General features: G+C 71.7%; 52 protein-coding genes and 1 riboswitch (2 of these 53 cut by a window edge). Of the genes, 18 read left to right on the forward strand and 34 right to left on the reverse strand.

Translation table 11 applies throughout. The features are described from left to right. Both ASE27_RS15760 and ASE27_RS15765 read left to right on the forward strand, forming a co-directional pair. Positions 1-218, forward strand: partial view of a glycoside hydrolase family 6 protein gene (locus ASE27_RS15760; protein WP_304438313.1) — the end only. 2,071 nt of this gene lie to the left of the window's left edge; 218 of the gene's 2,289 nt are visible here — the last part of the coding sequence; its start codon lies off the left edge, out of view; the stop codon is at positions 216-218. A gap of 83 nt (positions 219-301) precedes the next feature. After that, positions 302-2,368, forward strand: a complete 2,067-nt coding sequence (locus ASE27_RS15765; protein WP_082609006.1) for a cellulase family glycosylhydrolase — start codon at positions 302-304, stop codon at positions 2,366-2,368. A 117-nt stretch (positions 2,369-2,485) separates the two neighbouring features. On the opposite strand, the gene purD is transcribed toward ASE27_RS15765, so the two are convergent. The 7 genes from purD to ASE27_RS15800 form a co-directional block, all read right to left on the reverse strand. Beyond that, positions 2,486-3,784, reverse strand: a complete 1,299-nt coding sequence (purD, locus tag ASE27_RS15770) for a phosphoribosylamine--glycine ligase (RefSeq protein WP_056652566.1) — start codon at positions 3,782-3,784, stop codon at positions 2,486-2,488. Between the two features lie 11 nt (positions 3,785-3,795). Beyond that, entirely contained in the window at positions 3,796-4,377 is a 582-nt protein-coding gene (locus ASE27_RS15775; protein WP_162259235.1) for a signal peptidase I, read from the reverse strand. Then, the gene (locus ASE27_RS15780) at positions 4,374-5,729 is read right to left on the reverse strand and encodes a hypothetical protein (RefSeq protein WP_056652572.1); all 1,356 of its coding nucleotides are present in this window, start codon (positions 5,727-5,729) and stop codon (positions 4,374-4,376) included. Before ASE27_RS15780 ends, ASE27_RS15775 begins: the two co-directional genes overlap by 4 nt. 121 nt (positions 5,730-5,850) lie before the next feature. Further along, positions 5,851-6,558, reverse strand: a complete 708-nt coding sequence (locus ASE27_RS20480; protein ID WP_056652575.1) for a hypothetical protein — start codon at positions 6,556-6,558, stop codon at positions 5,851-5,853. 1 nt (position 6,559) lies between these two features. Then, a complete protein-coding gene (locus ASE27_RS15790) occupies positions 6,560-7,099 on the reverse strand; it encodes a SipW-dependent-type signal peptide-containing protein (protein ID WP_056652578.1) in 540 nt (179 codons plus the stop codon). Between the two features lie 349 nt (positions 7,100-7,448). After that, entirely contained in the window at positions 7,449-8,735 is a 1,287-nt protein-coding gene (locus ASE27_RS15795; protein ID WP_056652581.1) for an adenylosuccinate synthase, read from the reverse strand. Positions 8,736-9,118: 383 nt separating this feature from the next. Next, the gene (locus ASE27_RS15800) at positions 9,119-9,559 is read right to left on the reverse strand and encodes a DUF3151 domain-containing protein (RefSeq protein ID WP_056652584.1); all 441 of its coding nucleotides are present in this window, start codon (positions 9,557-9,559) and stop codon (positions 9,119-9,121) included. 69 nt (positions 9,560-9,628) lie between these two features. On the opposite strand from ASE27_RS15800, the gene ASE27_RS15805 reads away from it, so the two are divergent. Continuing rightward, entirely contained in the window at positions 9,629-9,970 is a 342-nt protein-coding gene (locus ASE27_RS15805) for an STAS domain-containing protein (protein ID WP_056652588.1), read from the forward strand. A 71-nt stretch (positions 9,971-10,041) separates the two neighbouring features. Here ASE27_RS15805 and ASE27_RS15810 read toward each other — a convergent pair whose 3' ends face one another. Further along, entirely contained in the window at positions 10,042-12,414 is a 2,373-nt protein-coding gene (locus ASE27_RS15810; protein ID WP_082609008.1) for a SpoIIE family protein phosphatase, read from the reverse strand. A 114-nt stretch (positions 12,415-12,528) separates the two neighbouring features. Here ASE27_RS15810 and ASE27_RS15815 point away from each other — a divergent pair, with 114 nt between their 5' ends. Continuing rightward, positions 12,529-12,984, forward strand: a complete 456-nt coding sequence (locus ASE27_RS15815; protein ID WP_082609009.1) for an STAS domain-containing protein — start codon at positions 12,529-12,531, stop codon at positions 12,982-12,984. A gap of 157 nt (positions 12,985-13,141) precedes the next feature. Here ASE27_RS15815 and fbaA read toward each other — a convergent pair whose 3' ends face one another. Next, positions 13,142-14,164 (reverse strand): class II fructose-bisphosphate aldolase, encoded by a 1,023-nt coding sequence (gene fbaA, locus ASE27_RS15820; protein ID WP_056652591.1) that lies wholly within the window; start codon positions 14,162-14,164, stop codon positions 13,142-13,144. 161 nt (positions 14,165-14,325) lie between these two features. Beyond that, on the reverse strand, positions 14,326-15,045 hold the full coding sequence (locus tag ASE27_RS15825) for a TrmH family RNA methyltransferase (RefSeq protein ID WP_056653471.1): 720 nt from the start codon (positions 15,043-15,045) through the stop codon (positions 14,326-14,328). Positions 15,046-15,199: 154 nt separating this feature from the next. Here ASE27_RS15825 and ASE27_RS15830 point away from each other — a divergent pair, with 154 nt between their 5' ends. From ASE27_RS15830 to ASE27_RS20320, 3 genes are all read left to right on the forward strand, one after another. After that, positions 15,200-16,150, forward strand: coding sequence for a DedA family protein (locus ASE27_RS15830; RefSeq protein WP_200955965.1), 951 nt, complete (start codon positions 15,200-15,202; stop codon positions 16,148-16,150). Next, complete coding sequence (locus ASE27_RS15835) at positions 16,150-16,923, forward strand: HAD-IIA family hydrolase (protein ID WP_056652593.1); 774 nt, start codon at positions 16,150-16,152, stop codon at positions 16,921-16,923. The genes ASE27_RS15830 and ASE27_RS15835 overlap by 1 nt, the downstream gene beginning before the upstream one ends. Before the next feature lie 156 nt (positions 16,924-17,079). After that, the gene (locus tag ASE27_RS20320; protein WP_157257664.1) at positions 17,080-17,343 is read left to right on the forward strand and encodes a hypothetical protein; all 264 of its coding nucleotides are present in this window, start codon (positions 17,080-17,082) and stop codon (positions 17,341-17,343) included. Positions 17,344-17,854: 511 nt separating this feature from the next. On the opposite strand, the gene ASE27_RS15845 is transcribed toward ASE27_RS20320, so the two are convergent. From ASE27_RS15845 to ASE27_RS15870, 6 genes are all read right to left on the reverse strand, one after another. After that, positions 17,855-19,969 carry an HtaA domain-containing protein gene (locus tag ASE27_RS15845; protein ID WP_056652598.1) on the reverse strand — a complete coding sequence of 705 codons (2,115 nt, stop codon included), beginning with the start codon at positions 19,967-19,969 and terminating at the stop codon, positions 17,855-17,857. Between the two features lie 100 nt (positions 19,970-20,069). Next, positions 20,070-21,338, reverse strand: a complete 1,269-nt coding sequence (locus ASE27_RS15850; RefSeq protein WP_056652601.1) for an HtaA domain-containing protein — start codon at positions 21,336-21,338, stop codon at positions 20,070-20,072. 245 nt (positions 21,339-21,583) lie between these two features. Beyond that, the gene (locus ASE27_RS15855; protein WP_056652604.1) at positions 21,584-22,180 is read right to left on the reverse strand and encodes a LemA family protein; all 597 of its coding nucleotides are present in this window, start codon (positions 22,178-22,180) and stop codon (positions 21,584-21,586) included. Positions 22,181-22,324: 144 nt separating this feature from the next. Continuing rightward, on the reverse strand, positions 22,325-23,059 hold the full coding sequence (locus tag ASE27_RS15860) for a hypothetical protein (RefSeq protein WP_157257665.1): 735 nt from the start codon (positions 23,057-23,059) through the stop codon (positions 22,325-22,327). Between the two features lie 60 nt (positions 23,060-23,119). Then, on the reverse strand, positions 23,120-23,704 hold the full coding sequence (gene pyrE / locus ASE27_RS15865; protein WP_056652610.1) for an orotate phosphoribosyltransferase: 585 nt from the start codon (positions 23,702-23,704) through the stop codon (positions 23,120-23,122). 61 nt (positions 23,705-23,765) lie between these two features. Next, complete coding sequence (locus ASE27_RS15870; RefSeq protein WP_056652614.1) at positions 23,766-24,533, reverse strand: SDR family oxidoreductase; 768 nt, start codon at positions 24,531-24,533, stop codon at positions 23,766-23,768. Between the two features lie 125 nt (positions 24,534-24,658). Between ASE27_RS15870 and ASE27_RS15875 the strand changes: the two genes are divergently transcribed. Next, the gene (locus ASE27_RS15875) at positions 24,659-25,450 is read left to right on the forward strand and encodes an exodeoxyribonuclease III (RefSeq protein WP_056652617.1); all 792 of its coding nucleotides are present in this window, start codon (positions 24,659-24,661) and stop codon (positions 25,448-25,450) included. 88 nt (positions 25,451-25,538) lie between these two features. On the opposite strand, the gene ASE27_RS15880 is transcribed toward ASE27_RS15875, so the two are convergent. Further along, positions 25,539-27,995: a GH36-type glycosyl hydrolase domain-containing protein gene (locus tag ASE27_RS15880; protein ID WP_056652620.1), complete on the reverse strand. Its 2,457-nt coding sequence runs from the start codon at positions 27,993-27,995 to the stop codon at positions 25,539-25,541. Between the two features lie 132 nt (positions 27,996-28,127). Beyond that, positions 28,128-30,350 carry an NTP transferase domain-containing protein gene (locus ASE27_RS15885; RefSeq protein ID WP_056652623.1) on the reverse strand — a complete coding sequence of 741 codons (2,223 nt, stop codon included), beginning with the start codon at positions 30,348-30,350 and terminating at the stop codon, positions 28,128-28,130. A gap of 303 nt (positions 30,351-30,653) precedes the next feature. Between ASE27_RS15885 and ASE27_RS15890 the strand changes: the two genes are divergently transcribed. The 3 genes from ASE27_RS15890 (at position 30,654) to ASE27_RS15900 (ending at position 34,394) form a co-directional block, all read left to right on the forward strand. Continuing rightward, positions 30,654-31,316 (forward strand): DUF4190 domain-containing protein, encoded by a 663-nt coding sequence (locus ASE27_RS15890; RefSeq protein ID WP_056652626.1) that lies wholly within the window; start codon positions 30,654-30,656, stop codon positions 31,314-31,316. Further along, complete coding sequence (locus tag ASE27_RS15895; protein WP_082609013.1) at positions 31,313-31,972, forward strand: DUF4190 domain-containing protein; 660 nt, start codon at positions 31,313-31,315, stop codon at positions 31,970-31,972. The genes ASE27_RS15890 and ASE27_RS15895 overlap by 4 nt, the downstream gene beginning before the upstream one ends. A 97-nt stretch (positions 31,973-32,069) precedes the next feature. Next, entirely contained in the window at positions 32,070-34,394 is a 2,325-nt protein-coding gene (locus ASE27_RS15900) for a glycoside hydrolase family 3 C-terminal domain-containing protein (RefSeq protein ID WP_056652629.1), read from the forward strand. 187 nt (positions 34,395-34,581) lie between these two features. Here ASE27_RS15900 and ASE27_RS15905 read toward each other — a convergent pair whose 3' ends face one another. Continuing rightward, on the reverse strand, positions 34,582-35,319 hold the full coding sequence (locus ASE27_RS15905; RefSeq protein ID WP_082609014.1) for a TetR/AcrR family transcriptional regulator: 738 nt from the start codon (positions 35,317-35,319) through the stop codon (positions 34,582-34,584). Between the two features lie 363 nt (positions 35,320-35,682). Here ASE27_RS15905 and ASE27_RS15910 point away from each other — a divergent pair, with 363 nt between their 5' ends. The 4 genes from ASE27_RS15910 (at position 35,683) to ASE27_RS15925 (ending at position 39,622) form a co-directional block, all read left to right on the forward strand. Further along, entirely contained in the window at positions 35,683-36,396 is a 714-nt protein-coding gene (locus tag ASE27_RS15910; protein ID WP_056652635.1) for an ABC transporter ATP-binding protein, read from the forward strand. Beyond that, positions 36,396-37,289 (forward strand): ABC transporter permease, encoded by an 894-nt coding sequence (locus ASE27_RS15915; protein ID WP_056652637.1) that lies wholly within the window; start codon positions 36,396-36,398, stop codon positions 37,287-37,289. The genes ASE27_RS15910 and ASE27_RS15915 overlap by 1 nt, the downstream gene beginning before the upstream one ends. Positions 37,290-37,472: 183 nt before the next feature. After that, complete coding sequence (locus tag ASE27_RS15920; protein ID WP_056652639.1) at positions 37,473-38,963, forward strand: sensor histidine kinase; 1,491 nt, start codon at positions 37,473-37,475, stop codon at positions 38,961-38,963. Further along, complete coding sequence (locus ASE27_RS15925; protein ID WP_056652641.1) at positions 38,960-39,622, forward strand: response regulator transcription factor; 663 nt, start codon at positions 38,960-38,962, stop codon at positions 39,620-39,622. Before ASE27_RS15920 ends, ASE27_RS15925 begins: the two co-directional genes overlap by 4 nt. Before the next feature lie 102 nt (positions 39,623-39,724). Here the strand turns inward: ASE27_RS15925 and thiC are convergent, their stop codons facing one another. The 11 genes from thiC to clpB all read right to left on the reverse strand — a co-directional run bounded on the left by thiC (position 39,725) and on the right by clpB (position 53,055). After that, on the reverse strand, positions 39,725-41,470 hold the full coding sequence (gene thiC / locus ASE27_RS15930; RefSeq protein WP_082609015.1) for a phosphomethylpyrimidine synthase ThiC: 1,746 nt from the start codon (positions 41,468-41,470) through the stop codon (positions 39,725-39,727). Then, positions 41,461-41,570: riboswitch (TPP riboswitch) on the reverse strand. It overlaps the preceding gene by 10 nt. Positions 41,571-42,163: 593 nt before the next feature. Further along, positions 42,164-43,525 (reverse strand): hypothetical protein, encoded by a 1,362-nt coding sequence (locus tag ASE27_RS15940; protein WP_056652649.1) that lies wholly within the window; start codon positions 43,523-43,525, stop codon positions 42,164-42,166. After that, a complete protein-coding gene (locus ASE27_RS15945) occupies positions 43,522-44,157 on the reverse strand; it encodes an ABC transporter ATP-binding protein (RefSeq protein WP_056652652.1) in 636 nt (211 codons plus the stop codon). Before ASE27_RS15945 ends, ASE27_RS15940 begins: the two co-directional genes overlap by 4 nt. Further along, a complete protein-coding gene (locus ASE27_RS15950) occupies positions 44,148-45,227 on the reverse strand; it encodes a peptidoglycan-binding protein (protein WP_157257666.1) in 1,080 nt (359 codons plus the stop codon). The genes ASE27_RS15945 and ASE27_RS15950 overlap by 10 nt, the downstream gene beginning before the upstream one ends. Positions 45,228-45,317: 90 nt before the next feature. Further along, positions 45,318-45,848 (reverse strand): hypothetical protein, encoded by a 531-nt coding sequence (locus tag ASE27_RS15955; RefSeq protein ID WP_056764595.1) that lies wholly within the window; start codon positions 45,846-45,848, stop codon positions 45,318-45,320. Between the two features lie 526 nt (positions 45,849-46,374). Then, positions 46,375-46,839, reverse strand: coding sequence for a hypothetical protein (locus ASE27_RS15960; RefSeq protein WP_157257667.1), 465 nt, complete (start codon positions 46,837-46,839; stop codon positions 46,375-46,377). 112 nt (positions 46,840-46,951) lie between these two features. Then, positions 46,952-47,536 carry a hypothetical protein gene (locus tag ASE27_RS15970; protein WP_157257668.1) on the reverse strand — a complete coding sequence of 195 codons (585 nt, stop codon included), beginning with the start codon at positions 47,534-47,536 and terminating at the stop codon, positions 46,952-46,954. Further along, on the reverse strand, positions 47,518-47,853 hold the full coding sequence (locus tag ASE27_RS15975) for a hypothetical protein (RefSeq protein WP_056764583.1): 336 nt from the start codon (positions 47,851-47,853) through the stop codon (positions 47,518-47,520). Before ASE27_RS15975 ends, ASE27_RS15970 begins: the two co-directional genes overlap by 19 nt. 241 nt (positions 47,854-48,094) lie before the next feature. After that, a complete protein-coding gene (locus ASE27_RS15980; RefSeq protein ID WP_056652677.1) occupies positions 48,095-49,078 on the reverse strand; it encodes a diacylglycerol kinase family protein in 984 nt (327 codons plus the stop codon). A gap of 67 nt (positions 49,079-49,145) precedes the next feature. Beyond that, complete coding sequence (locus tag ASE27_RS15985; protein ID WP_157257669.1) at positions 49,146-50,234, reverse strand: CAP domain-containing protein; 1,089 nt, start codon at positions 50,232-50,234, stop codon at positions 49,146-49,148. Positions 50,235-50,436: 202 nt separating this feature from the next. Continuing rightward, positions 50,437-53,055 (reverse strand): ATP-dependent chaperone ClpB, encoded by a 2,619-nt coding sequence (clpB, locus tag ASE27_RS15990; protein ID WP_056652684.1) that lies wholly within the window; start codon positions 53,053-53,055, stop codon positions 50,437-50,439. A 285-nt stretch (positions 53,056-53,340) separates the two neighbouring features. Here clpB and ASE27_RS20325 point away from each other — a divergent pair, with 285 nt between their 5' ends. The 3 genes from ASE27_RS20325 to ASE27_RS16005 all read left to right on the forward strand — a co-directional run bounded on the left by ASE27_RS20325 (position 53,341) and on the right by ASE27_RS16005 (position 55,555). Then, positions 53,341-53,946, forward strand: a complete 606-nt coding sequence (locus ASE27_RS20325; RefSeq protein ID WP_056652687.1) for a hypothetical protein — start codon at positions 53,341-53,343, stop codon at positions 53,944-53,946. 216 nt (positions 53,947-54,162) lie between these two features. Then, positions 54,163-55,122, forward strand: a complete 960-nt coding sequence (locus ASE27_RS16000; protein ID WP_056652690.1) for an alpha/beta hydrolase — start codon at positions 54,163-54,165, stop codon at positions 55,120-55,122. A gap of 100 nt (positions 55,123-55,222) precedes the next feature. Further along, positions 55,223-55,555, forward strand: a complete 333-nt coding sequence (locus ASE27_RS16005; protein ID WP_157257670.1) for a hypothetical protein — start codon at positions 55,223-55,225, stop codon at positions 55,553-55,555. A 7-nt stretch (positions 55,556-55,562) separates the two neighbouring features. On the opposite strand, the gene ASE27_RS16010 is transcribed toward ASE27_RS16005, so the two are convergent. The 4 genes in view from ASE27_RS16010 to ASE27_RS16025 are tightly spaced (at most 44 nt apart) and all read right to left on the reverse strand, a layout consistent with a single transcriptional unit that may run on beyond the window. Then, the gene (locus tag ASE27_RS16010) at positions 55,563-56,588 is read right to left on the reverse strand and encodes a cation diffusion facilitator family transporter (protein ID WP_082609018.1); all 1,026 of its coding nucleotides are present in this window, start codon (positions 56,586-56,588) and stop codon (positions 55,563-55,565) included. A 44-nt stretch (positions 56,589-56,632) separates the two neighbouring features. Then, a complete protein-coding gene (gene mnhG, locus ASE27_RS16015) occupies positions 56,633-57,082 on the reverse strand; it encodes a monovalent cation/H(+) antiporter subunit G (RefSeq protein WP_082609019.1) in 450 nt (149 codons plus the stop codon). Beyond that, entirely contained in the window at positions 57,079-57,534 is a 456-nt protein-coding gene (locus ASE27_RS19935) for a monovalent cation/H+ antiporter complex subunit F (RefSeq protein WP_082609020.1), read from the reverse strand. The genes mnhG and ASE27_RS19935 overlap by 4 nt, the downstream gene beginning before the upstream one ends. Next, positions 57,531-57,671, reverse strand: the end of a protein-coding gene (locus ASE27_RS16025; RefSeq protein WP_082609021.1) for a Na+/H+ antiporter subunit E. It continues 552 nt past the right edge of the window; only the last 141 of its 693 coding nucleotides appear in the window; the start codon falls outside the window, past its right edge; it ends in the stop codon at positions 57,531-57,533. Before ASE27_RS16025 ends, ASE27_RS19935 begins: the two co-directional genes overlap by 4 nt.

The following is a 57,671-nucleotide window of genomic DNA, read 5'->3' on the forward strand; positions in this document are numbered from 1 at the left end:
GCCTGGCCTTCACGTTCCCGTCGGGCCAGACGATCACCAACTCGTGGTCGGGCCAGTTCACGCAGACCGGCGCGAACGTCACGGTGACCGGGCTCTCGTGGAACGCGAACCTCGCCCCGGGCGGGTCCGCCGAGGTCGGCTTCAACGCGAGCCACAGCGGCACGAACGGCGTGCCGGCCGTCTTCACCCTCAACGGCCAGGCCTGCACCGTCGCCTGACCTGACCGACAGCACCCGACCGGGCTGTCCGGGCCCGCACCTCGCGGCCCCGGGCAGCCCGGTCCTTCTTCCAGGAGCTTTCCATGAGTCCTCTGCAGGATCCGATCTCCCGGCCCCGACCCCGGCGCCGGGCCGCGTACGCCGCGATCGCGGCGGGCGCGGTCCTGGTCGCGGGCGCGCTGCCGTCCGCGGCAGCCCTCGCCGGCCCGACGGCGCCGCTCACCTCGTCCTCGACGCCCACCTCGGCGTCCCTCACCCCGTCCGCGGCCGCGGACGTGCCCCTCGCCGCCGTCCCGGCCGACGACTGGCTGCACACCGACGGCTCGACCATCGTCGACGCCGCGGGCGACGAGGTGTGGCTGACCGGCGCGAACTGGTTCGGCTTCAACGCGAGCGAGCGTGTGTTCCATGGTCTGTGGTCCGGCAACCTCGAGGCGATCACGCGCTCGATGGCCGAGCGTGGCATCAACATCGTGCGCGTCCCGGTCTCGACCGAGCTGCTGCTCGAGTGGAGGGACGGGGAGACCGTCGCGTCGCCCAACGTCAACACGTTCGTGAACCCCGAGCTCGTGGGCATGGACAACAAGGAGATCTTCGACCACTGGCTCTCGCTGTGCGAGAAGTACGGGCTCAAGGTCATGATCGACCTCCACAGCGCCACGGCCGACAACTCGGGCCACGTCTACCCCCTGTGGACCCACGGCGGGTTCACGGTCGAGGACTTCTACGCGGGCTGGGAGTGGTTCGCCCAGGAGTACGCCGACGACGACACGATCGTCGCGGCCGACCTCAAGAACGAGCCGCACGGCTCGCAGTCCGAGGCCCTGCGCGCCAAGTGGGACGGGTCCGGCGACGCCGACAACTGGCGCCACGTCGCCGAGCAGGCCGCCGCACGGATCCTCGCGATCAACCCGCACCTGCTGATCCTCGTCGAGGGGGTCCAGGTCTATCCGAAGGCCGGCAAGACCTGGGCCGACCGCGGCCTCGACGACTTCCACAACACGTGGTGGGGCGGCAACCTGCGCGGCGCGGCCGACCACCCGGTCGACCTGGGTGCGCACCAGGACCAGCTCGTCTACTCGCCGCACGACTACGGGCCGCTCGTCTCGCCGCAGCCGTGGTTCGAGGGCGACGACTGGGACCGGGCCTCGCTCGAGGCCGAGGTGTGGGACCCGAGCTGGCTGTACCTGTGGAAGGAGGGCACGGCTCCGCTGCTCGTGGGCGAGTGGGGCGGGCTGCTCGACGGCGGCAAGAACGAGAAGTGGATGCGCGCGCTGCGCGACATGATGGTCGACTACCGGATCAGCCACACGTTCTGGTGCATCAACCCGAACTCGGGCGACACGGGCGGTCTGCTGAACCACGACTGGACCACGTGGGACGAGGCCAAGTACGACCTGCTCGAGCCCTCGCTGTGGAAGGAGGGCGGGAAGTTCGTCTCGCTCGACCATCAGGTGCCCCTCGGCGGGGCCGGTTCGACGACCGGGCAGTCGCTCGGCGACCTGTACGGCGACGGCGGCACCACGCCCGTCCCGGACACCCAGGCACCGACCGCGCCGGGGACCCCGAGCGCGACGGACGTGACGTCGTCGGGCGTGACGCTCACCTGGGGCGCCTCGACCGACGACCGGGCCGTGACCGCCTACGACGTCTACCGGAACGACGCCTCGGGGGCCACCAAGGTCGCCACGACGAGCACGCCGAGCGCCACCCTGACGGGGCTCTCGCCCGCGACCACCTACTCGTTCACGGTGCGGGCGCGCGACGCGGCGGGCAACGTCTCGCCCGCGTCGGGCGCACGGACCGTGACCACGTCGGCCGGGCCCGTGACCCCCACGGGCCAGTGCGCCGTGACGTCCTCCACGAACGGCTGGAGCACGGGATACACCGGGACCGTGAAGGTCACCAGCACGAGGTCCACGCCCCGCAACGGGTGGACGCTGACCTTCTCGCTCCCCGCGGGGCAGCAGGTCACGAACGGCTGGTCGGGAACGTTCAGCCAGTCGGGCACGACCGTCACGGTCGTCAACGCGCCGTGGAACGGGACCCTGGCCCCTGGCGCGAGCGTCGAGGTCGGCTTCACCGCGAACGGCACGGGGGCGGGCCCGTCGGGCTTCGCACTCGACGGCCAGGCCTGCACGACCTCCTGACCGGGTGCGCCCGCGGCCGTCGGCCGAGGCGCACCCCCGTGGACCTGGCCTCGTCGGACGGGCCGGGACGGCGAGGGCCCGCGAGCATCAGCTCGCGGGCCCTCGTCGAGCACGTGCTCAGCGCTGCTCGCGCGCGGCCTTCTCGGCGATGTCGGTGCGGTGGTGCGAACCGGGCAGGACGATCTTGTCGACGCCTGCGTAGACACGGCGGCGGGCCTCCAGGAGATCCTGGCCCCGCGCGACGACCGACAGCACGCGCCCACCGGCGCTGCGCAGCACGTCCTCGTCGTCGAGCGCGGTGCCCGCGTGCAGGACGTGCACGCCCTCGAGGGCCTCGGCCTCGGAGACCCCCGTGATGGCGTCCCCGCTGCGGACCGCTGCCGGGTAGCCGTTCGCGGCGACGACCACGGTCACGGCCGCGTCGTCCGACCAGCGCAGCCGCGGGAAGTCCGCGAGCTCGCCGCGGGCCGCTGCGCGCAGCACCGCGGACAGCGGCGTGACGAGCCGCGAGAGGACGACCTGGGTCTCCGGGTCACCGAAGCGGGCGTTGAACTCGACCACGCGCGTGCCGCGGCTCGTGAGCGCGAGGCCCACGTAGAGGACTCCGGCGAACGGCGTGCCGCGGCGGGCCATCTCGTCGATCGTGGGCTGCGCGACCCGGGTCACGACCTCCTCGGTCAGGCCAGCGGGCGCCCAGGGCAGCGGGCTGTAGGCACCCATGCCGCCCGTGTTGGGGCCCGCGTCGCCGTCGAACGCGCGCTTGAAGTCCTGCGCGGGGGCGAGGGGGACGACGCTCGTGCCGTCCGACAGGCAGAAGAGCGAGACCTCGGGCCCGTCGAGGTACTCCTCGATCACGACCACGGGGTCGCCCGCGCCGGGGCGTGGCGTCGCGAAGCACGCCTGCGCGTGCTCGAGCGCCTCCTGGCGGTCGTCGGTCACGACGACGCCCTTGCCCGCGGCGAGCCCGTCGTCCTTGACCACGTAGGGCGCACCGAACGCGTCGAGCGCGTCGGCGACCTGGTCGATGTCGGTGCACACGTGCGCGAGCGCGGTGGGGACCGACGCTGCGGCCATGACGTCCTTGGCGAACGCCTTGGACCCCTCGAGCGCGGCGGCCTCGGCGCTGGGGCCGAAGCAGTCGATGCCGGCCGCCCGCACGGCGTCCGCGACACCGGCGACGAGCGGCGCCTCCGGGCCGATCACGACCAGGTCTGCTCCCAGCTCGACCGCGAGCGCCGCGACGGCCTCGCCGTCGACCGCGCTGACCGCGTGGAGCGTCGCGAGCTCTCCGATCCCCGGGTTCCCCGGGGCGGCGTGCAGCTCGTGCGCCTCCGCGCCCGTGGCGACGGACTCCTGGGCGAAGGAGTGGACGATGGCGTGCTCGCGGGCACCCGAACCGATGACGAGGATCTTCACGGGAACGCAGTCTACCGATCGGTGCGCGGTGGGCCCGGGGCGTCCACGTCGTCGGGCACCGGTCCCGCTGCGGGACCGTCCGGCATCGGCTCGTCGTCGGGTTCCTGACGCTTCTTCGAGGAGGGCATGAGCGCGAACCCGACGAGCGCGCACGCCGCGACGACGACGGGGATGCCGACCGCGGGCCGACGCAGGGTCTCGATGGCGTCGCGGGCCCCCGGTATCCGGACGAGCGGCACCAGGGCGTCGTCGACGACGTACTGCTCGGGGTCGTCGACGGGGTTGTTGTCCCCACGGAGCGTGAGGGCCCGCTCGTCGCCAGGTCCGCCCTCGATCGCGACGACACGGTGCGTCACCAGGACGCCGTCACGGGTGAAGACGCTCACGACGTCACCGACCTCGAGGCTCGACGCCGGGACGCGGCGCGCGACGATCGCGTCACCCACCTCGTAGGTCGGCACCATCGATCCGGAGATGACGACCATGGTCTGCAGCCGTCCCGTCTGGATGCCGAGGAACAGCAGCAGACCGAGCACCCCGGCGACGGCGGCGACCGTCAGGAACGCGTCGCCGATCCGCTTGAGCCACCTCACGAGGCCCATCCCGACCAGGTCGGGCTCATCATGACCGGGCGGTACGACTGGACCGTGCTGCCCGTCCCGAGCTGCCCCGAGGAGTTGAGGCCCCAGCAGTAGAGCATGCCGTCCGTCGCGGCCCCGCAGCCGTGCGTCGCGTCGACGTCGACCGTCCGGAACCGCGCGCCGTCGGTGACGGTGTTCATGTTGCCGCGGTCGACCTCGGTCGGCCGGTTGACGATGGCGTTCCAGGTGACGTTCGTCCCGGTCTGGCCCTCGGAGTTGTTCCCCCAGCAGTACGCGATGCCGGACGCCGTCAGCGCGCACGTCGTCCCGTCCCCCAGGTCGAGCGAGACGACGGGCGTCCCGGCGAGCTCTCCGCCTTGGGCGATCGCCACGGGGACGGGCGAGCTGCCGCCCGTCGAACCGATGCCGAGCTGCCCCCAGGAGTTGTCCCCCCAGCAGTACGGCGACTGGCTCTCCGGGCCCGTCGTCTTCCGGCCGATCACGCAAGCGCTCTTCCCGCCGACCGAGATGTCGAGGATCTCCGCTCCCTGGAGCACGCCGTTCGTCACGACCGCCACGGGGGTCGGGCTGGGGGTGGTCGTGCCGTCGCCCAGCTGCCCGACGTCGTTCGAGCCCCAGCAGTACGGCGCACCGTCGGCCAGGAGGCACCCGAGGCCGGCACCGATCGCGATGTCGGTCACGGTCGCCCCGGCCGGCATGGCCCCACCGGAGATCTCGACCGGGGTCGAGGAGGTCCCTGCAGGCCCCAGCGTGTCGCCCCAGCAGTACCCCTTGCCGCCCGCGACCGCGCACGAGCCGGTTGCTCCGAGCTCGAGCTCGGTCACCGGACCGACGGCGTTCCCGGGCGGGATCGCCACCGGCTCGGTGTAGAAGGCCGCACCGCCGACGCCGATCTGCCCGCTCGAGTTGTCGCCCCAGCAGTACACCGAGCCCTCGGCGAACGCGCACGTGTGCTTGTCGCCGGCGTCGAGGAAGGTGACCTCCTTGCCCGAGAGCAGCCCTCCGACCGGTCCCACGAGGACGTCCGAGGACGCCGTGGTGCCCGTCCCCAGCTGGCCGCGATCGTTGGCCCCCGTGCACCAGACCTCGCCGCCCTCGACGAGCGCGCACGAGTGGTAGTCGCCCGCGACCACGTCGACAGCGGCGGAGATCGACGCCGTGGTCACCCTCCCGTCGGCGAAGACCGTGTCCGCCCACGCCGCCGAGGTCGGACGCGACTGCCCTGCGCTCCACAGGGCGACTCCGACCAGGAGCAGGAGCGCCAGCACGGCGGCCACCCGTGCCGCGGCACGGCCTGGGGCGAGCCGCCGGACGCCGGGCCGCGGGGACGGTCGATCGATCACGGGTGACTCCTCTCCTGGTCGTCGTGCGAGCACGAACCGCCGCACTGCGTGTCGAAGCACCTGCCGCGCAGGTGGCGCGGAGGTCGTGAGCCGTGGAGTGCGCCTGTCTCTCCGCTGCGCCTCACGGCCCGACCGGCTGCCCGGTCGTCGCGCCGGGTTCAGGATGTCTCCTGCGGCGCAGGAGCGCTGCCCCGACGCCGATCGCGGCACCTGCGAGCGCCGCGACCGACCACACGGCGGCGCCCGTCGCCGCAAGCGGTCCACCAGGCCCTCCGGGACCGGAGGGGTCGGTGGTGCCTCCGCCCTCGGCGGTGCTGTCTCCCTGCAGCGCGAGGTCGTACGTGACGGTGCCCGTGGCGCCACCGGGTGCGTCGTCGTCGAGCGTCACGAGGACGCGGAGCGACGTGGTCGCTCCGGCGGGAAGGACGACGTCCTGCGCGGCAGGCCCGGACTGCGGCCCCCGCCAGCCGTCGACGAGCCGGACGGCGCCGCTCGGGCACTCGTCGCCCTGCCAGGGACTCGTGCACGCGTCGATCGAGGTGCTGATCGAGTCGCCCAGCTCGCCGGTCGACGTGACGCGGACGTCGACGACCACCCCGTCCGACGCGTGGGTCGAGACGAGGTCGACGACGGTCGAGCGGGTCTGCCCCGGTGACATGCCGTCGAGGGAGAACGACAGGGGCTGGGGGCTCACCTCCCCGGCCGCCGCCTCGGAGGGTGCCTCGACGGCGACGGCAGCACCGGTCCCCGGGAGGAGTCCGGCGCTGCCGAGCGCGCAGAGGGCCGCCACCCCCACGACGGCGCGAGCCGTGCGTGAGGTCCGGGTCATGTCAGGGAGTCACGACCTCGGTGCCCGTGACCTGGATCGTGAAGTCGGCCGTCTGGCCCTGGAGCGCGGCGTTGTCGGCGGCGCTCGAACCGGTGGGGATCGTGAGCGTGTAGGTCACGTCGATCGCGACCTGGGCGTCGGGCGCGAGGCTCGCCGCTGCACCGGCGTCCGCGTACGCGGCCGTGACGGTGAGCGCGCTCTTGAGCTCGGCGCTGTCGCTCGTGACCTCGACGACTGGGGCCGCAAGGTTGGCGGGGTTCGTCGAGTCGGTGTCGTTCTTGACGTAGACCGTCTTGGTGACGGGCGTTCCCGGGGAGAGGTTCTCGACCGTCGGGATGGTCAGCTCGATGTTCGTCCCGTCGTCGGACTCGACCCAGGTCGTCCCGTCGAGCGAGCCCTCGAGGTTGAACGTCGAGGAGGTCACGTCGCCCTTGAACCAGACGTTGTCGCTCCAGAGCGCGCTGGTCGCGGCGACGCCCACGCCGAGGACGACGAGTCCGGCGAGCCCGACCTTGATCTTGCGGCTACGAGATTCCTGCATGTCACACACCCGTTTCTGTCGGTCAGGGTGCGAACGGCCCGAACGCCGACGCTCACCCTGAAGATCCCTTGCGGTCCCCCCAAGAAGCGCCGTTGCCTGGACTTTCTTGGTACGCCCATACCATACCGACGATCCTTGACGGAATCGAGGATGAAACCTGACCATTTCACGCAGGTTGTCGGAATCTTCCGGCATGTTCGACGCACATCACAGCACCAGAACATAAAAACGGACGCAACGGACGCTCGATGCGAGATCGAGAATCCGCTACGTCCGTTTCTACCGCCAGACGTTCGTCAACGCACCTGGAACCTTCCGTCCGGTCGGGAACAGGTGCGGTACCGGCGTCTCAGTGCAGCAGGTCGTGCAGCGGGATGATCGCGTCGCGCGACGGCCCCACGCCGATCGCCGAGACGCGCGCACCCGAGAGCTCCTCGAGCGAACGCACGTACGCCTGGGCGTTGGCCGGCAGGTCCTCGAAGGTCCGGCAGCCGGAGATGTCCTCGGTCCAGCCGTCGAACTCGGTGTAGATCGGCTTGGCGTGGTGGAACGCCGTCTGGTCGGTGGGCATCTCGTCGTACCGGACGCCGTCGACGTCGTAGGCGACGCACACGGGGATCTTGGGGATGCCCGTGAGGATGTCGAGCTTGGTCACGACCAGGTCCGTGATCCCGTTGATGCGGCTCGAGTAGCGCGCGATCACCGAGTCGTACCAGCCGCAGCGGCGTGCGCGGCCCGTGGTCACGCCGAACTCGCCACCCGTCTTGAGCAGGTACTCGCCCATCTCGTCGAAGAGCTCGGTGGGGAACGGGCCCTCGCCCACACGGGTCGTGTAAGCCTTGATGACGCCGATCACCGACGAGATCTTGGTGGGTCCGACGCCCGAGCCGGTCACCGCACCACCAGCCGTCGCGTTCGACGACGTCACGAACGGGTAGGTGCCGTGGTCGACGTCGAGCATCGTGGCCTGCCCGCCCTCGAAGAGGACGTTCTTGCCCGCGTCGAGCGCCTGGTTGAGGATCAGCGAGGTGTCCGCGACCATCGGCTTGACGCGCTCCGCGTACGCGAGGAGCTCCTCGACGGTCTCGTCGACCGTGATGGCGCGGCGGTTGTAGACCTTGACCAGCAGGTGGTTCTTCTGGTCGAGCGACCCCTCGATCTTCTCGGCCAGGATCTTCTCGTCGAACAGGTCCCACATGCGGATCCCGACACGGTTGATCTTGTCGGCGTACGCCGGCCCGATCCCGCGCCCGGTCGTCCCGATGCGGCGCTTGCCGAGGAACCGCTCGCTCACCTTGTCCATGGTGCGGTGGTACCCGGTGATGACGTGCGCGCTCCCGGACACCAGGAGGCGCGAGACGTCCACACCGCGCGAGATCAGGTCGTCGAGCTCCTGGAAGAGCACCTCGATGTCGACGACCACGCCGTTCGCGATGACGGGGGTCACGCCCGGCGACAGGATGCCGGAGGGCAGCAGGTGCAGGGCGTACTTCTCGTCCCCGATGACGACCGTGTGCCCGGCGTTGTTGCCGCCGTTGAACTTGACCACGTAGTCGACCCGCGAACCGAGGAGGTCGGTCGCCTTGCCCTTGCCTTCGTCGCCCCACTGGGCACCGATGAGCACCACGCCTGGCATGGATTCCCCACTTTCAGACTGCCTGTTCCTCGGACCGGGTCACGGACCAGCACCGACCGGCACGTACAGAGGACGGGCCGGCCGGCGAACGGCGGCACGCACTGACGACGGGGGTCGATGCGTGTCGTGTCTCACCGGCGGGTCCTCTGCGGGCCCGAGGCACGTCCGGGCGGCAGTCACCCGGAAGCCGGGACGAGTTTACCCGTCCTTGCCCTGGACGGCTCCCCTGGTCCACCAGGTGCGCTCCAGGTGTCCGACGGCGCCGCTCCCGCCCCGGGCTCGGGTGCGGGTGCGGGTGCGGGTGCGGGTGCGGGTCGCGGGTCGAGCGCCCCGAGCGTGCCGGGCGTCGAGCGGCGCCGTCGACGTGCTGCGTGCTGCGCGCGTCAGGCGACGAGCGCGGCGACCTCGTCGACCGAGGTACCCGAGTCGACCAGGAACTGGGCGCAGCGGTCGGCCTCGTCGGTCTCACCGATGAGCGCGGCGGCGCGGTGCAGCGCGAGCAGCGCCCGCAGGAACCCCTGGTTGGGCTCGTGGTCGGCCGGGATCGGCCCCTGGCCGCGCCACCCTGCCCGCCTCAGCGCGTCGAGGCCCCGGTGGTACCCGGTGCGCGCGAACGCGTACGCGGTCACCGGGGCGTGCTCTCCCCCGTCGCGCAGCGTGGCTTCGGCGAGGAGCGCCCAGAGCAGCGAGGACGACGGGTGGGCGGCCGCGAGCCCGAACGGCTCGTCGCCGCGCGCGAGGCCGGCGACGACGTCCGGCTCGGCGGGCAGACGCACCGGAGCCGGTCCGTCGAGGAGGTTGGGGCGCACTGGTGTGGTCGACATCCGTCGATTCTCGCAGGCCCCTGACGAGCGCATGTGCAACGAACGGCGCACCCGCCTAGAGTCAGGACCATGATCGAGATCTCGACCTCCCCCGCGACGACCACTCTCGTCATCGCCGGAGACCTCGATCTCGCCGAACGGGACCAGTTCCCCGAGATCGCCGCCCGCGTCGTCGGGCTGCGCCGTCAGCTCCTGGTGATCGACATGTGCCGGGTGACCTTCATGGACTCCACGGGCGCAGCGTTCCTCATCTCGCTCGCCGACTCGGGACGCAAGCGCGGCGGTGCGACCGTCCTGCGGGGGTGCGACGACCGGGACCTGTTCGTCCTCGAGGTGTGCGGCGCGCTCGACCTCTTCCGGATCGACGTCGACCACCGCTGCGACCCGCCGGCGGGGGCCAACGCTTCCTGACCGAGCTGTTCCTCGACCGACCGACCCGCCTGACCGCCCCTCGGTCTGCGGCGCTCCCGCCTGACCGCCCCTCAGTCCCGGGCGCTCGCCGACCTGTCCTGCCGCTCCCCGAGCGGGCGCAGCCGCGCCCACACGAGCTTGCCCGAGCCCGCCGGACGCCAGCCCCAGTCCGCGAGGCGCTCGACGATCTGCATCCCGAACCCGCCCATCCGGTGCGCGTGCCCGTCGGTCGAGACGGGCGGCGCAGGGTTGGAGTCCTCGACCTCGACGCGCAGGCCGTCGCCCGTGTCGAACAGCCGCAGCGCGAGGTGACCCCAGCCGTGCAGGACCCCGTTGGCGACGAGCTCGGAGACCACGAGCTCGGCGTTGGCGCTGTCACCCAGGTCCCAGGCCTGGCACGTGCGCAGCACGGCATGACGGGCGCGCCCGATCGACGCGGGCTCGCTCGGGAGGAGCCAGCGACGGCTCCGCGGGCTCAGGGCCGAGGTGACGGGGTCCGAGACCGGGTCCGGGATCCGCACGACCACGAGGGCCACGTCGTCCTCGGGGGCGTCCGCGAGGCGGGAGAGGAGCTCCTCGCCGATGCCGGCCGAGTCGATGGCCGTGATCGACCGGGTCGCCTCCACGAGGGCGTCGAGCCCGACGCGCAGCGCGCGGTCGCGCCGCTCGATCAGCCCGTCCGTGTAGAAGAGCAGGACGTCGCCGGGTTCGAGCTCGACGCGCCCCGTCGCCCGGGTGCCGGTACCGAACCCGACGAGCGAGCCGCCCGCCTCGTTGAGCTGCGTCACCGCACCACCCCGGAGCAGCAGGGGCGGGAGGTGCCCCGCCCGCGAGTACTCGATCGCCCAGGTCTTCGCGTCGTCGCCCGCGTCGGCTGCGCCGTCCGTCGCGTCGGCCTCCAGGACCGTCGTGCTCTCCTCGAACGCCTCGGGGTCGAGCTCGGGCGAACGCGCGTCAGGCCGAGCCGGAGGACGGTGCGTGAGCGCCGCGTACACGAGGCTCGCGGACCGCGGGATGCGCATCCCCACGACGAGCTGGTCGACGCGCTCGAGCACGGGCCCCGGGGTCGTGAGCTCGTACGCGTACGAACGGACCACCGACCGCAGCTGCCCCATCGCGGCCGCGGCCTCGACGTCGTGGCCCACGACGTCCCCGATCACCAGGCCGACGACGTCGGGGGAGATCTGCAGGACGTCGTACCAGTCGCCGCCGACCTGCGCGTGCTCGGAGTTGGGCGCGTAGTAGGTCCACACGTCGAGCCCCGTGACGTCCGCCTGCTCGGGCAGCATGGCCCGCTGGAGCGTCTCGGCCAGGCGGTGCTCGCGGGCGTACAGGCGCACGTTGTCGATCGCGAGACCTGCCCGCCGGGCGAGCGCACGCAGGACCGCCCCGGTGCCCGACGCGTCGGGGGCCGTCGTCACCGAGGCGGGCAGCCCGCTCGTGGCGAGCAGCCCCAGGACGCGGCGGCGGCCGGCGATCGCGTGGAGCAGGACGGCGCTGGGCGCATCGGCGTTCGACGAGGTGCGCTGCCGCACGTCCCGGCTCAGCCAGCTCGACGCGGACCACTGCGGGTAGTCGGCCGTCAGGTCCAGGCGGACCGGGCCGTCGATCCGGCCGTCGAGCAGGTCCTGCACCGTGTCCTGCAGGTCGATCACGGTGCCGGGCACGAGGCCCGCGGGACCCGTGGCGTCCCCGAGAGCGTCCGTGAGCCCCATGGCCCCCTCGACGACGCCCGCCCCGTCCGCGATGTAGCGGCCGTGACGTTGCCCACGGCCGCTCGGCGGGGTCGTCGTGTCGATGCCCTCGGCGTAGCGCAGCCCGTCGTCGTTCATGTAGAAACCGGCCCACCCGACGAGCGCCCCCTCGAGGACGTCGCAGATCTCGCGCAGCGCGAGCGGGTAGTCGAGGTCGTTGAGCAGGTCCGAGGTCTCGGTGATGATCGCGAGGCTGACGCGCTCCCGGCGCTCGAGCTCGAGCGACGCGAGCTGGGCCGCAGACCGGTCGATGTGCTCGGAGACGTCGATCATCATGCCGATCCAGTGGGCGACCTCGCCGTCGGCCTCGTCGACCGGAGACAGCGAGACCTGCGTCCACAACGACGCGCCGTCGTGCCGGTCGCTGCGGACCGTGCGCGCGACGTCGCGCCCCTCCTCGACCGCGGCGCGGAACAGGTCCGCCTCGGCGGGGTCCGCGAGGAGCTCGGCGAGGAAGCGCGGGCTGCGGCTCAGGACCTCGTCGGCCGTGAACCCCGTGAGCCGGCAGAAGGCGTCGTTGACCCAGATCATCGGCATGCCCTGGGACCGGCTGCCCAGCAGGAAGGACGCGACCCCGGAGCGTTGCGCGGCGCGCGCGAAGAGCTCCGGTCCGCCTGCCGGCAGGGAGGCCCCGGCCGCGCGCGGACCATGGGCCCAGGAGCCCAGCCCGAGGCTCGACGAGCCGACCATTCCCACCTCCGACCGAGATTGCCGTGAGCGCGTTACTGTCCCGAGTGGACATTCAACCGTAGATTGGTGATCTCCGAGACCTGTGCGGGTCCGGTCCACGCTGGGAGGAGCAACGTGCGCGACGGTAACACCACGGTTGGTAGCGAGCCTGACGACCCCGCGACCGGGTCGAGCAACGTCGTGACGGAGCAGTCCGACCCTGCGAGCGTTCACGTCATCGTCGGGGCGACACGCGCCCGCATCGTGCTGTCGGGCGAGATCGACGCCGATCTGGGCCCGGACCTGCTGGACGCGACCGCGGACGCCGAGGCCACGGGCCTCCCCGTCGAGATCGACGCGCACCACGTGACCTTCATGGACTCCTCGGGCGTGGCGTTCCTCGCGCGGCTCGCGACGCGCGGGCCGCACCGTGTCCGGGTGCTGCGCGCTCCCCCGACCGTCCGCTTCCTGCTCGAGGTCACGCGCATCGGGGACATGCTCGACATCGTCGACGAGGACCCCGGCTTCGACCTGCCCGACGGCGTCACTCACCTCAACGGGAGCCGTCGCCTCCCGCGCAGCGACCGCTGAGGCCGGCCGCCCGACGGACGCTCCGCCGTCGGGCAGCCCGAGCCGCCCCACGACACGCAGCAGGCCCCGGTCCTGACGGACCGGGGCCTGCTGGCACTCCTGGTGGCGGGACGCTCCCGCCGGGCTCACCGCCCTCGCGGGCGGCTCAGCGAGCCGTTCAGCGGATCTTCTGGCCCGCGGAACGCAGCTGCTGCGACGCCTCGACGATGCGCTGAGCCATGCCGGCCTCGGCGAGCTTGCCCCAGGCGCGCGGGTCGTAGGCCTTCTTGTTGCCCACCTCGCCGTCGACCTTCAGGACGCCGTCGTAGTTGCGGAAGATGTGGTCGACGACCGGACGCGTGAACGCGTACTGCGTGTCCGTGTCGATGTTCATCTTGATGACGCCGTTGTCCACGGCCTCGGTGATCTCCTCGGCCGTGGAGCCCGAACCGCCGTGGAAGACGAGGTCGAACGGGTTCTCCTTGCCGATGGCCTCGCCGACGGCCTTCTGGATGTCCGCGAGGATCGACGGACGCAGCTTGACCGCACCCGGCTTGTAGACGCCGTGCACGTTGCCGAACGTGAGGGCCGTCAGGTAGCGGCCCTTCTCGCCCGCACCGAGGGCCTTGACGGTCGCGAGACCGTCCTCGACCGTCGTGTAGAGCTTGTCGTTGATCTCGGCCGTGTGGCCGTCCTCCTCGCCACCGACGACGCCGACCTCGATCTCGAGGATGGTGCGCGCGGCGACGGAGAGCTCGAGGAGCTCCTCGGCGATGATCAGGTTCTCGTCGAGCGGCACGGACGAGCCGTCCCACATGTGCGACTGGAACGTGGGGAGCTTGCCGGCCTTGACCTGCTCGATCTCCAGCGCGAGCAGCGGACGGACCCAGGAGTCCAGGTTCTGCTTGGCGCAGTGGTCCGTGTGCAGCGCGATGGTGACGTCGTAGTTCTTGGCGACCTCGGTCGCGTACGCCGCGAGGGCGAGCGAACCGGTGACGCGGTCCTTGATGGTCGAGCCCGCCGCGTACTCGGCGCCGCCGACGGAGACCTGGATGATGCCGTCGGACTCGGCCTCGGCGAAGCCCTGAATGGCGGCGGTGATGGTCTGCGACGACGTGATGTTGACGGCGGGGTAGGCGAACTTGCCTGCCTTCGCGCGGTCGATCATCTCGGCGTAGACCTCGGGGGTTGCGATAGCCATCTGCAGAACTCCAATGACGGAAGGAGGTGGGTGCCGACGACACTGCCGCGCGCCCTGTTATCCCCATGATTTTGCCATGGATCCCTACCGGCGGTGTGGCCCGTCCCACTGGTGGACGTCCGTCACCACTGGTTGGGACGTCCCGGGGGTCGGACGGCCTGCTACCGGTAGGCGTGCTGCACGGCCCACGCGTGCATCGCGATCGCCGCCGCGGCCCCCGCGTTGATCGATCGCGTCGACCCGAGCTGCGTGATGTGCAGGATCTCCCGGCTCGCCGCACGCGCCTCGGCCGAGAGCCCGCTGCTCTCCTGCCCGAACAGCAGGACGCACTCCGGCGGGAACGCGAAGCCCTCGATCGGGATCGAGCCCGGGACGTTGTCGATCCCGATCACCGGGATGCCCGCGCCGTCGTGCTGCGCCGCGGCCCACGCGAGCAGGTCCTCGACCTGCGGCTGATGGCTCACGTGCTGGTAGCGGTCGGTGACCATGGCACCGCGACGGTTCCAGCGCCGCCGACCCACGATGTGCACGCCCGCCGCGTTGAACGCGTTGGCAGTGCGCACGACCGACCCGATGTTCAGGTCGTGGCCCCAGTTCTCGATCGCGACGTGCAGGCGCCGGTCCGCAGGGCGGCGCGCGTCCATGTCCGCGACGATCGCCTCGACCGTCCAGTAGCGGTAGGCGTCCACGACGTTGCGCCGGTCACCCTGCTCGAGCAGGTCGACGTCGTAGCGCGCGTCGGTCGGCCAGGCCTCCCGTCCGCCCGGCCAGGGGCCCACGCCCACCTCGACCTGGTCCTCGCCGCGGGCGAGCGGCGGCTCGGGCGAGGGCTCACTCGGCCGTCCGGTGGGCGCCTCGGTCCGGGAGCGCGCTGCGGGCAGGTCGTCGCGCGCGGGGCGCCCGGGGGAGTTCGTCACGGCTCCATTGTCCCCGGCGCACCATCAGGGCCCGATCCCCGCAGGATGTTCACGAGTGCTCGACAGCCGCTCGACACGGCCCGGGTCCGGGCAGCGGGACGCCCACTACGCTGGTGGCGTGCTCACCGACCTGCTCCTGACCTCAGCGCTGCCCCACGCCGCCGCGGCGCTCTCTGCCGTCGACGGGGGCCAGGTCGTCGCGCTCGGTCCGGACTGGCTCGACGCGCGGACCATGATCAGCGGCTTCATCGAGCGCTTCGGCGTGTACGCGGTGTTCGGCATCGTCGCCGTGGTCTTCATCGAGACCGGGCTGCTCTTCCCGTTCCTGCCCGGTGACTCGCTGCTCTTCACCGCGGGCCTCCTGGTGGCCCAGGACGAGCTGAACCTGTCGATCTGGGTCGTGTGCGCCATGATCTTCGCCGCCGCGTTCCTCGGGGACCAGCTCGCCTACCTGATCGGCAACAAGATCGGCCCCCGCCTCTTCACGCCTGACGCCCGCGTCCTCAAGACCAAGTACATCGACCAGGCCCACGACTACTTCGAGCGCTTCGGCGGACGCACGGTCATCCTGGCGCGGTTCGTCCCCTTCCTGCGGACGTTCGCCCCGGTCGCCGCAGGCATGAGCGGCATGCGCTACCGGACGTTCGTCGCCTACAACCTGGTCGGCGCGTTCGTGTGGGGCGTCGGCGTGACGCTGCTCGGCTACTGGCTCGGCAACGTCCAGTTCGTCAACGACCACATCGAGACGATCCTCGTCCTCATCGTCGCCGTCTCGGTCGTCCCCGTGGTGATCGAGGTGCTGCGGGCCCGCCGCGAGGCGAGGAGCGCCAAGGCGCAGCTCGCCGCGGTCGGGACGGCCGCTGCTGCGGCTGACGCGACCTCGACCGCTGCCACACCCGCCGTCCCGACCGCTGTTACACCCGCCGTCCCGACCGCTGCCACACCCGCCGTCCCGACCGCAGGTGCGAGCGACACCCCCCTGACGACGGCCGAGGCGACCACCGCCCCGCCGACCCGGTCCGAGAAGACGACGGACGCCGTCGAGCACACCCCTGGAGAGGACCACTGATGACGCGCGTGATCGAGAGCTGGCTCACCGACATGGACGGCGTGCTCGTCCACGAGGGCCACGCCATCCCCGGAGCGGCCGAGTTCGTGCGCGCGCTGCGCGACAAGGAACGCCCGTTCCTCATCCTGACGAACAACTCGATCTTCACGGCCCGCGACCTGCGTGCGCGCCTCGCGACCTCGGGCATCGAGGTGCCCGAGGAGTCGATCTGGACGTCCGCCCTGGCCACCGCGCAGTTCCTGAGCGACCAGGTCCCCGGCGGCAGCGCCTACGCGATCGGCGAGGCGGGCCTGACCACGGCCCTCTACGAGGCCGGCTACACGCTCACCGAGTCCGACCCCGACTACGTGGTGCTCGGCGAGACCCGCACGTACTCGTTCGAGGCGATCACCAAGGCCGTCCGCCTGATCCTGGGCGGCTCGCGCTTCATCTGCACCAACCCGGACACGACCGGCCCCTCGCAACAGGGACCGCTGCCCGCGACCGGTGCGGTCGCCGCGATGATCACGGCCGCCACCGGACGCGAGCCGTACTTCGTGGGCAAGCCCAACCCCATGATGTTCCGGTCCGCGCTCAACCGCATCGACGCGCACTCCGAGACGACCGCGATGATCGGCGACCGCATGGACACCGACGTCGTCGCGGGCATCGAGGCCGGGCTCTACACCTACCTCGTCATGACGGGCTCGACCAAGATCCACGAGGTCGACACGTTCCCGTTCCGTCCCAGCAAGGTCGTCGACTCGATCGCGAACCTCGTCGACCTCGTCTGACCCACGCTCCCGGACAGCACGCTGCCCCGGCCCCCGACCAGCTCGGCGAGTTCTAGCGTTCGTCGCAACACGGTGTGTATAGCACAGCGTCCCATCACGATCGTAGGGGTAGGCATCGAAGGTCACGTGACCGACGTTCACCTCTACGATCGGCGCATGGACGGACTCTCGATTGCGCTGCAGCGGCTCGATGCGGCCCGCACGACGGACGAGCTTGTCGGTGCCTTGTGGGACTTGCGCGACTCGGCCTACGACACACCTGAGTTATGGAGCACCTTCGCCGCAGAGGCGTTCTTCCAGAGGTTGGCCGGCGAACTTGAGGACGCGCCTGCCGATGACGCTGGCCAGCTTTCGGTTCCCGTCTTAGCTCGAGCGGTGAAGACGGCGGTGGCTATACCTGGCCATGGCATTGATACCTAGCGTGATGTGAAGGGGCATCACATCGGCCGAGTGATGAGTTGCGGAGACGCCGGGCTGGTGTCTGCCAGCCCAGCGTCTTGCGAGGCCGGGCGTTGAGCTCGGCGGCGGGGGCCTCTTTCGCCCGTCCGGACGACCGTTGCGCCACTCCCTGCCCGTTCGAGGGTTGATACCTGCTCGATCGCACGCCTCGGCGTTGGCGTAACCAAGGTCCATGAGGCGGGAGTATTCCGCCCTCTCGAACCTCAGCCCTCCGCCCAGCACTCTGCCGCTCCTGACGAATCTCGAAGCCCATCGCATGCCCATCGCTTGGGTGTTGCGACGACCGCTAGAACTCGCCCTCGGGGTACCAGGGCAGCGTGCGGCGGGGCCTCGCAGGCCTGCGATCGGCCGTGCCGAGGCAGAAACACCCCCACCACGGCTCCGCGGGGCGCCTGGAGCACCGCTACCGGCCAGCGTCCGAGGTCGCTGCGACCGGCTGAGGCGAGGACGACGAACGGCGGGCGGTCGTGCGTCAGGCGGTCGCGCGTGCCCGACGGCGCCTGCTCACCGCGAGCAGGCCCGCGCCGCTGAGGAGCAGCATCACCGCGAGGGCCGTGACGTTGCCCGCCTCGGTGCCGGTGGCGGCAAGTCCCGAGAACGCGTCGCACTCGACGTCGCCCCCGATCGGGAAGCTGAACGTGACGGGAGCCAGTGCGGTCCCTGCCTCGTAGAAGCCCGCGAACGCCTTGGCGCCTGCGGCCGTCAGCGTGGCCGGCGCGCCGGTCCACGTGATCGTGGTGCCCGAGGTCGACTTCTTGCCCGAGAGGTCGAGGTTCGCGAACGCGACACCCTTGCTCGTGGACTTGTTGCCCTCCATGTCGCTGCTCACGACGTCGACGACGAGCGTGCCGCTGCCGCCGTTGACCTGGACCCGCGGGTTGGAGATCTGCAGGTCGAGGATGCCGCCGTGGCCGGTGAAGGCCACCGAGCCTGCGAAGGCGGCGCGGCCCTTGCCGAGCTCGGTGTTGAACGATCCCTTGCCACCGCTCCACGTGGTCGTGGAGCCGTTGTCCTTGGCACCGCTGGCCGAGACCGAGCCCTTGGCGATGGGCCCCGCGATGTACGCGCGGAACTTGTCGCTCACGGCCCAGGTCAACGTGGCGCCGTTGACACCCTGCGCGTAGCACTGCTGAGCGCTGGAACCGCTGCCCGAGGTGCTCGAACTCGTGACCGTGATGGCCGCGGACGCGGTGTGGTTCGCGCCGATGAGGAGCAGCGTGTGCTCGCCCGCCGGAAGATCCTTGGGGATCGTGACGGTCGACGTGGCAGCGCCACCGGCGTTGGCCGTGATGCCCGTGGCGAGCACCCGCGGGGTGGAGTGGACCTCGACGCGCAGGCCCGACTCGTTCGCCCCGAACCCGAAGCCGCTGATCGTGACCTGGTCGCCGGGGGCGACCTGCGAGACGGAGAGGTCGGCCACGGCCGGGTCCTTCGGCGTACCCGAACCGTCGGTGTTGCCCGACCCTTCGCCCGGCGTCGTGCCCGGGTTGTCGACCGCAGCGCCGACCGTGAAGGTCACGGGGTCGAGCGCGTCGCCGGCCGTGTAGAACGAGCCGAACGCCGGGACACCAGCTGCCGTGAGGACAGCAGGGACGTCCGCGTAGGTCGTCGAACCGTTCGCGGTCGTGGCCTTCGCTGCGGACAGGTCGAGCGTCGCGATCGTGACGCCGGCCTGTACGAACGAACCGCCGTCGATGTCCTTCGAGTCGACGTCTGCGACCAGGGTCGCCTGGCCGCCTGTGGCGACGATGCGGGGGTTCGTGAGTCGGACGTCGAGCACCCCACCGTGCCCGGTGAAGCGGACGGTACCGGCGTAGTCGACCTTGCCCTGACGTGCGGCCGTGTCGAACGCGCTCTTCGCGGACTGGGGGAACGTGTAGCGGTCGCTCGCGGCGCCCGTTGCTCCACCGGACGTCTGGATGCCACCCTTCGCGATGTTCCCCGTGATGTAGCTGCGGAAGGACTCCTTGACGCCCCACTGCAGGCTCCCGGCGACGCCGGAGGTCGGCGGGGTGACGGGCTTGGCGACCACGGTGACGGTCGCCGTCCCCGTGGCACCGAGCGCGCTCGTCACGGCGACAGTGAGCTCACCCGGCGCCTGGTCCGCCGGCACCGTCACGACGACCGCCCCGTCGTTCACGACGAAGGTTGCCGCTGCACCACCCAGACGGACGGACGAGACCTTGTCGCCGGTCGCAAGACCCGCGACGGTGAGCGACAGCTTGGCTCCCGCCGTGACCGACGGCGCCGAGGGGGTGACCGTGAGCGGTGCAGGAGCCGGGGCGTTCGTGAAGTTGACCGGGACCGAGAGCTCCTGAGCAGCGTTCTTCACGCCACCAGCCGCGTACGTGTAGACCCCGAACGACCCACCCTCGAACGAACCGTCCTCGGCGATGTCGACCCACTGCTTGCGGATCGTCCCCTGGAAAGCCGGCGGAACCTGGTCCAGCACCGACTCCGCCAGAGCCCACGCCTGCGGCCCGACCTTACGAGCCGACGCCGGAGCACCAGYCGAGGGCTGCCACTCGTCCGCGAACGACCCGAACACCACATACGTGCCCTGCGGCAGGTTCGCCGGGATCGGCACCCCACGCCCACCGACGTTCGCGGCCGGATCGAAACCAGAACCCTTCACCACGACCGCATCACCAGGACGCACCACGGTGCTCTTCAACGGCGTCACACCATCAGCAGCGAACACCTCGACCCTTGAACGTGACGGGCGTGAACGTGTCGAGCGAACGATCCGTGACCGAGAGGGCGTGCGCGGCCGACGTCGCGACCACGTACTCCTTCGTGGCGTCGAACGAGCCCGCCGGGACCGTGATCGTGGTCCTGAACGCGCCGTCGACGATCGAGCGGACGTAGACCTGCTGCAGCCAGCCCTCGGCCAGGAGCGGGCCCTCGCCCTTCCAGATCGACGACTCGCCCAGCAGGACGTAGGCACCGTTCTTCGCGCCAGCACCCACGAACCCCGTCCCCGAGATCGTGAACTTGTTCTCGACCGCGGGGTCGACATCCGCGCTCGGCGTGACCGTCACCTTGGGGTCTGCGACCGGAGCCGGCGGATCGACGGTCTTGGCCGTCACGGTGTGCGCGGTGGACGCGGACGTCGAGGCGACGAACGCGGCTGCGTCGGCCGGGGTGAAGCGTGCCGAGTAGGCGTGCTCCCCCACTGCCGGAGCCGCGACGTCGAGGCGAGCGGCGCCGTCGGACACCGTGGCCGTGCCCAGCGACGTGGCTCCGTCGAGGAACTCGACGCTGCCCGCTGCGGCCGGGGCGACCGTCGCGCTCAGCGCGACCGCGGTCCCCTCGACCGAGGTGCCCGCCGGGGCGACCGCGAGCGTCGTGGTCGTCGGTGCGGCCGGCGCCACCGGGAGCGGCGCGTCGAGCGTGGCGGTGAAGGTCGACATCGGCTGGCCGACGTAGTCGGAGAAGTTGCCGTCGAGCGCACCGAACGCGCTGGACAGGGCCCCGTTCGCCGTGACGGTGAGCGTGTCGCCCGCGCGGGCCGTGCTCACGGCCACGTCGGCGACCTTGACGTCGTCTGCCAACCCGGCGGCCGTGGTGACGTCCGCGGTGAGGACGCCGGTCGTCGGCGAGCTGATCGTGAGACGCAGGTCGGCGACCGTGATGTCGAGGACGCCGCCGTGCGCCTTGTAGTTGGTCGATCCACCGAAGCGCAGCGCGCCGACGCCCGTCACGGGGTCGATGCTGCCGCTCGCGGGCGAGTACACGGACTTGCCGTTGCTCAGCGCCGGCGTGATCGTCCCCGCACCGCCGACGTATCCGGTCCAGCTGTCCTTGAGGTTCCAGGTGGCGCTGCCGCCCGACACCGTGACGGTGTCCGCGGCGCTGGCGGGAGTGACCCCGACGACTGCGAGACCGGCGACGAGCGCTCCGGTCAGGAGTGAGGCGAGAGCGCGACGGCGCCCTCCTCGTTGCGTGATGAGCACTCGGTCTCCCGTGATGGTTCGTGGGCCGCCCGCGATGGCGGCGTCAGGGCGGCAGGTCTCTCGACCATCGCCCTGTGGACCATATAAGGCGTGCCTCACCAAAGCAAGGATTACCTTATCTCCTGTGGTCGGAGTCACACCCTCGTCTCAGACGCCTGTCGGACCGGGACGCGCCGAGGGGCGGCGCGCCCCTGGCGCACCGCCCCTCGTCCGTCCGTGCCGCACGTCGCGGCCGGTCCTCGACCTCAGCGGTCGAGGATCGGGCCGTTGCCGTTGAAGTCCAGGCGCGGCGCGTTGCGCACCGCCGGGTTGTCGACCTCGAAGTACTCGGCCCGCTGGAAGCCGAACATCTTCGCGATGACGTTCGGCGGGAACGTCTCGACCTTGGTGTTCAGCGTGCGGACGTTCGCGTTGTAGAACCGACGACCGGCCGCGATGCGGTCCTCGGTGTTCGTCAGCTCGGCCTGGAGCTGACCGAAGTTCTCGCTGGCACGGAGCTGCGGGTAGGCCTCGGCGACCGCGAACAGCCGCCCGAGCGCCTGCGTCAGCTGGTTCTCCTTGGCTGCCTGGTCCGCCGGACCGGAGACCGGTCCCGCCGCTGCCGAACGCGCCGCGGCGACCTGCTCGAAGACGCCCCGCTCGTGCGCGGCGTACCCCTTCACGGTCTCCATCAGGTTCGGGATGAGGTCATGGCGCCGGTGCAGCTCGACGTCGATCTGACGCCACGACTCCTGCACCAGGTTCCGCAGCCGGACGAAGCCGTTGTACTGCGCGACCGCCCAGAAGAGGACGATCAGGACGATGACGCCGATGACGATCAAGGCGATGATGCCGCCTGACATGCTGCCCCCTTGGGCTGAGGTGTCGGACCGCCCGGCCCGGACGCCCGCGCGCCCGGGCCCGACAGGCCGAGGTGCGTGACGTCGTCGGGCGACGCGGAAGGTACGTGCATCGTAGCGGGGAGCAGGGCACCCCGGACCGAGGCGTCAGGGAGCCGGCGTCCCCCACGTCGGCGCGGAGCGGGGCCGGTCTCCCTGCCGACGCGGTGGCGACGCCCCGCGGTCGAGCCAGACGTGGTCCGGGATCGCGTCGGCCACGGCCGCGAGCCGCGACATGAGGGGGAACACGTTGTCCAGGACCGTCCTGCCACCCGTCCACCCGAGGATCGCGTCCCCCTCGATCCGCACGTTGCGTCGCGCGAAGTCCGGCTCGAGGAGACGGTGCATGAGGCGCGGGTGCAGGACCTGGTGCGCGAACCGGAGGTCGCTCGTCTCGACGCGCCAGGCCCGGTTGAAGTCCTCCGACTCGAGCTGCACGTCCTGCCCGCCGAACGCCTTGGCGAGCCTGGCCCCGAAGCCCTCGGGCGTCAGCTCGAGCGCGGGCAGCACCGCCGGCAGGAACAGGGCGACCACGTGCGCCGTGTGCGTCGTCTCGCTCTTGCCGCCCCCGACGGTCCAGACGTACGTGAACGACAGCGCCGGGCGGCCTGCGTACTCGCCTGCGAGGACCTCGGTCGCCTTGCGGTCGTGCCCCGCCCCGAACGGGGTCCCCCGCCAGCGCTTCGCGAGCTCGCGGTCGAGGGCCTCGTAGCGCCACCCGTGGCGCGCGGCCCACGCCTCGAACATGCGCAGCCGCGCCTTGCCGGCCCGCCAGAACACGTACATCAGACCGATCACGACGACGTCCACGACGACGAAGACGACCCACGCCACCCAGGTCACGACGTGCCCCCTCCCGCTGCCGGCCCGCTCACGGGTCGCTCAAGACCTGCTCAGGCCTGCTCAGGCGAGGTCGAAGTCCGTCAGGCCGAAGATCGAGAAGTAGGGCACGCCCAGCGCCTCGATCTTCTCGCGCGCACCCGTGTCGCGGTCCATGATCGTCGCGACGCCCACGACCTCGGCGCCCGCTGCCCGCGCCGCCTCGATCGCCGTGATGGGCGAGCCACCCGTCGTCGTCGTGTCCTCGACGACGACGACGCGGCGCCCCGCGATCTCCGGCCCCTCGATCTGACGCTGCATCCCGTGGGCCTTGGCGGCCTTGCGCACCACGAACGCGTCGAGGTCCTGGCCCCGCGAGGCCGCGGCGTGCAGCAGCGCGGTCGCGATGGGGTCAGCACCGAGCGTCAGACCGCCCACGGCGTCGACCTCCGCGGTCCCCAGCCCGGCCTCCTCGAGCTGGTCCAGCAGGACGTGCCCGACGAGCGGCGCCGCGCGGTGGTGCAGCGTGATGCGGCGCAGGTCCACGTAGTAGTCGGCTTCCTTGCCCGAGGAGAGCGTGACCTTCCCGTGCACGATCGCCAGCTCGGCGATCAGGTCGCGGAGCTGCTCGCGGGGCGTCGGGGACAGGTGCGTGGAGGTGTCGGTCATGGGGTCAAGGCTAGCGTTCCTGCGGGTCCGTCCTCCGCGCCCGACCGCGACCCGAGACCGGTCAGCGCGCCTCGAACGCCCGCACGGCGGCACGCGGTGCGACCTTGAGCAGCCCCGACGCCAGCCGGTACCGCAGCGAGGGCGTCGAGATCACGACGCCGCGGCGCACGTCCGCGAGGGCCGCCGCGACGACCCGGTCCGCGTTGAGCCACGCGACCTCGGGAAGCTGCGTGTAGTCGATCCCGGCCCGCTCGTGGAACTCGGTGTGCGTGAGCCCCGGGCACAGGGCCGTGGCCGTCACGCCCGTCCCGCGCAGCTCGACCGCGAGCCCCTCGGTGAACGTCCGCACCCACGCCTTGGCGGCCGAGTAGGTCCCGCTCGCCGTGAGCGCCGCGACCGACGCGACGTTGAGGATCGCGCCGCGCCCGCGCTCGGTCATCTGGCCCGCTGCGGCGTGCGAGAGCACCAGGACCGCGCGCACCATGACGTCCAGCGCCTTGACCTCGGCGTCGACGTCCCCGCCCACGAAGCGCTGGTGCACCGCGTAGCCGGCGTTGTTGACGAGCAGGCCCACGGGTCGCTGCCCTGCCTCGTCCTCGTCGACCACGGCGAGACGTGCTGCGACGCGCGCGACGTCGTCGGGCACCGAGAGGTCCGCCGGGAGCACCTGGACCCGCACGCCCGCGGCCGCGCGGATCTGCGCCGCGACGCGCTCGAGGCGCTCGGCGTCGCGCGCGACGAGGACCAGGTCGTGACGGGCCGTGGCCAGCTGCCACGCGAACTCGAGGCCCAGGCCGGCGCTCGCGCCGGTGATCAGTGCAGTCGCCATGGGCCCAGCCTAGGGGGCGCGCGGCGGTCGGGGGACCCCCGTGCCCGACGGCGCCACGCACCTCGGGCCGTCGGCTCGCCGTCCACCCGCACCGGGCGTGGGTCGCCCCGGCTAGCCTGGGCGCCATGCGACTCGCCACCTGGAACATCAACTCGATCCGAGCCCGCGCCGAGCGGGCCGTGGCCTTCCTGGAACGCTCGGGCACCGACGTGCTCGCGCTGCAGGAGACCAAGTGCAAGGACGCCCAGTTCCCGCACGAGGTCTTCGAGGCCGCGGGGTACGAGGTCGCGCACTTCGGGCTGAGCCAGTGGAACGGGGTCGCGATCGTGTCCCGCGTGGGGATCGAGGACGTCGAGACGGGCTTCGCGACGCAACCGCACTTCGGGGCCGAGCCGCACCTGGAGGCCCGGGCGATCGGCGCGACGTGCGGCGGCGTGCGCGTGTGGAGCCTGTACGTACCGCACGGGCGCGGGCTCGACGACCCGCACTACCCGTACAAGCTCGAGTGGCTCGGCAACCTGCGCGAGCAGGCCGCGGGCTGGCTCGCGGCCGATCCTGCGGCGCAGGTGGCGCTGGTCGGCGACTGGAACGTCGCGCCGCTCGACACCGACGTGTGGGACCCGGCCGTGTTCGCGGGGCACACGCACACCTCCCCGCCCGAGAGGGAGGCGTTCTCGGCGTTCGCGGCGGCCGGGTACACCGAGGTCACGCGCGAGTTCTTCCCCGAGGAGCACAAGTACACGTACTGGGACTATCAGCAGCTGCGCTTCCCCAAGAACCAGGGCATGCGGATCGACTTCGCCTACCTGTCCCCCGCGCTGCGGGCCCGCGCGACGGGCGTGGAGATCGACCGCGACGAGCGCAAGGGCAAGGGCGCCTCGGACCACGTTCCCGTGATCGTGGACTTCTCGGACTGACCACCGGGTCCCGTAGACGCTGAGTGCGGAGCAGCTGTCGTCGGACGAGCCGTTCGACGACAGCTGCTCCGCACTCAGCGGCTGGCGGTCAGCCCAGCGTCACCACGACCTTGACCTCCGAGCCCTCCGGCTGGGCCGGGATCGGCTGCGTCGGGTCGAGCTCGACGCCGTCGAGCGTCACCGACGTCACGCCCTTCGAGACGTGGTCGGGGTTGCGGACCTCGATCTCGTAGACCGCTCCGCGCCACTCGCGACGCACCTCGAAGCCGTCCCAGTCCTTGGGGATCGACGGGTCGACGACCAGACCGTCGAGAGCCAGGCGCACACCGAGGATGTACTTGGTCGCGGCCGTGTACATCCAGCCTGCGGTGCCCGTGAGCCACGGGTTCTGCGCCTTGCCGAACCACTCGTGGTCACGGCCGTACAGGAACTGCACGTAGGCGTACGGCTCGGCCCCGCGGACCTCGATGTTGTCGTTCTGGTTGTACGGCAGGATCGCGTCGTAGAACTGCACGGCCTCGTCACCGCGGCCCAGCATGGCCTCGGCGATGATGGGCCACGCGTTCGGGTGCGAGAAGATCGCCGCGTTCTCCTTGATGCCCGGGTACACGCGCGTCACGAACCCGACCGTGTCGTCGACCTTGGTGAACGCCGGCCAGTTCAGGTGGTTGCCGTACTCCGAGCCCAGGAGCTCGCGCACCGAGTCCATCGACGCCTCGCCGCGCTCCTGGGTCGTGATGCCCGCGATGACGGGCCACGCCTGGTGCTCGAGGAAGATCTTGCCCTCGTCGTTGTCGTTCGAGCCGATCTTCACGCCGTCGCGCGTGTAGCCGCGGATCCACCAGGCGCCGTCCCAGAGCTGGGTGTCCGCGACCTTCGCGATGCGCTCGAGCTCGGCCTCGTACTTGGCGACGTCCGCTGCCGCGGCCTCGTCCCCGGCAGCGGCACGGTGCCGTGCGAGCTCCAGGAACGCCTGGATGGCCCACGCGTGCAGGAACGTGACCAGCGAGGTCTCGCCGCCGCCCAGGTTGAGGCAGTCGTTCCAGTCCGCACGCAGGCCCAGGGCCACACCGTTCTGACCGACCTGCTGGCTCGAGAAGTCGAGCGCGCGCGTGAGGTGCTCGTACACCGTGGCGGGCGTGCCCTCCGCGAACGGGATCTCCTCGTCGAGGAACTCGAGGCGGCCCGTCTCCTTGACGTACTCCACGACCGACGGCACGAGCCACAGGTGGTCGTCCGAGCACGTGTCCTCGAGCCCGTGGATGAGGTCCTTGGGGTCCGGCGTCGGGACGATCGTGGGCGACGGGACGTCGGGGAGCTTGGGCGCGTCCGGGTCGAACGCCTTGGGCTCGAACAGGTGCAGGCCGTAGCCCGCCTCCGTCTGGGCCCGCAGGAGCTCGACGATGCGCTGGTGCGTCTTGGTCGGGTTGGTGTGGATGACGCTCATGACGTCCTGGGCCGTGTCGCGGAAGCCCAGGCCGCTGCGTCCGCCGACCTCGACGAACGACGCGAAGCGCGACCACACGACACAGGTCTCCGCCTGGAGCAGCGTCCACGAGTTGATCATCGTGTTCATGCCCTCGTGGGGCGTGCGGATGCGCAGCTTGTCCTGCTTGGCCTTCCAGTAGGCGGCCAGGCGGGCACGCTCGGCGTCGACCGTCGCGACGTCCGCGTACTTGGCCTGCATCGCACGACCGGCCTCGGCGCGCGAGCCGTAGCCGAGCATGTAGACGAGGCGCTTGGTCTCTCCCGGCTGGAGCGTGATCTTGTGCTGGAGCGCACCGCAGTGGTTCTGCGTCGTCGCGCTATCGTTCGAGCCGTACCCGCGCTCGATCGCGATCGGGTTGGCCTCGGAGCGGTAGGGGCCGATGAAGTTGTCACGCAGCGAGTCGTACGACGACGGCGTCTCGCTCGACGCGAAGTAGTGGAACGTCCACGGCTCGTAGTAGGCGTCGTACTCGATGATGCCGTCCTCGTAGGACGACCCCGTCGAGTAGAGCGACATCTGCAGGTTCTGGTTGTCGATCGTGATCGTGTGGAAGGAGAACTCCACGTACGACCCGACCGTCAGCTCACGGACCTCGTCGGTCGTGTTGGTCAGGCGCACGTCCCAGATCTCGACGTCGTCGTCCAGCGGGATGAAGATCGTCTGCTGGGCGTCGATGCCCTTGTACCGGGCCTCGAACGTCGAGTAGCTCAGGCCGTGGCGCGTGGTCCAGCGGCCCGCCCCGCCCGAGGGGTCCAGAGGCGCACCGTCCTCCGCCAGCGGCTTGCCCACCGGCTGCCACGACACCGACCAGAAGTCGCCGTCGGCCTCGTCGCGCAGGTACACGTAGTGCCCCGGGCGGTCGAGCGGGACGCCGTTCTGGCGGAACCGCGAGATGCGGCCGGTCTGCGCCGACTTGTAGTACGAGTAGCCGCCGCCGTTGTGCGAGAGCACGGTGCAGAAGTCCTTGGTGCCCAGGTAGTTCGTCCACGAGACGGGGACGTCTGGGCGCTCGATGACGTACTCGTCGCGAGCGGTGTCGAAGTGGCCGTAGCGCATCGTCGGGTCGGTTCCTGTCGGTGAGGTGGGGTGGGGAGGTGATGAGGTGGGCCGGGCCGGGCCGCGGCGCGTCGTGGCGCCGCGGGCCCGTGTCCGAGCCTCCGAGGTCGCAGGACCCCGGGGGAAGGAGGCTCAGACGCCCGCCGTGACGAAGCCCTTGAGCCAGTCGAGGAGCTCGGTGGCCTTCTCGGGGGAGTCGGCCTCGACGAACATGCGCAGCACGGGCTCGGTCCCGGAGAACCGCAGGAGCGCCCAGTTGTCGTTCTCGAGGACGATCTTTGTGCCGTCGAGGTGGGAGATGCTCACGACCGGGTAGGGCCCGATGTGCGTGAGCGGGTCCGCCTCGAGGCGGCGCGGCACGGCGACCCGCATCTCCGGCGTCGAGTCGACGCCGGCCTCGAGCGTGTAGAGACGACCCGTGATCTCGTAGATCATCTCGCGCAGCTCGGAGATCTTCTTGCCCGTGCGGGCGAGCATCTCGACGACCAGGGCGCACGCGAAGATGCCGTCCTTGCCGAGGATCCAGCCGCGGACCGTGAGGCCGCCCGAGGACTCGCCGCCGAGCACCGCGCCGATCTCCTCCATGCCGGCCGTGACGTGCTTGAAGCCGACCTTGACCTCGCGCGACTCCTCGCCGAAGTGCGCGGCCAGCCGGTCGAGCAGGTGCGTCGTCGCGAGGTTGCGCACGACGCCGCCCTTCTCGCCGCGGAACTCGTGCAGGTACCAGTAGAGGAGGAGCAGGAGGTCGTTGGTCGAGATGTACTCGCCGGTCTCGTCGACGATGCCGATGCGGTCGGAGTCTCCGTCCGTCGCCATGCCCAGGTCGTAGCGGCCGTCGCCCTGCTTGATCATCGAGATCAGGGTCGACAGGCGCTGCAGGTCCGGTGCGGGCGCGATCCCGCCGAACAGCGGGTTGTGCGAGGCGTGGATGAACTCGGAGCGCACGCGCATGTCGTTGAGGATGGTGCCGAGCGTGAGCTGGCTCGTGCCGTACATGGGGTCGACGATCACGCGCAGGTCCGAGCCGCGGACGGCGTCGACGTCGACGATCTTCTCGATCGCGTCGACGTAGGGCTCGGTGAGGACCTTGTCCACGACCAGCCCGGCCTTGCGGGCGACCGCGAGGTCGAGCGTGATGACGTCGTCGACGCTCAGCGCGTTGGCCTCGTCCTGGTAGCGGTCGGTCTCGTCGTCGAGGGGCAGGGAGCCGTCCTGGCGGAAGACCTTCATGCCGTTCCACTCGGGCGGGTTGTGGCTCGAGGTGACGATGATGCCGTAGGCCGCGCCGAGGTACGGGGCCGCGAACGTCACGAGGGGCGTGGGGACGTCGTCGGGCAGGAGGGTGACCGGGATGTTGTTGCCCGCGAAGACCTCTGCCGCCGCGACGGCGGACTCGCGCGAGAGGAAGCGGCGGTCGCCGCCGATCACGACGCCGAGCCCGTCGATGCCCTTGCGGACCGTCTCGTTCGCGATCGCCTGGCACAGGCGACGCACGTTCGCGAGCGTGTAGCCCTCGCCGATGATGGCGCGCCACCCGCCGGTGCCGAACACGATCTTGGTGTCGGTGTTCTTCTTGGGCATGAAGAGCCGCTTGAGGAGGATGTCCGCGGCCTCCTGGAGCTCCTCGGGGGTGTTGATGCCCCGGACCTCGTCGGTGTCGTAGATCCGGTACGAGGAGATGCTCTTGTGCTTGGCGATGACGCGGCGGGCGAGCTCGGTGAGCCGGTGCTCGCCGCCGGCGAGCATGGCCTCGAGCTCGGCGAACAGCAGGCCGGGGGACGCGACGTAGGCACCCACGTTGACCTCGGCGGGGGCCCCGCCGGTCCCGGCGTCGGCCGGGCGGTCCTCCTCCTCGAGGATCGCGGTGATCTCGCCGTCCTCGCGGACGATGCGCCCGTAGGTGGGCAGGTCCTCCGTCACGACGGCAGCGAGCAGCGAGAGGTCCGCGCCCTTGAGCGTGTGACGGGTCAGGAGGCCGAGCAGCGACTCGGAGCGCAGGAGCGGCGTGTCGGCGTAGGCGACGAGGACCTCTCGCGCGGGGGTCGCGAAGGCCTCGATCGTGGATCGGGCCGCGAGCACCGCCCCGCCCGTCCCCGGCAGGTCCTGCTGCTCGACGTACGTGAGGTCGTCGCCCAGCAGTCCGCGGACCGTGGTGTCGCCCGGGGCGACGACCACCACGATGCGGTCGTCGGCGACGATCTTGCGGACGTTGGCGACGGCGAGCTCGACCACGGTCGCTTCGCCGAGCGGGCGCGTGATGAGCTCGCGCGACGCGTCGTCGTGACCGGCAGCGAGAACCACCGCCGCTCGATCGTTCGTGGTGGCGGGAGCCTGTGCGGCCTGTGGCAGGGTCATGACGTCCTCACTGCTCGGTGATGCGTCGCGCGCGACCTGTGCCGGCCGCGCTCGGTAGGGCACCGGAGAGCCGAGCGAGAAAAGCACGACTCCTTCCAAATCCCTCGTACGAGAGACCGCGGATGCCCGGTACCACCACGATCATAGACGCGCGGAGCCGTGCGAACGAGGGCCAGGGGTGGTTTAGGGTGGAATCCTCACAAAATATGCGCGAGCCTCCGCCCCCGTCCGCGAAGGGCCTCCGCAGGGTGAGTCCTGTGGGGAGTTCCACCGAGGTCCGCGCCACGTCGCTACGGTTCTCCCATGACCTCCTACCCGCCGCAGGGCCCCGGCGCACCGGACCAGGATCCGACGCCTCCGCCCAACCCCTACCTCTCCCCCGGCGGACCGACGCGTCAGCCTCCGCTCGTCCCGTACCAGCCGCCCGCGGCCGGCATCGAGGACGCGCCCGTCGAACCGGACCCGTACTTCCCTCCCGCCGGGCCGTCCGGTGCAGGGTTCCCGACGGCGCCTCCGCCGTCGGGCGGCCCGGCCCACCCTCCGTACGGCGCACCGGGGACGCCCGTCCACGGGAACCCGTACGGCTCTCCCTACCCGCCTGCGCCCGGTGCGTACCCCCAGGGACAGTGGCCCCCCGGTCCGACCACGCCGTATCCCGGCGCCCCGCAGGGGATGCCGCCGGCCTGGCAGCAGGGGCCCCAGGGGCCAGCCTGGACGGCGTCGTTCGCTCCCCCTCCGCGGCAGAGCGGACTGGCTCTCGCGTCGATGATCACGTCGCTCGCCGGGCTCGCCCTGTGCTTCTTCCCCGGGATCGTCGGCCTGGTCCTGGGGATCGTGGCCCTCCAGCAGATCTCGCGCGACGGGACGACCGGACGCGGGTACGCGATCACGGGGATCGCGGTGGGCGCGGTCATGACGGCGCTCCTCGCGCTCTGGTTCATCGGCATCGCAGCGGGCTCCGTATGAGCACCCCGCCTCCCCCGTCCGGGTACGACCAGGACGTCTACTACGCGCCGGGCTGGCAGCCCGCTGCTGCCCGGACCGAGCCCCTGGCCTTTGCGGCGATCCCGACGGGGCTGCTGCTCGGGCCGGTCGGTGTAGGCGTCGGGGCCGCGGCGCTCGCGCGGATCCGACGGAACGGCACACGAGGCGTCGGGCTCGCCTGGGCGGGGATCGCGCTGGGTCTGGCCACGACGCTGACGGCGATCGCCGTCACCGTCGCCCTGCTGCTGGGCGGCGCCGCGACGCGCGCGCTGCCCGCCGACGTGAGCGCACCGCAGGACGCGCACGCGCGGCAGCTCGTCCTGGGGAACTGCCTCGCCGACCTGCCCGACGACGGCCCCGTCACCACGGTGCGCGTCGTCCCGTGCGCGGAACCTCACGAGGCCCAGGTCGTGGCCCGCACCGACTTCTCGGCGGACTCGCTCTGGCCCGGGCAGGGCGACGTCGAGTCGAGGGTCTCGCGCGTCTGCGTGCCGGCGGTCCTGGTGGACGACGTCGACCCCGCGGGGATCGAGCTGTCGGTCTGGACCCCCTCGGAGGAGTCGTGGACCGAGGGTGACCGGACCGGCCTCTGCCTGGCCGCGACGCCCGTGCTGACCGAAGGATCGCTCATCGACTGACGCCCGCCGCGACACACCTACCACTCGGTAGGTTTCTCGGATAGTCTCGGAGGAACAAGCAGAGCGGCTTGGCCGCGAACCCTCGAGGAAGTGCACCGTGAGCAACGAGAACACCGCCACCCCCACCACTGCGCGCACCGCCGGACCGCTCGACGTCGAGCGGCTCGTCCAGGAGCTCACGCTCGAGGAGAAGGCGTCGCTGACGTCGGGGCTGGACTTCTGGCACACGCAGCCCGTCGAGCGAGCGGGTGCCGAGGTTCCTGCGGTCATGGTCACCGACGGCCCGCACGGCCTGCGCAAGCAGAGCGGGGCCTCGGACCACCTGGGCCTCGCGAACTCGGTCCCCGCGACGTGCTTCCCCACGGCCGCCGCTCTCGGTTCCACGTGGAACGTCGACCTGCTCGACCGCGTCGGGAAGGCGCTCGGTCGCGAGACCCGCGCCAACGACGTCGCCGTGCTCCTCGGCCCCGGCATCAACATCAAGCGCTCCCCGCTCTGCGGCCGCAACTTCGAGTACTTCTCCGAGGACCCCGTGGTCTCGGGCGACCTGGGCGCCGCGCTGATCCGGGGCATCCAGAGCCAGGGCGTGGGCACCTCGCTCAAGCACTTCGCGGCCAACAACCAGGAGACCGACCGCATGCGCGTCTCCGCCGACGTCGACGAGCGCACGCTGCGCGAGATCTACCTGACGGGCTTCGAGCGGGCGGTGAAGAAGGCCTCGCCGTGGACCGTCATGTGCTCGTACAACAAGATCAACGGGACGTACGCATCGCAGGACCACTGGCTGCTCACCGAGGTCCTGCGTGACGAGTGGGGCTACGACGGCGTCGTGGTCTCCGACTGGGGAGCAGTCTCCGACCGCGTCGCCGCGCTCGCCGCCGGTCTCGACCTCGAGATGCCCGCCACGGGCGGCCGCACCGACGCGCAGGTCGTCGCCGCGGTCCGCGCCGGCGAGCTCGACGAGGCGATCCTCGACCAGGCGGTCCGCCGCCACCTCACGCTCCTGAACCGCGCCCTGCCCGCGCTCGCCGAGCCCGGCGCTTTCGACGTGGCCGAGCACCACGCCCTCGCCCGCGAGGCCGCCGCCGAGGGCGCGGTCCTCCTGCGCAACGAGTCCGTCGACGGCACGCCCGTCCTCCCCCTCGACCCGGCCGCCGCCGCGTCGCTCGCCGTCGTCGGCGAGTTCGCACGCACCCCGCGCTACCAGGGCGCCGGGTCGAGCCAGGTCCAGCCGACGCGCCTCGACGACGCCCTGACGGAGATCCGCGCGATCGCCGGCACCGAGGTCCCGTTCGCGGCGGGCTTCGGCATCACGGCCGAGACGTCGGCGGCCGACGACGCCCTCCGCACCGAGGCCGTCGAGCTGGCACGGGGCGCCGAGACCGTCGTCCTCTTCCTGGGCCTGCCCGCGAGCCACGAGTCCGAGGGCTTCGACCGCGACGACATGGACCTGCCCGCGAACCAGGTTGCGCTCCTCGAGGCCGTGGCGGCCGTGTGCTCGCACGTCGTCGTGGTGCTCGCGAACGGGTCGGCCGTCACGATCGCCCCCTGGCAGCACCACACCGCGGCGATCCTCGAGGGCTGGCTCGGCGGCCAGGCGGGCGGCGGCGCGGTCGCGGACCTGCTGTTCGGCGTCCGCAACCCGTCGGGCAAGCTGACCGAGACCGTCCCGCTCCGGCTCGAGGACAACGCGTCGTACGGGAACTTCCCGGGCGAGTTCGGCCACGTCCGCTACGGCGAGGGCGTCCTGGTCGGGTACCGCTACTACGACGCCAAGCGGATGGACGTCGCCTTCCCGTTCGGCCACGGCCTGTCGTACACGACCTTCGCGTACGAGGACCTGTCGGTCACGGTCTCGGGCGAGGGCCCGACGGCGTCGCTCACCGTGGACGTGACCGTCACCAACACGGGAGCCGTCGCCGGAGCCGAGGTCGTCCAGGTCTACGTGGGCGACCCGCAGGCCGCGGTCGAGCGCCCCGAGCGCGAGCTCAAGGCGTTCGGGAAGGTCGCGCTCGCTCCGGGCGGGACGCGCACCCTCTCGTTCGAGCTCGACGCACGCGACCTGTCGTACTGGCACCCCGTGCTGCGGCGCTGGGTCGTCGAGGGCGGCGAGTTCGTGGTGTCCGGGGGCGCCTCGTCCCGTGACCTGCGCGGGTCCGCCACCGTCACCGTGGTCGGCGAGGACATCACCCCGCCGCTGACCCCGTCGTCGACGCTGAGCGAGGCCCTCGCCCACCCGGTCGCGGGCGAGATCATCCGGACCGCCATGGCGCAGACCGACGACACCTCCGCGATGCCCCTGGACGAGGGGATGCTGGCGCTCGCCGGTGACATGCCGCTGCGGGTCATCGCGGCCTTCGACGGCATGCTGTTCGACGAGGCCCAGCTCGACCAGCTCCTCGCTGCGTCCGGCGAGGCCTGACCGGACGACCGACGGGCGCCCCTGGATCGACGGATCCGGGGGCGCCCGTTCGCGTGTCGGGCCGACAGCGACCCGGCCGTCAGCGGTCGGAGGTCGGCCGCCACCGGCCGGCGAGCTGCGTCAGCGGCCAGCCGTCGGCCGCCACCAGCCACCAGCCCCTCAAGCGCCAGGCGTCATGCCTGCGACCTCAGTCGGAGGTCTCGGCCTCTGCCGGTGCCGCGTCCGGCAGGATCAGCGAGAGGTAGGCACGGAGGCCGGCCGCCATGTCGACGGGCGGGCGCGGCCCGTTGCGCTCGAGCAGGAACTGGACCTGGAGCCCGTCCATGAGGGCGACGATCGCTCGCGCGGTGGCCGGGATGTCGACGTCGGGCCGCAGCCGGCCCTGGGCCGCGCGGTCCGTGAGCTCACGTCGGCTCCGGGCGAGCACGTCGTCGTATCGGCGCTGGAAGTACTCGTGCGCGGGGTGGTCGGGAGCCGTGGCCTCGGCCGACAGGATGCAGTAGAGCTCGACGATCCCGGGGCGGGCCGCGTTGCGCTCGACGACGTTGACCAGGGCGTCGAAGTACGCGACACCCTGCGCCAGGTCGTCCGCGAGCAGCGCGAAGTCCACCTCGTCACGGTGCTCGAGGACCGCCTGGAGGAGCAGCTCCTTGGTCGGGAAGTGGTGCAGCAGACCGGGGTGGGAGATGCCGACGCGCGAGGAGATCTCGCGGAGCGACGCCGAGTGGTAGCCGACCTCGCCGAAGAGCCCGGTCGCCGCCTCGAGGATCTCGTCGCGCTTGGCGCGGCCCTTCGCGTAGCCACGGGGTGCAGCGCCGGAGCCTCGCCCAGGGGCCTCGCGCGTCGCCGACGTGTCGGGCGCGCGCTCAGGTACCCCGCGGGCACCCTCGCGTGGTTGCGTGGTCTCTGACGTCCTGCTGGGCATGCGCCCTCCCCCATGAGTGTTTGCGTGAACGGTCCTGCGGTGCGTACCGCGATGTTCCGATTCCGTGACCCTACCGCCGCAGCGGTTCCTGCGGCTGGATCGTCCCGCAGGGCCGCCGCCACGGCCCGGCGTACGCGAGGTAGAACGTCCTGCGCCGAGGTAGGACGTGGCGCGCTCTACCTCGCGCAGCACGTTCTACCTCGGCGCTACGCGGGCGGGTGGCATCCAGCCGACGCCACCTCCGCCGGAAGGCGCAACCCACCTTCCCCCCTCCGCCAGAAGCGCCCGCCACAGCCCGGAAGCCAGGCTGGAGGCACGGCGCGCGGCACCCCGGCTGCGCGGCCGGAGAAGAAGGGATCCCCGATGCCAGCCATCGAGATCGTGGGCCTGCGCAAGTCCTACGGGACGTTCGACGCCGTCCGCGACGTTAGCTTCGTCGTCGAGCCCGGGAGGGTCGTGGGGCTGCTCGGCCCCAACGGCGCGGGCAAGACGACCACGCTCAACGTCCTGCTGGGGCTCGCGTCCGCGAGCGCCGGGACCGCGGCGATCCAGGGCAGCCCGTACGCGGCACTGGAGAAGCCCGGCCAGGTCGTCGGCGCGCTGCTCGACGCGGGCGGCCTGCACCCGGGTCGCAGCGGACGCGACCACCTGCGGGTCCTCGCGACCGCGGCCGGGATCGGGGGCCGACGGGTCGAGGAGGTGCTCGCGCTCGTCGGGATGGACCGTGCCGCCGACCGGCGCGTCAGGACCTACTCGCTCGGCATGCGCCAGCGCATCGGGTTGGCCGCGGCGCTCCTGGGCGACCCGCAGGTCCTCGTGCTCGACGAGCCCGCCAACGGCCTGGACCCCGCGGGCATGCGGTGGATGCGCGAGGTGCTGCGCTCGTTCGCGGACGGCGGCGGGGCGGTGCTGCTCGCGAGCCACGTCCTGGCCGAGGTCACGCAGGTGGCCGACGACCTGGTCGTGATCGGCCAGGGCCAGGTCATCGCGGACGGCCCGCTCACCGACCTCGTCCGGGGCGAGTCCCTGGAGGACTTCTACCTGAACCTGACCGCCGAGACAGAAGGAGTGCGCTGATGTTCCGCGCCGAGCTGCTCAAGCTACGCACGACCCGCACGCCCTGGATCCTGGGGATCGTCGCCCTCGCGGGCATGGTCCTCGTCCAGGCCCTGACCATCGCCCTGCCGCGCGTCCTGTCGGGCCTCGAGGGCCTGGGTGGCGGTGCCACCGTGGGCCTCCAGGCCTCGCCCGAGCTGACCGCGGACCTCGCCCCCGACCTCACCGGACTGACCGACCTGGGCGCGGCACCCGTGCAGCGCGCGATGCTGGACCTGCTGGGCAACGGCCCCGCGGGCTCGGGCTCGGCAGGCGTGTCGGTCATCTGCATGCTGCTGCTGGGCGTCCTCGCGGTCACGACCGACTTCCGCACGGGCGGCATCGTCCCTACGGCCCTCGTGGTCCCGTCGCGGCTGCGCATCCTCGGGGGCAAGGCGGGCGCGACCGCGGTCGTCGCGCTCGTGACCGGCGCCGCGCTCGCGGTGCTCACGGCCCTGGGCCTGTTCGTGGCCGTCGCGTCGACACCGGGCGCTCAGCTCATGGTCGGCGCGGGCGACGTCCTGGGCGTGTGGGGGCGTGGGCTCGTGGTCCTCGTGCTGTTCGCGTGGCTCGGGCTGGGCATCGGGACGCTGATCCGCGGGCAGGTCGCGGCGATCCTCGTCGTCGTGGGGCTCGTGGTGGTCGAGCCGTTGGTCCAGGCCGCGGTCCTGCTGCTCTCGGGGGGCACGTCGAACGCCGCGGCATGGCTGCCGCTCGGGCTGGGGTCGCTCGCGTCGACCGGCCAGAGCGCGACGTCGGTCCTGGGCGGCCTCGCCCCTCTGGGCGTCGGGGCCGCGGTGCTGGGCCTAGCCGCGTGGGTCGCGGTCGCGCTCGGGTCGGGCGCGGTGACGTTCCGTCGCCGCGACCTCGTCTGACGTCTTGCCCCGGAGGGGCGGCCCGTCGGGCGCCACGGCCACGTACCGTGGTGCCCGACGGCGCCGCTCCCCCGGTGGGCGGGTCGCCTGGGTGCGGGGCACCTGAGCCGGGGCCTCCCCGCTCCGGTGAACCCGCACGCCGCTCTGCCCGACCGCCCGACCGCCCGACCCGAGAGGCCCCCCGTGCTCGACACACTGCACCGCCGTCTCGCCGCGGTCGGCATCCGTACCTCGACGGGTCGCGACGCCCTGCTGGGCGTGGTCGTCGCGGTCCTCACGGTCGGCTTCCTGCTGGCCGTCGAGCGGGTCGCCCTGACGGACCTCGGCATCGTGGTCGAGGGCGGGCCCGACTCCCTGCGGTTCTCGACCGGCGGGCGGGTCGCCGCGATCGTGCTCGTCGTCGCGCAGGCCATGGCGCTCACGCTGCGCCGTCGGGCCCCTCTGCTCGCGCTCGCGCTGACCGTGGTGGGCCAGGTCGCTCTCGTGCCCGTGCTTCCCGCCTTCGTCTCGTTCCAGGCGCCCGCGACGCTCGTCGCGGCCTACTCGGTCGGTGCGTACGCACCGCGCCGCACGGCCCTGTGGGCGGCCGCGGCCGCAGCGGGCGTGCAGGTCCTGCTGAGCTTCGTGCTCGGCGGGCCCGTGCCGATCACCTCGACGGGTCCCGTGCCGGTCGCGGTCCAGGTCTGGGGCGGCCTCGCGTCAGCGCTCCTGACCTACGTGGCCTCGGCGCTCGTGGGTGCGTACGTCGGCACGCGCCGCGAGCTGTTCGCCCAGCTCCAGGGGCGCGTGGCCCAGGCAGAGCGCGAGCGCGACATGCTCGCGGCGCAAGCCGTCCTGGAGGAGCGCGGCCGCATGGCCCGCGAGCTGCACGACGTCGCCGCGCACCACCTGTCGGGGATCGTCGTCCAGGCGGCCGCGGCCGAGCGCCTGGTCGACCGCGACCCCGAGCGCGCCAAGGAGTCGATGCGCTGGATCCGCACCCAGGGGCGCGAGACGCTCGACAACCTGCGCCTGGTCGTCGGCATCCTGCGCAGCTCGTCGCAGGCCGGTCCCGGCGAGCCGGGCGAGGACGCCCCGGCCGCACCGCAGCCCACGCTCGACGACGCGGGCGAGCTGCTCGACCTCGCACGCAGCGCTGGCGCCGAGGTGCGTGACGTCCGTCGAGGCTCGCCGTTCGGGCTCTCCCCCGCCGTCCAGCTCACGGTGTACCGCGTGCTCCAGGAGGCGCTGAGCAACGCGCGCCGTCACGCCCCGGGGCGCGCGATCGAGGTCGTGACCGACTACCAGCAGGCCGCGCTCGTCCTCACGGTGACCAACAGGTTGCCGGTCGCGGCGATCTCGGGCGGCCGGACCGGTCGGAGCGCGGGCCGTGACCTCGATGCGCGCGAGGGGCACGGTGCCCCGGCGGCCGCTGCGGTGTCCGACAGGTCGACCAGCGCGACGGCCGTCGCCCAGGCCGCGCCCGGGCACGGCCTCATCGGCATGACCGAGCGCGCGACCCTCGTCGGCGGGACCCTCAGCGCGGGCCCGGTCCCGGGCGACGGCTGGCGGGTCCGGCTCACGGTCCCCCGGCCCGCAGCGGCCGAAGCCGCCGCTCCCACCCCCACCATCCCCGAGCGCTCGGCGACGTCCTCGGACGAGCCGTGCTCCGCCGTCGGGCAGGAGGCCCCATGACCCGAGTGGTGCTGGTCGACGACCAGGCCGTCGTCCGCGCAGGCTTCACCGTGATCCTCGAGAGCGAGGGCTTCGAGGTCGTGGGCGAGGCGGCGAACGGCTCGGACGCCGTGCGCGTCGCGCGCCGCGAGCGCCCCGACGTCGTGTGCATGGACGTGCGCATGCCCGGTGGGGACGGCATCACGGCGACGCGCGCGCTCGCGGGGCCCGGCGTCGTCGACCCGGTCCCGGTGCTCGTGGTGAGCACGTTCGACCTGGACGACTACGTGTTCGGCGCCCTGGAGGCCGGGGCGAGCGGGTTCCTGCTCAAGGACGCCGAGCCCGACGTGCTGGTCGACGCGGTGCGGCGCGTGGCGTCGGGCGAGGGTCTCGTCGACCAGACGCTCACGCGGCGCGTGATCGACGAGTTCGCCCGACGGCGGTCCCCCGCCGCGCCCGACGAGGTCGCCTCGGGCCTGCTCACCTCGCGCGAGCACGACATCCTGGCGCTGCTGTGCCGGGGGCAGTCGAACGCCGAGATCGCGGCGACGCTCTACCTCGAGGCGAGCACCGTGAAGTCGCACCTGAGCCGCATCATGACCAAGACGGGCATGCGCGACCGCGTCCAGCTCGTGGTGTGGGCGTACGAGCACGGGATCGCGGCGCCCGGCACGAGCTGACCCCGCCCGACCCCGCTGAGTGCGGAGTACTTGTCGCCGATCGGCTCGTTCGACGACAAGTACTCCGCACTCAGCGGTCGGGCAGGTGGCCGAGGCAGCGGCTCAGCTGCCCGCGACCGGCAGGTAGACCCGGCCGCCCGCGTCCGTGAACTCGCTCGACTTCTCCGCCATGCCGGCCTCGATCGCCTCGACCGACGTCAGGCCGTTCTTCTCGGCGTACTCGCGCACGTCCGCGGAGATCCGCATCGAGCAGAACTTGGGCCCGCACATCGAGCAGAAGTGCGCGGTCTTGGCGGGCTCGGCCGGCAGCGTCTCGTCGTGGAAGGCGCGGGCGGTGTCGGGGTCGAGGGAGAGCGCGAACTGGTCGTGCCAGCGGAACTCGAACCGGGCACGGGACAGCGCGTCGTCCCGCAGCTGCGCACGCGGGTGCCCCTTGGCCAGGTCGGCGGAGTGCGCCGCGATCTTGTACGTGATGACCCCCGTCTTGACGTCGTCACGGTCGGGCAGCCCCAGGTGCTCCTTGGGCGTGACGTAGCAGAGCATCGCAGTCCCGGCCTGGGCGATGATCGCGGCCCCGATCGCGGACGTGATGTGGTCGTAGGCGGGCGCGATGTCGGTCGCGAGCGGGCCGAGCGTGTAGAACGGCGCCTCCTCGCACAGCTCCTCCTCGAGGCGCACGTTCTCGACGATCTTGTGCATGGGGACGTGCCCCGGGCCCTCGATCATGACCTGCACGCCGTAGGACTTCGCGACCTTGGTCAGCTCACCCAGCGTTCGCAGCTCAGCGAACTGGGCCGCGTCGTTGGCGTCCGCGATGGACCCCGGTCGCAGGCCGTCGCCGAGCGAGAACGTGACGTCGTAGTCGCGCAGGATCTCGCACAGCTCCGCGAAGTGCGTGTACAGGAACGACTCCTGGTGGTGCGCGAGGCACCACGCGGCCATGATCGAGCCGCCGCGGGACACGATGCCCGTGACACGGCGCGCGGTCAGCGGGACGTAGCGCAGCAGGACGCCCGCGTGCACGGTCATGTAGTCGACGCCCTGCTCGGCCTGCTCGATCACGGTGTCGCGGTAGATCTCCCACGTGAGCTTCGCGGGGTCCCCCTTGACCTTCTCGAGCGCCTGGTAGAGCGGCACCGTCCCCACGGGGATCGGGGAGTTGCGCAGCACCCACTCGCGGGTCTCGTGGATGTCCTTGCCCGTCGAGAGGTCCATGAGGGTGTCGGCGCCCCAGCGCGCGGCCCACACCATCTTCTCGACCTCCTCCTCGATCGAGGAGGTCACGGCCGAGTTCCCGATGTTCGCGTTGATCTTCACGCCGAACGCCTTGCCGATGATCATGGGCTCGATCTCGGGGTGCCGACGGTTGGCCGGGATCACCGCCCGGCCACGCGCGACCTCGTCGCGCACGAGCTCGACGTCGACGCCCTCGCGGGCAGCGACGAAGCGCATCTCGTCGGTCACGACCCCGGCGCGCGCCCAGGCGAGCTGCGTCCGGGCGCCGCCCGTGCCGCGCTCGGTGGGGACGGCGTCGGGCCGGAGCCAGGACGCCCGCAGGGCGGGCAGGCCGCCCGCGAGGTCGAACGCCGCGGGGTCGTCCGACTCGGTGTAGGGGCCAGAGGTGTCGTACAGGTCCAGGTGCTCGCCGTTGCTCAGGAGCACGCGGCGCTCGGGGACGCGCAGGTGCTCCGCGCCCGGGACCGGGTGGTGGACCTTGGCGGACCCCGCGATGGGTCCGGTCGTGATGGTGTGCGCGGACGACCCGGTGGTCGCGGCGGGCACGGTGGGTGCAGCTGGTGCAGCGGCGGCGGGCCCGGTGGTTGTGGGCACAGCGGTCTCAGAGCTCATGGCTCTCTCCCTACGTCGGCATGATCCGAACAGGTTCGAACGGTCGGCGGCGCTGAGCCGCCCTCTCAGCTCGCTGCTGCGAGCTCCCGTGGGTGTGTGGAGTTGTGGGTCGTGCTGGTGGTGCGGTGGTGCTGGGTCGTGCGGTCGTCACCGTAGCGCACGGCGCCGGGCGTCGGCGCACCTGTCCCGCGTTCGGCGCTCACGGCCTCACTGCTCGAGCAGCGACCTCGGTGATCTGTCCGTCCTCGGCGATCGTCCTCACCAAGTCGACGTCCGTCGCCTGCCCGAGCGCGAGGACATCCGGTACCCACTGACCCTCGTCGGCAACAGGCGCCGCCGAACAGCCAACCACCAGCACACTCAGCAGGCCAGTGGCGACGCCAGCCAGGCCGACCTGCATCGCAAGGTCGGCCTGGCCAGAACAGATCGGGTTCGCTCAGTGAACCACGTCGAGGTAGCGGTAGGTGATCAACGAGGTCGTGATCGTGCCGGTCTGAGAAATGCTCCTTGCAGATGCCCACCCGCCATAGACCGTTGCACCGCTGCCGGTCGCGGGGTTCTTCCATGACATTCCTGCTCGCGCGCTCGAGCAAGTGTCGTTCCTCACCTTGGAACGCGTGGGCGACTCTACGGCTGTTCCTCACACCCGAGCCCACCGTCCCGGCCCCTCACGAATCTTGCAGCTCTCTGTACTCACCTCTCCTTGAAGTACTTGAAGAGGTGCTTCTCGCGGGTCGTGAGCGCCCCGGCCACGGCCCCGACGAGCACCGCTCCTGCTCCGGCGAGGACGGTCCGCATGCCGATGATCCAGGTGCTCACCTGGTCGGTGGCGAGCCCGTCACCTCCGGCTCCCGCGAGCCACCACAGCGCGGGGACGGTCACGACGATCCCGGCACCGGTCCAGGCGGCGGTCTCGAGGAGCATCTGCCAGGTCAGGGCGGCACGCGGGACCCGGGCGTGCAGGGCCGCGGCGAGCTCGAGGCGGCGCAGCCGTATCGCGACGTATCCCAGGGCCAGGCCCAGGGCGGCCGTGGCGATCGGGGTGGGCTCGGTCAGGCGGCCGGAGAACTCGGCGCTCGCGTCGTAGGTCGCACCGAGCCGGCCGTTGAGCTGCTTCTGGGTGGGTTGCACCTCGGAGGACGGGTCGGCGACGACAGTCGTGCGCAGGAGCGTCGCGGTCTCGGGGTCGACGGGCCAGATCTCGACCCAGCACGAGTCGAACAGCCCCGTGGCGGGTACGGGAGCGACGGCTGCGTAGCCCAGGGCGCGGTCGCGTCCGTCGTCGGGGTACGGGTAGACCGCGCCGAGCCGCGCGGGCCCGGTGGTCGTCGCGATCGAGTCACCGGGGACCGCGCCGAGCGCCTCGGCCAGGTCCGCGGACAGCCACAGGCCCGCCCCGGCGACCCGTCCGCGGTCGAGCGCGCCGAGCAGCCCAGGGGTTGCTTCGAGGCCGGTGAGCTCGCTCGAGGGGAGGTTGAGCGCCCGCAGCGGTTCCCCGGTCCGCAGGGCGCCGGCCGCGTTGACGCCGTCGACCCTGGCGAGGGCCTCGCAGCGTGCCCCGTCGACCTGCCCGGTAGCCTCGAGGATCTGCACGCTCGCGCCCGCGTCACGGTACTCGCGGGCTCCCTCGATAACGCCGACGATCGCCCGCACGTCGACCGCGGCCAGCGCGCCGACGACCACCACGAGCACCGCCGCGAACAGGGTCGCGCGGGTCGTGCCGGTCGCGACACTGCGCCACGCCTCGGACACCACGGACGCGGCCCGCATCGTGCGAGTCCGTCCGGCCCGTGCAGGTTCCCCGCCGTGCCCGACGGCGCCGCTCACCTCCGCGCGGGGGTGCGCTCCGTCGTCGGGCAGGGTGGGGGCGTCGAAGCCGAGGCTGGCGGGCAGGCTCGACGTGTCCGGGGGCGCACCGACGTTGAGGGCAGCGCCGTCGTCAGGCGAGGTGGACGCTCCTGCGGGCGGGTCCTGACGACCGGGTCCTGCGGGGCGGTGAGCGTCGCCTGGGGCAGTCGCGAGACCGGGCCGCGCGCCGTCGTCGGGCGTGATCATGCCGCGTCCTGCGCGTGCTGGAAGTCGGCGAGGTCGATCACGCGCGTGCAGGCGTCGCGCGTGTGCGGGTCGTGCGTGGCGACCACGACGATCGAGTCGTCCTGGGCGATGCCGGCCAGGACCTCGTTGACGGTCGCGGCCGTGCGCAGGTCGAGCTGCGCGGTGGGCTCGTCGACGAGCAGCAGGTCCGGCGCCAGGGCCACCGCGCGCGCGAGCATGAGCCGCTGGGCCTCGCCACCGGACAACGCCCGGAATGGGCGGTCCGCGACGGGCGCCAGGTTGAAGCGCGCCATGATCTCGAGAGCACGGGCCTCCGCGTCGGGACGGCGCAGACCGCGCGCAAGGAGCGGGAGCACCACGTGGTCCAGGGCCGCCCGGCGCGCGACACCGTGCGGGTTCTGGAAGACCCACCCGGTCGTGGCGACGCCCAGACGCTCGACCTGCCCTTGCGTGGGGCGCTCCCAGCCCGCGACGATGCTCAGCAACGTCGACTTGCCGCTGCCCGAGGGGCCCACGAGCGCGACGACCTCTCCCGGTACGACCTCCAGGTCCAGCCCGGTGAACAGCAGGCCCGTGCCGGGAAAAGCGTGCCCCAGATCGGTCCCGACCAGCCGCTTGCCCCCTACCGGCACGTCTGCCCCTCGGCCTGCGAGGTCAGCTCGACCTCGGTCGGCGCCGTGGCGGCGTCGAGGCCGTCGAACGTCACGAGGGTCTGCCCCAGGCTCGACGCGACGACCGTCACGGGGTACGCCGTGCCGTCCGCTGACACGCACCCCGCGGCGCCGCTCAGCGCGAACAGCGCCCCGGGCGGCACGACCGAGACGTCCAGCGGCGCGGCGAGCACGTACTCGAGCGTCAACGGCTCGGAACCCTCGGAGCGCTGCCAGCCGGCGAACTCCATGCTGCCGCGCACGGCCTCGAGGAACGCCGGATCGGTGACCACACCGCCCTCCCCGACGAACGCACTCAGCTCACCCAGACGCAGCACCCGGTCACCGGGCGTGACGTTCGAGAGCGTGTCCGACAGGCCCAGCGAGACCAGCGTCCCGGCCGTCGTCGCGAACGCCTCCTCGGACGTCGCGGCTCCCACGGGCACCTCGCACGTCTTCACCGTGACCGACGTCGCCGGGAGCCACAGCACCGAGGCGACCGGCAGGTCGCCGGTCGGCTTGGCCACGCCCGCGGCCTTGAACAGCTTGGTCACGGCGGCCTTGGTCGCGTCACCGTACGTCCCGTCCGCACTCACCTTGTGCCCGAGGCGAGCGAGCTCGACCTGCAGGGCCTTGACGTCGTCACCCTTGGCCGTGGGAGCCAGGTCCCGCCACAACGGGATCGACGTCGCGAGCGCCACGACCGGACGGTCGTCGACCGTGACCGGGCTCGATCCCGACTCGATCACCGCCCCCGGGGCGCACACCGAACGCGTGACCTTACCCGTGTCCGCCACCTGGAGCGTTCCCTCCTCCGCGACGACCGGGGTGACCTTGACCCTGCGCGCATCGTCGAACACCTGACGCGAGACCGGGACCGCCGCAGGCGGCGTCGAACTCCGCACACTCTGCGGCTCCGACTGCGGCGCCAACGCCATCCCCGCCGTGACACCTCCCGCGAGCAGCACGACCGCCGCGAGCGCGAGCACGCCTGCACGGGCTGCTCCTGAGCCGGCCGCCTTGGGCCGGGCGGGGCGTCGATCTCTGGTCACTGCTGCTCCTCGAGCTACTGCTGATGGCGTTCTTGGTGCGGGTGGACTTGGGCTGCCGGGATGTCTCTCCCTGTCATCGAGCAGCCCCGATCATCTGTCGGCCATCGCGCCCAAGGGGTCGTCCTCACACCGCAGCAGGTCCGGTGCGCCGGGATCGGTTCCCGGCCTCTTCTGCGCCAAGAGGTCCTCCTTGTACTGCTCACCCGTGTACGACTCGTCGACGACTTTGAACTCGCGGAGGCACTGCGCGATCAGCTCGTTGAAGTCCACCCTGTTCGGGTTTGTCACGATCTGCCGGTACAGATTCTCGACGGGATCCAACCCAGTGCTCTCGCCGCACGTCGTGAACGCCGACTCGAGTTCGTCGGTCCACTCGCCCGCAGTCTGATAAGACTCGAGCCCGTTTTCATCCACCCAGGTGGAGGCCGCGAAACCCAGGTCGCCGAGGCAGGCCAGGTAGGTGTCCTGCACCTCCCGATACTCCAGCTCCTCGATGACGCCGTCCTGAGCGACGTCCTGCACGAGCGCGACGGGCGACAACGACGCGAGAGCGCGAACATCCGACTCCCAGGGCGACTCCGACTGCTCGTCCTCACCAGCGGTACATCCGCTCAGGAGCACGCCCAGGGCGAATGCGGCTCCCAGACAACCCACTCTCCGCACAATCACACATCCTCTCCAGAGGCCCGAGCGGCCGACCCCGCAGAAGGTCGGCCGCTTTGGCAACACCCACCATCGGAAACGTCAGGGAATCACCCCGATGTGTCGGTTGGTCACCCACGACGGCGTAACCGACCCGGTCGACCTGGCCTGGCCCGCGAGCGCGTACGTGGACCATGTCGTCACCTTCGCGCCTGTCGCGGGGTTCTGATACGTCATCCCGGCTCGGGCCGCTGAACAGGTGTAGTTCGTCACCATCGCGTACCCCGGCGTGCTCGCGCTCGCGTGCAAAGCCCCCCCCTTGAGGAGGCCCTGCACAGCTAGACTGGCAACACCCGACCCCATCCCGCAAAGGGATTCGTCAGGACTTCTCACTATGTAAACGGCACGTACGGTCCGTGACAACGAAACCACCTTCAACGCACCTCCCTCCCCACGGACTGCTGGCCAATCTCATCATGTGGAACCCTCGCGGTCGGGCGAGGTTTCACGGCGTATCCATGTCGAGCCCCGGCTGAAGCACCTCAGAATCGTCACCATCGAGCGTGACGATGACAGGATCCGTCCCCAGGAGACCGCGTTCCTCGAGCATCCGGGTGGTCGCGGCCAGGGCATCGGCTGCAGTCGGTTCATGCAGGCAGGTCGCGTCGATGTCCTCCACGTAGACGACCCCCCACCCCTCCGACGCCACGCCTGCGTTGTCGGTCGCGCAGGAGAAGACGTGTCGTGAGATCGCCCAGACGGGACGGTCGAGCTCCAGACTCCAGGTCTCCGTGAACTTCCATCCGGCTGATTCAAGGAGCTCGTCCACTTTCTCCATGCCTCGCGCCATGACTCCAGGAGACGAATGGAATCCTGGCGGCACGACATGGGTGTTCACCGCCGCGTCCTCGAGCAACGCCGCCACCTCGTCGGCCGAGAGAGGCTCTCCTCGATCGCTCTGGAGGTTCACCCGTGGAGACGAGCACGCGGCGAGGACCAGAGCGAAGACCAGAGCGAGCAGCACGCCGCCAGCCCCTCGGGTAAGCGCACCGTGACGGCAGCTCACCCGAGGGGCTGACGGGTCAGAACGACGTGTCGTCAAGGCAAGCGATGACGGTTTCACGAAGTTCCTCGGAAGGTCCGTTCGAATCGGCATTTGACAGCGAATAGCTCTCGAGATCCTCAGCCCGTGCGGACTCGGGCGCGACACCGTGCCGAATGAGGCAATCAACCGCGTTCTGCCGGTAGTCACCACCTTCCGGATTCGATCTCACCGCCGCGTAGAGCGGTTCGATCACCGACGTCGATCCGACCTCGCACTCAAACGCCTTCTCGGAAGCAGCTTCGGTCTCAGCCGCGTTTGACGCATCGACACCCGGGTACTCGATACGCATCCCGTGCTCACCGAATGTCACGAGATACCCCAGGTCCTCGACACATCGCTCGAACCTCTGCCTGGCCTCGTCCAGCTCCGCCTCAGCGATCTCGTCGTCCTCAAGGACTTCCCGCTCGAAATCGGTCGTGGCTTGGTTGCGCGCCTGAGCAAACTCGGCCGCGAACCGACCCTCGGACTCTGACGGCGCCGTCGAGCACCCGCCCAGCACAACCAGTGCGGCGACCACCACCCAAGACGGCCCTCTACTCACTCTCAGGTCGAGACCTTCCACGCGGACGTCGCACCACGGAAGATCGCCTGCCCGTAGTTCTGGGTGCGCATCCAGCTCGGATAGGTGCTGGTCACCGAGTACCCGTTCGACCAGTAGGCCACGTCATCGACGGGTGCGCCGGTCGCCGTCTTCCCGGTGAATCGCGCACGCGACATCCCACAGGTCCCGGTGAACGTTTCGGTGAATGTCGGATAGCCGTTGTTCTGGAAGATGCAACCGTACGGTCCGGTTGCCGCCTGCGCCGGAGCCCCCGCGACGACGACTCCGCCGAACGCCACCACCGTGGCCGTCAGGACTGCCATGATCTTTCGCTTCATTGCGTTCCCCTTCTGCAGACCTCCCCCCCTTGGGAAGCCCCTGCACCGCCAACCCTGGCAGCATCCGACGCAGCCTCGCAAGGGATACGTCAGGACTTCTCACTATCTGAACTGGACGTACGACCCAGTAGCGCCCAGGCCGCCTTCAGTGCCGCCCAGCACGATCACCGCACCGGGGGAGCCAAGCCCAGTCTCACCAGATGAGCGCCCGGACACCCTCTCCTCAGCTACCAGCCGCGGATCACCCGTCCGCCGGCGCGCCCTCCGCGATGTCGTCGGACATGTCGGGCTGGTAGACGCACACCCACAGCGCCCCGGCACGGACGCTGACCTCGAGCTTCTTCGACGGCTCGATCACGTCGCCGTCGAGCTGGCGTGGCTGCGGCCGGTCGGAGATCACGGAGATCCGTGACCCGCGCAGCACCTCCATGTTGGGGACGCGCTTGCGCCCTCGCAGCACTCCGACGAGGAGCTGGACCCAGTGGCCCAGGTTGCGGGGCGCGAGGATCGCGACGTCCATCTGCCCGTTGTCGGGCACCGCGTCGGGCAGCAGGTTAACGCCCGCCTGGAGCTTGCCGACGTTCCCGACGAGCACGCTGCGTGCACGACGGCGCAGCACCGGCCGGTCGTCGACGCGCACCTCGACCTTCATCTCGTCGTCGGCGAGGTGCTTGAACGCGGAGACGACGTACGCGAGCGCACCAGCCTTGGCCTTGAGCGCCGTCGGCGCGTCCTCCATCATCGCGGCGTCGAGCCCCATGCCGGCCATGACGGCGAACGCCTGCCCGTCGACCTCGCCGATGTCGACGGCGCGGCGCCCGCGGTCGAGCGCGAGGCGGATGCCGTCCTCCGGGCTGGGCGGGATACCGAGGTTGGTCGCGAGGAGGTTGCCCGTGCCGCCGGGCAGGACCGCGAGCGCCGCCTCGGTCCCCACGAGCCCTTCGATGCAGGCGCGCACGGTGCCGTCGCCGCCGCTCACGAACACGACCTCGGCGCCGTCCTCGACGGCCTGCCGGGCCTGGCCGGTGCCGGGGTCCTCGGCGGTCGTCTCGAGCCAGGCGGGGGCGGGCCAGCCCGCGTCGGCGAGCTGGGCCTCGATGGTCCGGCGGAGCTCGTCGAGCCCCTCGACCCGGTTCGGGTTGACGATGACCGCGGAACGGAGCGGTGCGTGGTCGAGACGTTGCTGGGCGGCGGGCTCGGGCGTTGCTTCGTGGGACGGGTTCACACCTGAGTATGTCGCGGCGCGCGCTGGCTCGCCCGGCAAGCGGACACCTCGGACCTTCCGGGCGTCCTCAGTACCCGAAGACCTGCACCCAGGTGTTGCCCACGCGCCCGATCCCCATCGCGGTGAAGTCGCAGTTGAGGATGTTCGCACGGTGCCCCTCGGACGCCATCCACGCGTCGACCACGGCCTGGGCGGTCTGCTGGCCCGCGGCGATGTTCTCACCGCCGGGTCGCGCGTACCCCTGAGCGGTCACGCGGTCGCCGAACGTCCGCCCGTCGAGGCTCGTGTGGCTGAAGTACCCCTGGTCGACCATGTCCTGCGCGTGCAGGGTCGCGGCGCGGGCGAGCTGGTCGTCGGCCCGCAGGGCCGGGCAGCTCGCGGCCGTGCGCTGCGCGTTGACGAGGCTCAGCACCGCGGCCATGTCCCCGGTGCCCGACGACGGCGCTCCCCCGGTCGAGCCGGCTCCGCCCGTCGAGGTGGTGGGGTCGGCGAGCAGCGCGGCCCGGGTCGCCGCACCGGCCACGCCGTCGGGCTCGAGGCCTTGTGCCGCCTGGAACGTGCGCAGAGCGTGGTCGGTCCCCGCACCGAACTCGCCGTCGGCCAGGACCGTGGCCCCGTGCACCTGCAGCCGCTCCTGGATCGCCTGGACCTCGGGTCCGGTCGCGCCGAGCTGCGGCGGGCCGGTCGGGGCGGGCGCCTCGGGCGCGGCCTCGGTGGTCGGCGCGGGGTCGGGGGCGGGGGTCGTCTCCGGCGGAGCCCCGGATCCCTGCCCACCCGGTCGCTCGACCGTCGGCGCCACAGGCGCCTGCGCAGCGGGGTCCGCCTCGGCGAGGACCGCTCCGCGGGGGCCGTCGCTCCGGCTGGCGCGGTCGGCGTCCCGCCCGAGCGCGGCGTCCCAGCGTGCTCCGATCGGTTCGAGGCCCGGCCCCTCGCCGTCGAGCTCCTGGACGGCCGGGACCGCGAGCAGACCGCCCACGAGGCCGAGCGTGACCACCATGACCTGAGGCAGCGCGCTCGCGCGACGCACCTCGGCGCCGGGGCGTGCGTGCCGGACGGCCTCGGCACGGCGCCGACGCCTGGCCGCGCGCGACGGCGAGGACGCGATCTCCTCGGCACGGCGGCGGGCAGCGCGGGTCTGCGGAAGGTGGTCGGGCACGGGAGAGTCCGGCAGCACGAATGACCTTCCGTCGAGGGAACGTGGGCTGATCGTCCAGTATGCCCGTTCCGTGGGAGCGAGACCAGGCTGCGCACGCACGAAGGCCCGGACCCCTCAGGGGACCGGGCCTTCCACGCACGAGGCGAGCGACGCCGTCGGGCAGGAGGATCCCCTGCCCGACGGCACGCACCTCACCGGGCCGTCACTGCTGGACGCGGAGCTCGAGCCCTTCGCCCTCGACCTGCGAGCGGTCGACCACGATCGTGTCGCCGTCCGCGATCTCGCCCGCGAGCAGCTTGCGCGCGAGGCGGTCGCCGATCTCGCGCTGCACCAGGCGGCGCAGCGGGCGTGCTCCATATGCGGGGTCGAAGCCCTCGAGCGCGAGCCACTCGCGTGCCCCGGCCGTGACCTCGAGCGTCAGACGACGGTCCGCGAGCCGCTCGCCGAGCCGGTCGACCGCGATGTCCACGATCCGTCCCAGCTCGTCGAGGTTGAGCGGGTCGAAGATCACGACGTCGTCGAGCCGGTTGATGAACTCGGGCTTGAAGCTCGCCCGCACTGCCGACATGACGCCCTCACGCTTGGCCGCGTCGTCGAGCAGCGGGTCCACGAGGAACTGCGAGCCCAGGTTCGACGTCAGCACCAGGATGACGTTGCGGAAGTCGACCGTGCGGCCCTGGCCGTCGGTCAGGCGACCGTCGTCGAGCACCTGGAGCAGGATGTCGAACACCTCGGGGTGCGCCTTCTCGACCTCGTCGAGCAGCACGACCGAGTACGGCCTGCGCCGCACGGCCTCGGTGAGCTGGCCGCCCTCCTCGTAGCCGACGTACCCCGGAGGGGCACCGACCAGGCGCGAGACGCTGTGCTTCTCGCTGTACTCCGACATGTCGATGCGCACCATGGCGCGCTCGTCGTCGAACAGGAAGTCCGCGAGCGCCTTCGCGAGCTCGGTCTTGCCGACGCCCGTGGGGCCGAGGAACAGGAACGAGCCCGTGGGGCGGTCGGGGTCGGCGACGCCTGCGCGGGAACGTCGTACGGCGTCCGACACCGCGGCGACCGCAGCCTTCTGCCCGATCAGGCGCTTGCCGATCACGTCCTCCATGTGGAGGAGCTTCTCGGACTCGCCCTGGAGCATGCGGCCCGCGGGGATGCCGGTCCACGCGGACACGACCTCGGCGATCTCGTCCGCACCGACCTTGTCGGCGATCATCGGCGCCTGGGGCGGCGCCGTGGCGGACTCGTCGCTGTCGATCGACGCCTCCTCCTGCTCGGCCGCCTGGAGCTGCTCCTGGAGCTGCGGGATCTCGCCGTACTGGATGCGCCCCGCGGTCTCGAGGTCGCCCTCGCGGATGGCCCGCTCGACCTGGACGCGCAGCTCGTCGAGCTTGGCGCGCAGGTCGCCGACGCGGTTGTGGCCCGCCTTCTCGGCGTCCCAGCGCGCGGTCAGCGCAGACAGCTCCTCGCGGCGGTCGGCCAGGTCGGCACGCAGCTTCTCGAGGCGCTCGCGCGAGGCGGGGTCGTCGGACTCGGAGAGCACGACCTCCTCCATCTCGAGGCGCGTGACGGCGCGCTGGAGCACGTCGATCTCGATGGGCGACGAGTCGAGCTCCATGCGCAGGCGCGACGCGGCCTCGTCGACCAGGTCGATCGCCTTGTCGGGGAGCTTGCGGCCCGTGATGTAGCGGTCCGAGAGCGCGGCGGCAGCCACGAGCGCCGAGTCCGCGATGGTCACCTTGTGGTGCGCCTCGTAGCGCTCCTTGAGCCCGCGCAGGATCGCGACGGTGTCCTCGACCGAGGGCTCGCCCACGAAGACCTGCTGGAAGCGGCGCTCGAGGGCCGGGTCCTTCTCGATGTGCTCGCGGTACTCGTCGAGGGTCGTCGCACCGACCAGGCGCAGCTCGCCGCGGGCGAGCATGGGCTTGAGCATGTTGCCCGCATCCATGGCGCCCTCTCCGCCCGCGCCCGCACCGACCACGGTGTGGAGCTCGTCGATGAAGGTCACGACCTCGCCGTCGGAGGACTTGATCTCCTCCAGGACGGCCTTGAGCCGCTCCTCGAACTCACCGCGGTACTTGGCGCCCGCGACCATGGCCGCGAGGTCGAGCGAGATGAGCTTCTTGCCCTTGAGCGAGTCGGGGACGTCGCCCGCGACGATGCGCTGGGCCAGCCCCTCGACCACGGCCGTCTTGCCGACGCCGGGGTCACCGATCAGGACAGGGTTGTTCTTGGTGCGCCGCGACAGGACCTGCACGACGCGCCGGATCTCCGAGTCGCGCCCGATCACGGGGTCGAGCTTGCCCTCGGCCGCGGCCGCGGTGAGGTCCTGGCCGTACTGCTCGAGGGCCTTGTAGGTGCCCTCGGGGTTGGGGCTCGTGACGCGGCCCGAGCCGCGGACCGCGGGCAGGGCCGAGCGCAGCGCGTCGGCGCTCGCCCCGGCGTCCGTGAGGATCTGCGCGGCGGGCGAGGAACCTGCGGCGATGCCGATGAGCAGGTGCTCTGTCGAGACGTACTCGTCCCCCATGCCCTGGGCCTCCTTCGAGGCCAGGTCGAGGGCGGTCGACGTCGCGCGCGACGCCGTCGGCTGCGCGACGGCCGATCCGCTCGCGGTGGGCAGCGAGACGAGCGCCGCGCGCACCTTCTGGCCGATGGCCTGGGCGTTCGCGCCCACGGCGTCGAGGAGCCCGACGGCGACGCCGCCCTCCTGCGTGAGCAGTGCGGCAAGGAGGTGGACGGGTTCGAGCTGGGGGTTGCCGGCGGCCGAGGCGGTCTGGATGGCCTCGCCGATGGCCTGCTGGGACATGGTGGTGAACTTGGTGTCCATGGGGTCTCCGGTACTTCTGGGGTCTGGGTCTACCTGGATCAACGCGACCAAACTTGAGCGTATTCCACTCAAGTCTGTCCGTCATGTCGGCAACTGTGTCTGACGGCTGCCGTACCAGCCGGTGGTTCCCCTTTTCTCGTCCCGTGATCCACGGGATGCTGGGGGCGTGACTACACGACGGCTCGAACCTTCCGCCACCCTCGCACCGGACCGCGGCGCCCGCACGACGGCACCGGCCCACCCGGGAGACCAGCTCTCCTCCGACCTCGCCACCGGGGGTGCCCTGTGAACCTCGCACTCGTCGCGATCGTGGTGATCGTGCTCCTCGGGCTCGTCGTCATCGGGCTCGTCACCTGGCTGCTCCTGCGCCCCCGCAAGGCACCCGTCGCCCAGCCGTACGGGCACGGCGCCCCCGTCGAGGGGTACCCGGCACAGCCTCCGTACCCCGGGCAGCCGTCGTACCCGGGGCAGCCGTCGTACCCGGCGCAGCCTCCGCACGCGGTCGAGGCCGGGGCCCAGGCCGTCCCGGTCGACCAGTACGCACCGCAGCAGACCCCGCCGGCCCCGCCCGGACCGCCTGCGCCGGCAGCCGGGCAGCAGTTCGCACCGCCGCACGCGCCGGCCCCGCAGGTTCCCGACGTGCCCGCCTCCGCGGTCCCGCCGGCCGCACCGGTCGCACAGCCGGAGGCGCCGGCGCAGTACGCGCCCCCGGCTGCCCACCCGCAGCCCGCGCAGACCTGGACGGCCGAGGTCACCGAGCCCTGGACCGAGCAGGCCGACGACTCCGAGCTCGACGAGACCACACGCCTGCGCGAGGACCTCCGCCCGGCACCGCCCGCGGCGCCTGCTGCTCCTCCGGCTCCGCCCGCGAGCCCCGCACCACCCGCCTGATCCGCGGCTCCCGTCCGGCGAGCAGGGCGGGAAGCTCCCGCTCGCGAGGCGGGAGCGACCGCGCGAACCCGGTCGTACCGACCGAGGGCAGCCCTCTCGGAAGGGGCTTCAGGACGAGCGAGGCACGCCTCCTCGCTCGTCCTGACAGGGCACCCCGCAAGGGGCACAATGGCGGCACCGCGATACCGCCCGAGTACGCGGGCGAAGGGCTGCACCATGACGAACGGCTGGCACCAGGACGTCCTCGGCCCCGAGTGGGTCGCCCGCACGCTCGACCTCCCCGACGGCGACACCGCGACGCTCGTCCGCAAGGCGACGCCTCCCGCGGGAGGTGAGCGCCGCCGTCGGGCCGTGCTGTACGTCCACGGGTTCGTCGACTACTTCTTCCAGGCCCACCTCGGGGACGCTTTCGAGGACCACGGCTACGCGTTCTACGCGATCGACCTGCGGGGCTACGGCCGCTCGCTCGCGCACTGGACCGAGGCGGGCAAGGACCCCAACATGGTCGACGACCTGAGTGTCTACGCCCAGGACCTCGACGCCGCGGCCGCCACGATCCGTGCCGAGGGCCACGACGAGCTCGTCGTCGTGGGGCACTCGACGGGCGGTCTCGTCACGAGCCTGTGGGCCAACGCACGACCGGGCAGGATCGCCGCGCTCGTCCTCAACAGCCCGTGGTTCGACCTCAACTCGAGCTGGTTCGACCGCGTGGTCTCCACCCGGGTGATCGACGTCGTCGGGCGCTTCGCCCCTCGCCTGAAGGTCGGGTCGCTCGACGACGCCTACGGGCAGGCGCTGCACGCCGGAACCGGAGGCGAGTGGGACTACGAGCTGGGCTGGAAGCCCCACGAGGGCTTCCCCGTCCGGGCCGGCTGGCTGCGCGAGATCCGCCGCGGGCACGCGCAGATCGCGCGCGGGCTGCACATCGAGTGCCCCGTGCTCGTCCTGACCTCGACACGGTCCGGCCCGAACAAGGGCTGGCACCCCGAGGTCATCACCACGGACAGCGTCCTGGACGTCCAGCACATCAAGGACCGCGCCCCCGGGCTCGGCGACGACGTGACGCTCGTGGAGATCGAGGGCGGCGCGCACGACCTGGTCCTGTCCCCCGAGCCGGCGCGCAGCGCGTTCCTCGACGAGGTGTTCGGCTGGCTCGACAGGCGGCTGCCCGGCTGATGCGCGGCCGCCCGGATGCGCGCTCCTCGTGCCGGCTGATGTCGCGCCTCGTCCCCGGTCGGTCGATGGTGAGCAGGTCGATGGTGAGCAGGGGGACTCGATGAGTGGGATGAGTGGGCGGACACGAGCGGCGCGCAGCGGGTTCCTCGTCCTGACGTTCACGGCGACCTTGACCGCCTGCGGGCCTGCTGGCGACCTGGGCTTCTACAACTCGAGCGCAGGGGACGTGACGGTCTCGACCGGGGACGAGGAGTTCGAGGTCGCCTCCAGCGAGGGAGCGGTCCTGCTCGACTACGGCTGCACGCCGGGCGACATCACGATCGAGCTCTCCTCGGGGCAGGTCGTGCTGGTCTCCGGGCCTGTGTGCCCAGAACAGCAGGTCGTCATCCGCGACGACGAGGTAGACCTGGAACCCGCACCGGACCGGACCTAGCCGAGGATCAGGCGAGGTCGCGCCGGCCCGGCTCGTCCGACGGCACGAGCGACCACTCGCTCGCCGGGGACACCGAGATCACGGCCCCCGCGATCACGGGCGCAGCGGTCGCCCGACGCTCGAGCGCGTCGATGCGCTCGGCGACCACGTGCTCGTCGTCGTCCCCCACGAGGTCGACGCTCGCGACCAGGTAGAGCGAGCGCGGACCCACGTACTCGAGACGCAGGTAGGTCACCCGGTCGACCTCGGGGTCGGCCAGCAGCTCGCGCAGCGCGGCGTCGCGCGTCGCGGCCCCCGCGGGCTCGCCCACGAGGAAGCGCCGGTTGCGGTCGATCAGGATCCACGAGATGACCCCGAGGATCAGGCCGACGACGATCGAGCCGATCGCGTCCGGGACGGGCGACCCCGTGACCTGGTGGAGGAAGATGCCCACGAACGCAACCACGAGCCCCATGAGCGCCGCGGCGTCCTCCGCGAACACGGCCCGCAGCGTCGGGTCGGACGTGACCAGGACGTGCTGGAGCAGGTCTCGCTCGGCCGCCTTCGCCTCCTTGCGCGCCTGCCGGTTCGCCTGCAGGAACGAGACCCCCTCGAGCACGAACGCGACGCCGAGCACCGCGTACGCGATCCCGAAGTCGTCGGCCGGCTCAGGGTGCACGAGCTCCTGGATGCCGTGCGTGATCGAGACCCCCGCGCCCACCGCGAACAGCCCGAGCGCCGCGAACATGGACCACACGTACGCCTCGCGCCCGAACCCCAGCGGGTGGTCGTGGTCCGCGGGCTTGCGCGACCGCTTGTTCGCGAGCAGGAGGAACACCTCGTTGCCCGTGTCGGCCCACGAGTGCACGGCCTCCGCGACCATCGAGGCCGAGCCCGTGATCACCGCGGCGCCCGACTTGGCCACCGCGATGAGCAGGTTCGCGCCGAACGCGACGATCACCGTGAGCGCGCTCTCGGCGTGCTCCTCGGTCTTGACGACCCGGGGGCTGTCGGCGACGGGGGTGGTCGAGGGCGGCTGGGACGACGAGGTCATGTAGCGGGTCTATCACCGGACCCGGCGGGGCGCGCGGGGACAGGTCACCCTCGGCGGGTGTCCCCGTCCCCCTCGACGGGCCGGCCGTCCCCCTCGGCGTCGGTCGCGGCCTGCGCCGCGTCGCGGTCGGCCTCGACCTTCTCCCGGTCTGCGGCCTCCTGGTCGGCCGTGAGGTCGTCGAGCACCAGCAGGTCCGGACGCACCTTCCCGGTCCGGTAGCCCGCGCGCCCGACCATGTGCGCCGCGACGGGCGACGTCATGAGCTGGAAGATCACGACGAGCACGAGCATGCCCACGGCGGACCAGCTGCGGATCCGCAGCGCGAGCGCGATGAGCACGAGGATCAGGCCCAGCACCTGGGGCTTGGTCGCGGCGTGCATGCGTGCGAGCAGGTCCGGGAACCGCACGACGCCCACGCCCGCGGCGAACGCGAGGAACGCCCCGCACAGCAGGAAGATCGCGGCCAGGACGTCGGCCACCACGGTCCAGCTCATGAGCGTGCCTCCTCGGGTCCGGTCGTGCCGTCGACCTCGGGGGCGGCGGCGGGCTCCGCCTCCGCGAGGTCGTCGGGCTCGTGCTCCGCGCCGTGCTCGGGGTCGGCAGCCATGTCGCGTTCGTCGTCCTCGGCCGCGAGCCGCTCGGCCTCCTCGGCCGCGATCTCCTCGCGGGTCTTGATGCGTCGTTCGCCCTCGGGCTCGACCGACGCGAAGCGCGCGATGGTCACGGACCCGACGAAGCCCACGAGCGAGAGCACGACGAGGATCGGGATGGTCTCGGTGCGCCGCGACCAGGCGGCTTCGAGCGCGATGGTGCCGACGAGCGTGGTCGTGAAGACGTCGAGCGCGATGGTGCGGTCGAGCATCGACGGCCCCTTCTCGGCACGCACGACGGCGAGCGTCGCGGCCGATGCGAGGAGCACGGCGCAGATCAGGACGACGACGATCATCGCTTCCCCTCCCGTCGGTCGGTACGTCGATCGGTCCGGCGTGCAGCGTCGTCGGCAGCGTCGCCCGCCCCGCGCGTGCCCGACGGCGCCGCTCCCGCGGGCACGGACGGCTCACCCGGGTGGTGGTACAGCCCGGC

It is taken from the genome of Oerskovia sp. Root918, from assembly GCF_001428945.1.
GTDB classification, from domain to species: domain Bacteria; phylum Actinomycetota; class Actinomycetes; order Actinomycetales; family Cellulomonadaceae; genus Oerskovia; species Oerskovia enterophila.

Excerpts from the sequence above, each read along its gene's own strand:
- ASE27_RS15765 (WP_082609006.1), top strand. The coding sequence starts at position 302 with ATGAGTCCTCTGCAGGATCCGATCTCCCGGCCCCGACCCCGGCGCCGG.
- ASE27_RS20480 (WP_056652575.1), bottom strand. The coding sequence starts at position 6,558 with ATGACCCGGACCTCACGCACGGCTCGCGCCGTCGTGGGGGTGGCGGCC.
- ASE27_RS15790 (WP_056652578.1), bottom strand. The coding sequence starts at position 7,099 with ATGCAGGAATCTCGTAGCCGCAAGATCAAGGTCGGGCTCGCCGGACTC.
- ASE27_RS15795 (WP_056652581.1), bottom strand. The coding sequence starts at position 8,735 with ATGCCAGGCGTGGTGCTCATCGGTGCCCAGTGGGGCGACGAAGGCAAG.
- ASE27_RS15800 (WP_056652584.1), bottom strand. The coding sequence starts at position 9,559 with ATGTCGACCACACCAGTGCGCCCCAACCTCCTCGACGGACCGGCTCCG.
- ASE27_RS15805 (WP_056652588.1), top strand. The coding sequence starts at position 9,629 with ATGATCGAGATCTCGACCTCCCCCGCGACGACCACTCTCGTCATCGCC.
- ASE27_RS15810 (WP_082609008.1), bottom strand. The coding sequence starts at position 12,414 with ATGGTCGGCTCGTCGAGCCTCGGGCTGGGCTCCTGGGCCCATGGTCCG.
- fbaA (WP_056652591.1), bottom strand. The coding sequence starts at position 14,164 with ATGGCTATCGCAACCCCCGAGGTCTACGCCGAGATGATCGACCGCGCG.
- ASE27_RS15835 (WP_056652593.1), top strand. The coding sequence starts at position 16,150 with ATGACGCGCGTGATCGAGAGCTGGCTCACCGACATGGACGGCGTGCTC.
- ASE27_RS20320 (WP_157257664.1), top strand. The coding sequence starts at position 17,080 with ATGGACGGACTCTCGATTGCGCTGCAGCGGCTCGATGCGGCCCGCACG.
- ASE27_RS15855 (WP_056652604.1), bottom strand. The coding sequence starts at position 22,180 with ATGTCAGGCGGCATCATCGCCTTGATCGTCATCGGCGTCATCGTCCTG.
- pyrE (WP_056652610.1), bottom strand. The coding sequence starts at position 23,704 with ATGACCGACACCTCCACGCACCTGTCCCCGACGCCCCGCGAGCAGCTC.
- ASE27_RS15870 (WP_056652614.1), bottom strand. The coding sequence starts at position 24,533 with ATGGCGACTGCACTGATCACCGGCGCGAGCGCCGGCCTGGGCCTCGAG.
- ASE27_RS15875 (WP_056652617.1), top strand. The coding sequence starts at position 24,659 with ATGCGACTCGCCACCTGGAACATCAACTCGATCCGAGCCCGCGCCGAG.
- ASE27_RS15880 (WP_056652620.1), bottom strand. The coding sequence starts at position 27,995 with ATGCGCTACGGCCACTTCGACACCGCTCGCGACGAGTACGTCATCGAG.
- ASE27_RS15885 (WP_056652623.1), bottom strand. The coding sequence starts at position 30,350 with ATGACCCTGCCACAGGCCGCACAGGCTCCCGCCACCACGAACGATCGA.
- ASE27_RS15890 (WP_056652626.1), top strand. The coding sequence starts at position 30,654 with ATGACCTCCTACCCGCCGCAGGGCCCCGGCGCACCGGACCAGGATCCG.
- ASE27_RS15895 (WP_082609013.1), top strand. The coding sequence starts at position 31,313 with ATGAGCACCCCGCCTCCCCCGTCCGGGTACGACCAGGACGTCTACTAC.
- ASE27_RS15905 (WP_082609014.1), bottom strand. The coding sequence starts at position 35,319 with ATGCCCAGCAGGACGTCAGAGACCACGCAACCACGCGAGGGTGCCCGC.
- ASE27_RS15910 (WP_056652635.1), top strand. The coding sequence starts at position 35,683 with ATGCCAGCCATCGAGATCGTGGGCCTGCGCAAGTCCTACGGGACGTTC.
- ASE27_RS15915 (WP_056652637.1), top strand. The coding sequence starts at position 36,396 with ATGTTCCGCGCCGAGCTGCTCAAGCTACGCACGACCCGCACGCCCTGG.
- ASE27_RS15925 (WP_056652641.1), top strand. The coding sequence starts at position 38,960 with ATGACCCGAGTGGTGCTGGTCGACGACCAGGCCGTCGTCCGCGCAGGC.
- thiC (WP_082609015.1), bottom strand. The coding sequence starts at position 41,470 with ATGAGCTCTGAGACCGCTGTGCCCACAACCACCGGGCCCGCCGCCGCT.
- ASE27_RS15940 (WP_056652649.1), bottom strand. The coding sequence starts at position 43,525 with ATGATCACGCCCGACGACGGCGCGCGGCCCGGTCTCGCGACTGCCCCA.
- ASE27_RS15975 (WP_056764583.1), bottom strand. The coding sequence starts at position 47,853 with ATGAAGCGAAAGATCATGGCAGTCCTGACGGCCACGGTGGTGGCGTTC.
- clpB (WP_056652684.1), bottom strand. The coding sequence starts at position 53,055 with ATGGACACCAAGTTCACCACCATGTCCCAGCAGGCCATCGGCGAGGCC.
- ASE27_RS16000 (WP_056652690.1), top strand. The coding sequence starts at position 54,163 with ATGACGAACGGCTGGCACCAGGACGTCCTCGGCCCCGAGTGGGTCGCC.
- ASE27_RS16005 (WP_157257670.1), top strand. The coding sequence starts at position 55,223 with ATGAGTGGGATGAGTGGGCGGACACGAGCGGCGCGCAGCGGGTTCCTC.
- ASE27_RS16010 (WP_082609018.1), bottom strand. The coding sequence starts at position 56,588 with ATGACCTCGTCGTCCCAGCCGCCCTCGACCACCCCCGTCGCCGACAGC.
- mnhG (WP_082609019.1), bottom strand. The coding sequence starts at position 57,082 with ATGAGCTGGACCGTGGTGGCCGACGTCCTGGCCGCGATCTTCCTGCTG.
- ASE27_RS19935 (WP_082609020.1), bottom strand. The coding sequence starts at position 57,534 with ATGATCGTCGTCGTCCTGATCTGCGCCGTGCTCCTCGCATCGGCCGCG.